The sequence below is a fragment of the Halotia branconii CENA392 genome, assembly GCF_029953635.1.
In the GTDB taxonomy this organism is placed as follows: domain Bacteria; phylum Cyanobacteriota; class Cyanobacteriia; order Cyanobacteriales; family Nostocaceae; genus Halotia; species Halotia branconii.
Map to the genome: position 1 here is coordinate 5536466 of NZ_CP124543.1, position 57671 is coordinate 5594136.

Here is a 57671-nt window from a genome sequence, read left to right on the forward strand (position 1 = left end):
GCTAAGAACTCCTGGGTTGTAGGCACTAAATCTTCAAAATCCAAAAACTCAAGTAATGTAACTACTTGAGCCACTTGAAAAAACACTTCTGGAGTTACTCGAATAATTTTGGTTTTTTCTGGCAAAAACCCGGCGGACTCCAGTAACTCGTCCACTCCGCTTTTTCCCAACAATTCACGCATTTTTTCAGGATTAGGCAGTTCGTCAATATTAGATTCAATTTCTCCTGAGTTACTTTCAAGCTCTATTTTTGATTTCTTTTTGGATACCTTACCTTTTTGCAGACTCTCGCATAGTTTAATCAAGTTTTTACGGTCAACTGGCAATCGTTGCTTTTTACCTTTATTCAAAAAATTAATTACAACTGGACGGCTAACCCCCATCCCTTCAGATAACTCTACCTGGGTTGCTCCCATTTTGTCTAAGTAAAAGTAGAGCAGCTCCCGTAGTTCTTCTTGGTCTTCAATGCTTTCTTGGCTCATAATCTTTATTCTAGCTAGAACGAAAATCTAGATGTAAATTATATTGACATTGAAATGGTTCTTTCTTATTTTTTTTGTCGTTTCTAATACAGAAATTAATTTTACAAAACTTTATTTTTATGAAATCTTGTTAATTATGGGGTTTTCTATAGTTTTTTTGAGATTTTCTTCAAAAAATCTTCATTTTTATTTATTTCAGTAGCATACGCTACATTTTTGATCATGGAAAACATGTTTTTATAATTTACACACAACATCAAATTTACAGTGTATGGATAGTTTATGCCTCCCAATAGAGCAAATCCTTGACTCCTGTGAAGACCACGTAGCTAGGCTTCAGCAATCCAATACGGCTGGATTTATAGAAATCCAGTGCTGTCCTATTCGAGGACAGTATAAAACCAAGTGCCAATATGGATTTTACCGAAACTTTCTAATTGCACCAGAAGACTTAGCTGTTTGGAAGACTCCTCCGTTACTTAGACAGCGAGAAACCTTGGAAACTGTAGATCAAGTTATGACAATGCTTAACAGTGCATTGTTTGAGACTTTTCATCTACAGCAAGGTCATGCAAATATTCTGATCTGGCATCGTGAGCAGAGGAGTCAATACGGTCAATATGGATTTCAGTTTTGTCCATCAATAGTCCACGGAATTAAGCTTTGTTGATTTTAGAGGTAACGACAGCACAGCTGTACCTCATACATTTTTGAAATGAATTGCACCTAGTGTGAGGGTAATTCTAAACAACTGAATAAATTTATACTAAGGATCATCGCATCGATGGGAATAACCACGACGGATGTAGTTGAAGCTTAAGCTTCACACATCCGTTTTTGCGTTTTTATCTACTAAAAACACAAATTCATGATTCTTCTAGTGTCAGTAGTAAAAACAAATGACTACTGACGTGAAATACCACCCCTTCCAATACTGTTCGATTAACAAACTGATCTGTTGAGGTAAGCAGGGGAAGAAGAGAGGCAGGGGAAGAAGAAGACTAGACAATAACTTCCTTTCCTCCATGCTTCAAGAGCTTATCCGAACCGTATTGCCACCCTTTCACAAGATGGGATGAGCTTAAAACTTGAATCACATCAACTTTATCTGAGAAGTTCACAACCATGAAAAAATTAACTGCTAAGCTCATCAAGAGTTTTTTATTAGCAATATTTGCTTTCGTGATCGCTTACGTTCTATCAATAGGCTTTGGAGCTTTGGATATTTTCATAATGCTACTGCCCTTTGTGGGAAATTTGTTTTATAAGTTGGGAATGATCCTTTTGTGTTTAATAACAATAACAGTTATTTTAGAATCCCTGCGTTAAGTGAAAAAGCAGAGGAGCAGAGGAGCGATCGCCCGCTTTTTTCATCACCAAAAAAACTGTTAACAAGTTCTTTAGTGCAATCGTTTTCCTCTTGAATCAAGAAATCATCGCACCGAATAAACCATTAGTAATTCATTACCATAGTTGAGATCACATGATTAATAACATACATATTGCAGCACCATATTTTGTGGCGCTAATTCTTGGCATAATTTACCGCAAACCTGTTTCTGACTTAATCACTCGTTTGGTAAAAGCTAAAGTTTCAAGCAGTGGAGTAGAAGTAGAAACCCACAAACAACTTGGAAAACTCACTCATCAAAGTCAAGAAATGACCTTTATTCTTAAAGAAATTAACAATAACATAGAGAAAATAGCTCACAATGAGAAGCCTTACACTGATTATTTAGAAGCACTTCAAGATACGGAAAGGCGGATTCGAGAATGTTTTGAAAATGATGAGTTTAATAGCAAAAATTATGTAGAAATTAAAATATTGGCGGTTTCTATGACATTTTCATGGAATTTTGTTGCTGGTAAAGTTCCTAAACTATTAAAGGACTATGCAAATGCACATATCAATACTGAAATCTTACTTGTTGATAGTGATTATTTAGAATCACTCCAGCTTGAAACTTACGATATTAATTGGGCAGCAGAAAGTAGACAACGAGTGATGCAGATCAAAAATTTCATCAATAGATTACCAGATGACTGGCGTGACAGATTTTCGATTTCAGCTAGAGTGTACAAAAATGTACCTCATTGGCACGGCTTTTTGGTAAATAGTGAACACTTATTTTTAGGAAGAACTGATTGGGATTTTTCTACAAATAAACCTAAACTTAGTGTAGGTCAAAACAAGTATCGATACTTTAATCACAGTGCTGTTGCAGGTTCAGAACGTATTGATCTGTTTTCAGATTGGCACAAATACTACTTTGAGTTTGCTTCCAAATCTATCCACGATATTAACTAGAACAGGTGTTAACAGATTTTATGTCCACAATCAGCGATCGCACACCATAAAAAAACCGGGTAACATTAAAGTCCCCCGGCTTATTTATTTGTTAACGAAATTAAACTTTAGCAGCTGACTTGGTGATCATATTTAATTCACCCTTAGCATACTTAGCTGCAAAATCTTCCAGATTAACTTGCTTAATCTTGCTAGCATTGCCAGCAGTGCCAAATTGTTGATAGCGTTCAGCACAAACTTTTTGCATGTACTTGATAGAAGGCTTGAGGAAGTGACGGGGGTCAAATTCCTTAGGATTACTTGCCAAAGCTTCACGTACCGCAGCAGTAATCGCCAAACGGTTATCGGTGTCAATATTTACCTTGCGTACACCACTCTTGATACCTTTTTGAATTTCTTCTACAGGTACGCCGTAGGTTTCAGGAATCGCACCACCATACTGGTTAATTAGTGCAAGTAAATCTTCAGGTACAGAAGAAGAACCGTGCATTACCAAGTGGGTGTTAGGCAAACGGCGGTGAATTTCTTCAATCCGGCTGATTGCCAAAATTTCGCCAGTTGGCTTGCGGGTAAACTTGTAAGCACCGTGACTAGTGCCAATAGCCACAGCCAAAGCGTCTACTTGAGTTGCTTCGACAAAATCAACTGCTTGGTCGGGGTCAGTTAGTAGTTGAGAATGGTCAAGTGTACCTTCAAATCCATGACCATCTTCAGCTTCACCAGCACCGGTTTCTAAAGAACCCAAGCAACCAAGTTCGCCTTCAACACTAACACCCAAGGAGTGAGCTACGTTTACTACTTCGCGGGTAACGTTGACGTTATATTCAAAGCTGGCTGGTGTCTTAGCGTCAGCTTCTAGTGAGCCATCCATCATGACGCTGGTAAAGTTATTCTTCATTGCTGAGTAGCAAGTAGATGGAGCATTACCATGATCTTGGTGCATGACAATGGGAATCTGAGGATAGGTTTCTACCGCTGCCAAAATCAGGTGACGCAGAAAGTTTTCTCCTGCGTAATTACGAGCGCCACGAGAAGCTTGCAAAATTACGGGGCTATCTGTTTCTGCCGCCGCCTTCATGATCGCTTGAATCTGTTCTAAATTGTTAACGTTGAAAGCTGGGATGCCGTAACCGTTTTCAGCCGCGTGATCTAGAAGCAGCCGCATTGGTACAAGCGCCATAAATAGTCCTCCTAATGTTGTTGTCAGCTAGTCGGTGTGAGAGAAGCGCAATAATTACGCTAAATTTTAAGAGTTTTTTCAACTTATAGGAAATTATAACTAGAGTAGTGTGCTTATGTTGAAAAAGTTTGCGCCATCACTAATCAAGATGCCTGATGCTGGAACTAAACTACTGTCAAGTGTGCTACGTCACACTGATCGGTTTTAGTAGCGTGTTTTGGTAACGTATTGTTTTAAATAGTCTACCATAAGCGATCGCTCTGTTCATCTTCACAAGTGATTGCTCGTGACCCAAAAGGCAAAGGGGCATACTTCGACTGCGCTCAGTAACCAGGGGGCAGGGAGCGGGGGGAGCAAGCCCTGCCCTGAAGTTGTGGAGCGGAACATGAATATCAAGCCCCTTCTTCGGTAGACGCTCTGGATTGGTCAAAGTACAAGATCCGTTACTACCTCCACTCTGCTAACAACTCCCTACTCCCCTGCCTTTGGCAGTGACAAAATATTGACTAACTGCGATCGCATTTCTACTATCCAAAGCAGTCAATAAAGACTTGTCGATGGCAAAAATGTGTTGAAACAAACAGAAAATTTGATCTCTAGCTACACTTGGTCAGAGCAATTGTGAGGATTTTTCGATTAGTTATGGAAACCTTAAAAGATGCCAGCTAAATATGCTTTAGCCAACTTAAGGCTGTCAGGATCAGAAAGTAAAGAGTAAAAGGCAATTTATTTTGACTTTTAACTTTCTGTTTTTGTTCAGCTTCCCACAACAGGAGGTTTAATCTTGAGTAAATTGAAAGTTGGTATTAATGGATTTGGTCGAATTGGACGACTTGTATTACGTGCTGGCATCGATAACCCCAATATCGAGTTTGTAGGCATTAACGACTTAGTACCGCCAGATAACCTCGCTTATTTATTTAAATACGATTCGACCCACGGTAAGCTCAAAAGCAAGGTTGAAGCAAAGGAAGACGGTATCGTTATTGATGGGCATTTTATTCCTTGCATATCAGTTAGGAATCCCGCAGAGTTACCTTGGGGACAGTTGGGTGTAGATTATGTCGTAGAATCTACAGGACTCTTCACTGGATATGAAGGAGCGGCAAACCATCTCAAGGCAGGTGCAAAGCGAGTAATAATTTCTGCTCCCACCAAAGATCCTGATCGTATTCCTACTTTATTGATGGGTGTCAATCATGACTTATTTGACCCTAGCAAGGATCTAATCGTTTCTAATGCCAGCTGCACTACAAACTGTCTGGCTCCCATTGCTAAAGTGATCAATGATAACTTTGGATTGACCGAAGGATTGATGACCACAGTTCACGCCATGACTGCTACTCAGCCAACTGTAGACGGCCCTAGCAAGAAAGATTGGCGGGGTGGCAGAGGTGCAGCCCAGAACATTATTCCCTCTTCTACTGGTGCAGCTAAAGCCGTGGCACTGGTATTACCGGAGTTGAAAGGCAAGTTAACTGGGATGGCGTTTCGAGTTCCTACTCCCGATGTTTCTGTGGTTGATTTGACTTTTAAGACTGCTAAAGCTACCAGTTACCAAGAAATCTGTGCTGCGATGAAACAAGCAGCAGAAGGGGCGTTAGCAGGTATTTTGGGATACACAGATGAAGAAGTTGTATCGACAGATTTTCAAGGCGATACCCACTCTAGTATCTTCGATGCGGGTGCTGGAATTGAATTGAACTCCAACTTTTTCAAGATAGTTGCTTGGTATGACAACGAATGGGGCTACTCGAATCGTGTTGTTGACCTGATGTTGGTGATGGCACAGAAAGAACAAGTTGCCGTGGTTTGATTCAGGAGAGACGCGATTAATCGCGTCTTTACAAAGTGATTAACTTTTGGGATTTGGGTAAATGCTTAAAAGCAAGATTAAATTAAGTGTCTTTACTTAGCAATTTAGTAATATGAAACACATGCAAATTTGGTAATGTTTAAGGCGATCGCCTGAGGCATCCAAATCGCATTTTCCTCAACACCTAAACCCTAATCCTATGCGTCGAACCAAAATTATTTGTACTGTTGGGCCGGCTACATCTGCACCTGAGCGTCTGCAAGCTTTGGTGGAAGCGGGCATGAATGTAGCGCGATTGAACTTTTCTCACGGAGCTTATGAATTTCACGCCCAAACTGCTCGGCATCTCAGACAAATTAGTACTGAACAGCAAAAGCCGATCGCGATTATGCAAGACTTGTGTGGTCCGAAGATTCGGTTGGGAACTCTACCACCGGCAGGGCTAACAGTCGAAACTGGTGAGGAAGTCACTTTTTTGCTGCAAGACAAGGGTGATAGCATCGACGAATTACCCTTACCCTTGCCGACTTTATTTGCAATGGTACGGCCAGGCGAACCGATTTTGATTAATGATGGTCGTGTCAAGTTGATTGTTACCGATCGCGATGCTGATAAAATTCGAGCTTTGGTCAAAATTGGTGGTGTTATTTCAACTCACAAAGGAGTAAACCTCCCAGAAACTCCTTTACCTGTGAGTTCTATTACCGAGAAAGACTTGATGGATTTGCGCTTCGGTATTCAGTTAGGCGTAGATTGGGTAGCGGTTTCCTTTGTGCGATCGCCTCAAGATTTAGAACCAGCCCAACGCATGATCGAAGCTGCTGGGGCTTCAATTCGCTTAATTGCCAAAATCGAAAGAGCAGAGGCTGTAGAACATTTTGACTCTATTCTTGAAGTTGCCGACGCTGTAATGATTGCTCGTGGCGATTTAGGGGTAGAAATGCCGATTCATGAAGTACCTCTAATTCAAAAGGACATTATTCGCCGTTGTAATCAAGCTGGTAAGCCAGTAATTACAGCTACCCAAATGCTAGAGTCGATGATTAGCGCTCCTGATCCTACCCGTGCTGAAGCTACCGATGTCGCTAACTCAATCTTGGATGGTACAGATGCGGTAATGCTTTCTGGTGAAACTGCTGTGGGACAATACTCTAGCGCCGCTGTCCAAGTGATGCACAATATCGCAGTCAGAACAGAACAGTCTTTAAATGAAGGTAGTAGACATGCCTGGTGTCATGATGCAGGTAGTCTCAGCGTCACCGAATCGGTAGCCGAAGCAGTATGTCGCATCGCTTATGAAACAGGCGCACGAGCAATTTTGTGTAACACTTCTTCAGGAAGTACAGCAAAAATGGTGTCTAAATATCGTCCGACTACACCGATTATTGCCCTCACTCCTGATGAAACCGCTTATCGTCAACTTGCTCTGTCTTGGGGTGTTGAACCCTTGCTAATTCCGCCAGTCTACAATGCCGAAGAGATGTTTATGAATGTGGTAGACACAGTTGTAGAAATGGGTCTAGCGAGTTTGGGTGATAAGGTAGTGATTACCTCTGGTGTGCCAATTGGTAAATCAGGAACAACTAGTTTAATTAAAGTGCATTCGATTGGACAGCCAATTTCAGCTTGATGCATCTAGAATGAGGCTGTGGCTGTGGACATAAAGCAAAATTGGGCAATGATGAAGAAAAATTGCCAGAATCATAAATTGTAGACACCGAAACAAGTTTAAAGAATAGGGAAATCAGTAAATCCTCAATAAACAACCATCCCGGAGTATTTTATGTCTAAAAGTTTACTAGAACAATTGCGCCAAATGACTGTAGTGGTTGCAGACACTGGGGATATTCAAGCGATTGAGAAGTTCAAACCCCAAGATGCTACTACCAATCCTTCCCTGATTACCGCTGCGGCACAAATGCCAGAATATCAGGAAATTGTTGATCAAACTTTACTCCAAGCTAAAAACGATGCCGGAGCAGGTGCAAGCCAAGCGCAGATAGTTTCTCTGGCTTTTGACCGTTTGGCAGTTGCCTTTGGTTTGAAGATTTTACAAATTATTCCCGGTCGGGTCTCCACAGAAGTAGATGCTCGCTTGTCTTTTGATACAGATGCTACCGTCGCTAAGGCGAGAGAATTAATTGCCCAATACAAAGCTGCTGGAGTTGGCCGCGATCGCGTCCTCATTAAAATTGCTACCACCTGGGAAGGTATCAAAGCTGCGGAAATCTTGGAGAAAGAAGGTATTCATTGTAACTTAACCTTATTATTTGGTCTGCACCAAGCGATCGCCTGTGCTGAAGCTGGTGTTACCCTCATTTCTCCTTTTGTCGGACGGATTCTTGACTGGTACAAGAAAGACACTGGACGAGATAGCTACCCTTCTGCTGAAGATCCTGGTGTATTGTCTGTTACTAAAATCTACAACTACTACAAGAAATTCAGTCATAAAACCGAAGTCATGGGAGCCAGTTTCCGCAACGTTGGCGAAATTACCGAACTTGCAGGTTGTGACTTGCTGACGATTTCTCCAGCGCTATTGGGAGAATTACAAGCAACCGTTGGCGAACTACCACGTAAACTCGACCCCGCCAAAGTTGCAAACTTGGAAATTGAAAAGATGTCCATTGACAAAGCTACCTTTGACAAGATGCACGCTGCTGACCGCATGGCATCTGACAAACTAGCAGAAGGCATCGATGGTTTCACCAAAGCATTAGTTTCTTTAGAGAAGCTATTGGCAGAAAGGCTAAGTCGTCTAGAAGAAGCAGTAACAAGTCATTAGAATTTAGACGGCAAAATTTATTGGTTCGTAGTAAGTACTTTAGTGCTTAAAACTCAGGACTAAAGTCCTGACTACGAACTTAATTATTTTATGGAGCGCGGGGTATTGCTGATACCGTTTCTTTGTGAAGCTGCGCCAAACTCTCTTAAACTCTTAATCTTGGCGTACTTTGCGTACTTTGCGGTAGCCTACGGCAAGCCCTTCGGTCTACGTTTTTGATTTCTTATACTAAGCCTGAGATAATTGGGCGCATCTTCATACAGAATTGGTATGAGTATTGGATCGTCGATCCGATACAAGAGCAAGTAACAGTTCTGGAATGGATAGAAGGTTTTTATGAAGAGAAGGTGTATGTAGGCGATAATGCGATCGCTTCGCTTGTATTTGCTGATTTAAAGTTGACTGCTGCTCAAGTTTTGCAAGGGTAAGATAGTATAAAAACTTTCGCAATTTATTTATATATAAAACAAAGCTATACAGATTTTTTACAGGATATTCTAAATGCAATTTAGTGAAGTTGAGTCTTTTATACAAGCAGCAAAAAGTTTGTTACTGGCTGAGCGAAGTCGAAGCCAGCAGATGCCATTTAGCTAGTAAAAAGTTAAAAAACAATAAAAAATAGGGAAGTTTCCTACTTTATAGCAAGTAGCATAGAAACTTCCCTTCAAGCTTTCCAACCTATGTTAATCATAGTTTTCAGCTTGACATGAACCGTATTTAGTTAAACATCAATCATTAAAACCGCTGCCAGTTATACATTAATCTTCCATGACGATCGCGCACAAGTTCCCATTCTCCATGACGATAGCGTTGTCCAGAATAATTTATAGAACGATAGCGTCTTCGATAATAATGTTGTCGATTCCGCCTCTGTCTATAATGTTGTCGATTTCTTTGTCTATAATGTTGTCGATTCCGCCCTCGTTTATAATGTTGTCGTCGAGTCCGTCGTCGAGTTAGTAAAAGTTCTCCACTTTGACCCTTAACTAAATTCGTTTCTGACTCCTGACTTTGTTCATTAGTAACATTATTGAGACTACTATCCTTAGCTTGAGCCAAAGCAGGCGGATAGGTAAAGGCTAATACTAGCAGCACGATTGAGGATAGCTTTTTGAAACCTTTCACGTTTTTGCTTTTCCTAGACTATTGGTAATAAATTTATTAATTACTTGAAATTAGTAATTATGTAGTTCAAAATTCACAAACATCAGTAATGCAAAAGTATGAAAGTACTCATATTGAATGCCGGATCAAGCAGCCAAAAAAGTTGTTTGTATGAAATTGCCGATGATGCTCTTCCTAATGAAGCGCCCCAACCTCTTTGGGAAGGAAAAGTTAACTGGACTCAAGATCGGGGTGTGGCAGAAATTAAGGTAAAAACAGCTACGGGTGAAACGCTGCAAGAATCAATTTATGGTGATTCTCGCCGCGCCCATGTTGCTTATATGCTTTATACCCTCAGTCGCGGCGCTACCAAGGTGATTGGCCAACTATCAGAAATTGATGTGGTAGGACATCGTGTGGTACACGGCGGACAGAATTATCGAGGTAGTGTGATAGTTGATGAGGATGTAAAAAAAGCGATCGCTAGTCTGTCTAACTTAGCTCCAGCTCATAATCCGGCCGCATTAGAAGGAATAGAAGCGATTGAACAAAGCTTAGGAGAAGTCACCCAAGTAGCAGTTTTTGATACAGGATTTCATGCTACTCTACCGGATGCCGCAGCCATTTATCCTGGCCCTTATGAGTGGGTAGAGCAAGGCATTCGCCGCTACGGATTTCATGGCATTAGTCATCAATATTGTTCTAGTCGGGCTGCTGATATTCTTGGTAGAGATTTAACATCTCTGCGTTTAATCACTTGTCATTTAGGTAATGGTTGTTCTTTGGCAGCAGTTAAAAACGGTCGCAGTATTGATACAACTATGGGATTCACACCTTTAGATGGATTGATGATGGGCAGCCGTTGTGGTTCCATCGATCCAGGTATCTTAATTTACTTGTTGCGCCAATCTAATTATTCTGCCGAAAGTCTCGATTATTTACTGAATAAAGCTTCTGGTTTACGAGGAATTTCGGGAGTATCCAGTGATTTACCTCAAGTTATGGAAGCGATCGCTCAAGGTAATTATCGCGCTCAACTGGCTTGGGATATCTATGTGCATCGCTTACGTTCTGGTATTGGTGCTATGCTAACTAGTCTGGGGGGATTAGATGCTTTGATATTTGCGGCTGGGATTGGTGAAAAATCTCCAGGGATTCGCCAAGCCGCTTGTGAAGCTTTGGGATTTTTGAATCTGAAAATTGATCCGGAAAAAAATCAGCACCATCCTGTAGATGAGGATATAGCTACACCAGATTCAGCAGTGCGAGTATTAGTAATTCGTACTCAAGAAGATTGGGCGATCGCTCAAGAATGTTGGCAAATATTGAAAAGATAAATTCTGTAATTTATTCTTACGCAAATAACAACCACCGCATTGTCGATTTCCCAATTTGGGGCAAAATAAAACTTAAAGCCCACTTCATAAGTAGTGGGACAAAAACTGACACCAACACGAAAAGTAAAAACTTCAACGGAGAGCTAAGCACAAAACTAGGAATTAGACAAGTTATTCCCCACGCAATCCAATTGAGGTACTTAGAGTCAATAGAAGTAAATCTTTGAAGTTTATTAACAAGCACATAACGGATAATAGCAAAAGCGATCGCTGCTACTAACCAAGCAAATATAGACAGTAATATTCCAGCTTTTGCTTGATAAAGTTTCTCGGCTACAAAACTAGTAGGTGCAAAAGAAGCTAATTCCCAAGCTAAAAGATTTAATTTCTTTCGTAGATAACTTAACAATTGTTCAGTGAGCCAATAATGAGCAGAAACAATTATTAAGCAGTTTGCATCTTGAAGAAAATCTCTACGGATTTTATGAAATATATCACCACTCAAAAATACGGTACTTTGTAAAAGTATATCTGGCTTTTCATCAACAGATGCAGTTAATTGAGACTGTTGATAGTAGCAATTAAAGGTAAGTCCAGATTGTAAATTTGTTTTCTTATTTAAAGATTTACTTAGAAGTAATCTAAAAATATTGATGATCACAAACAAGTAAGAATTTTGAGACTTATTTCTCAGACTTTCTGGATTATTGAAAAAGCTATAGTACCAGAAGGGAAGCAGTAACTTTGGTGGAATGTACAAAGAACAACCAGTTTTTTGCGCTTGCTGAATCTGTTCTACAACTGTCTCATTGAGATAAAAACTATACTGTCCTTGTTCAAACTTGAGTTTAAAAGCAGCGCCTTGAGGAATTTGCAAGCAATAAGAAAGTGTAACGCCTGTTTGCGGAGCAGTATTTGTATTATCAACGACCATTTCGAGATAAAGATGAATTGGCAATACCTTGTACTAAAGTAATTAAAAAATCCAGTGTTCCACGCCACTGTTTTTCTCCTGCAACTACCCCTTCTGTATGTATTTTAAGAATTAAATCTTTCTCGTAATCAGGTAACTGAAACAGTTCTTTATGATAACGGCTGATAATATCACCATCTAACTGCATCACAGTTTGGGCATAAATAATATCAATTGTAGATTTTGTGGCATCACCACTGTCAAGTGCAGCTTTCAATTCTGCTACTTTTCGTAAGGTACGCACAAACTTATCATTATCCAATAATTCTTGTATTTCTTGAGAATTTTCTTCCCAATCTTTTCGCCAACTTGCTGAATTTTCTCCCTCAATCACAGGAGTTGGAGGAGGTAATATTGGTCTAGCTAACTTCACATAATTTGGATCGGTTTCAACTATGTTTCCATGCTTTTGTTTTTTTAAAAATTCTAGGCGTTGTTGATATCTTTCTACTTTCTCATTGGGCAATTTATAAAGGTTAGATTTGGGATCAATTATAAGGTAAAAATACTCTCTTTCAAGTTGTGTAAATAAACTTCGATAACGGTTACGTAAGTTTTGATCTTGAGGACTATCGCCAGGGATTCCTCTTTCATCAAAATAATCGGGGTCATTGATAGAATAAATTGTCTGATATGCTTGCCAAGCATTAAACTTTGCTCCACTAATTTGCTCGACAACCATCGTATTTACTTCTAAAGCTGTGATATCGTCTACTAATCCTTGTACAGACTTGACTAGATTGTCTAACAAACATCGAGCTTGAGTTTGAATCTCATTAGACATAGTGAAAACCTCTAGAATACTTTTGACTAAATATTTAGTTATAGTGCTAAATTTATTAATTTGTACTAATACCATGTAACCTACAGCTTGCACTCAATCGCTGTAGGTATTTAGTTTTAAATATCAATTTATCAATAATGCTTAAGAACGAGATATAGATTGTTGCGAACCTTTGCGTGTTCTCAGCATTTCCATTAAAATTCCATAGATTTTATGCACAGATTCTATATTTTTTTGCATAATTTCACGGCTTTCTTTAACTTGACTTAAATGAAATTCGCGTAGTTCTGTATAAGGGCTACTACCAAGAAATTGACTACCAACTTCATTTTTGATATCACCATTCACAAGATTGATAACGGTATGCATACGATTACCCGCTTTGGGAAACTCTTGCCCATTTTGTAATTCGCTACCTGAATCGGTAGATGGTTCTGAAACCCAAGTAGTAATTTCTAATTCCACAACTTGAACTATTGCTTTTTTGATAGCATCTGTAATATCGTCAAAATTAAATCCATTTCTATCAGCATTAAGATTAGTAATTATTGTCTCAAAATCACTAACTTTTGTGGTAATGGCTTGACCATTATTTTCCATGCTTTCTGTAACATTATTATCCATAATATTGTGGTAAGTGCAGTTTTCAGTACAAACAAAATTTAATTATAGTATTATAACGAAAGCTTCAGTAATTTTACTTAAAAAAAGTAAGTAAACTCAAAACAACTTAATGATTTAAGAATTGTTTATAAAGAAAAGTGAAGTTGGGACTTTTAAAAGCTATAGCGCTGCTTGGTCGTGTGCAGTAAACTCTGGTGATGAAAAGTATAATCTTAAGTAGTAGCACGTCAAGACTAAATTAATGTAAAAAATTGTAGGTTGGGTCGAAGAATGAGACCCAACATCGTGACTAGTGTTGGATTTTGCTTTGCTCAACCCAACCTACACCTAAAATAAGTAATTTTACATAAAAAATATCATAATAAAATGAGATAAATCTACCCATAAAGACAAGTAAAATATGTGGTTGTTATCTCGCCAAGCTGTGATCACACCTTTTGTAGCTTGTTTATGCATGTTAGGAATTGGCTTAATTCAATTTCCCAAACTGCAAAAACTACTATATAATCAACAAGCTATTTCTATAGAGACTTTAGAAAAAGATATTCAATCCGAAAAATTGCGGCTGAATTTCTTAAAGAGAATGCCTAGTTTTGGTTACGACAATTTCATTGCAGATTGGGTATATCTTAATTTTTTACCCTATTTTGGTGATGACGAAGCACGCGCTAAAACAGGTTATAGCCTGAGTCCAGAATATTTTGAAGTAGTTCTCAAAAATGACCCCCGATTTTTAGCAGCTTATCTAAGTCTTTCTGCTAGTACTTCTATTTATGCTGCTATGCCAGAACGAACTATAAGTTTGATGGAGAAAAATTTAAAATCATTATCTCCTCAAGTCCCGGAAAAATCTTATTATGTGTGGCGTTATAAAGCAATTGATGAATTACTATTTATGGGCAATTCTCAAGCTGCTCAACATTCGTTCTTAATGGCAGCGGATTGGGCTAATAGTTATTCAGATGAAGAAAGTAAATATGTAGCTGCAATTTCTCAAAAAACAGCAGAATTTTTGAGTCGTAATCCTAATAGTAAATATGCTCAAATTGCCACTTGGTCAATGGTGTTAAATAATGACGTAGATGAAACAACTCGTAAAATAGCAATTAATAGAATTGAAGCTTTGGGTGGAAAGGTAATTACTACTCCTGAAGGCACTCAAAAAATTATGTTTCCTCCAAAAGATTAAATATATGAGTCAGTAGTCAGTGGTCAGTTGTTAGTTGTTAGTTGTCAGTAGTCAATGGTTACAGAAAAAATAACTAATTGACAACTAAGTAAGTCGGTTGGAATAAATCAAACTATGTTAAGCGATGTAAAATCATTGTAATTGATTTTGTAGTAAGGGCTTTAACCCTTTTTTGAGGACTAAAGTCCTCTCGACGAAACGTTACGCGTAGCTTGCTTACCCGGAGGAATACACTACAAACTTTTAATTATTTCTGCCGTTCTACTTAACAACTGACCACTGACAAATGACAACTGATATCTTTTGGTATGATGGCAGATTGATTCAATCCCAAACTTTAGAGTTAAATATTAACGATCTGGGTTTACTTTATGGGGCAACGGTTTTCACGACGTTGCGAGTTTATGATCATTCACTCGATAGTAGTTTAACTAATTGGCTTTTACACTGCGATCGCTTACTTTTTTCTTTACAATCTTTCGGTTGGCAACAACCAGATTGGAACCGTGTACGCCAAGGTGCAGAGGCTATCCTGGCACATTTCCCCGTTCTGAGAATTACTCTTTTTCCTGATGGACGGGAATGGATCACAGGTAGATTATTGCCACAAGATTTAACAGAAAAACAAAAAAACGGCATTACCACAAGTTTGGCAAGATCAGAATTTACTCGTAGTCTGCCTTCTCATAAAACCGGAAACTACCTCAGTGCATGGTTGGCAAAGACTAGCGTCCAACAAAATGCTCAAGAAGCAATCTTAGTAGATACCGCAGGTAATTGGCTAGAAACTACTACAGGCAACCTCTGGGGATGGCAAAATGGTAGTTGGTGGACACCACCTCTAACAGCAGGTATTTTACCGGGAATAGTGCGATCGCAATTAATTAAATGGCTGCAAAACCAGCAACAGACGGTACAAGAAGAACCTTGGACGAGTGAATTAGTTCGGCGATTTGAAGCGATCGCCTACACTAATAGTGTGGTAGAAATTATTCCCATCCATACCGTTCAACAACCTATAGGGTCGCTACAATATGATCCCTACCATCCTAGTTTTCAGCAAATCAAGCGTTTTTTTTAGCATGACAGGCGCGCCATTCTGTTATACCTTAAAATAAGTTAACATAATTCTTAATAAAGCCCTGTCTTTAAAAAGACGCTGCGTGAACGCAAAAAAATACAGGAGGACTAACCTCAGTGAATAAAAGATGGAGAAATACAGGGCTGTATGCCCTGCTGTTTATAGTTGTGATTGCGCTGGGAACAGCATTTTTTGATAAACAACCTCAAAGCAGAGAGACATGGCGCTACAGTCAGTTTATTCAAGAAGTTGAAAAAAACAATGTCGAAAAAGTCAGTTTGAGTGCAGACCGTTCTACAGCCTTAGTTACACCCAAATATGACCCTAATAAGAAGTTAGTAACCTTGGTTAACGACCAAGAACTAATCAATACTCTGACTGCCAAAGGTGTTGATATTTCTGTTTTGCCTCAAACCGATGAAGGATTTTGGTTTAAGGCACTCAGCAGCTTATTTTTCCCTGTATTGCTTCTGGTTGGTTTATTCTTCTTACTACGTCGCGCTCAAAGTGGCCCAGGTAGCCAAGCAATGAACTTTGGCAAATCCAAAGCTAGAGTGCAAATGGAGCCACAAACTCAAGTTACATTTGGCGACGTTGCTGGTATTGACCAAGCTAAGTTGGAACTAAATGAAGTTGTAGACTTTCTCAAAAATGCTGATCGCTTTACCGCAGTCGGTGCAAAAATTCCTAAAGGTGTACTATTAGTCGGCCCCCCTGGTACAGGTAAAACTCTCCTAGCTCGTGCTGTCGCAGGCGAAGCGGGTGTACCCTTCTTCTCCATCTCCGGTTCGGAATTTGTGGAAATGTTTGTGGGTGTGGGTGCGTCCCGCGTCCGCGATTTATTTGAACAAGCTAAATCTAACGCTCCTTGTATCGTCTTCATCGATGAAATTGACGCTGTAGGTCGTCAGCGGGGTGCAGGCTTAGGTGGTGGTAACGATGAGCGCGAACAAACTCTCAACCAGTTACTCACCGAAATGGATGGTTTTGAAGGTAACACTGGCATTATTATCATTGCTGCTACCAACCGTCCTGATGTTCTAGATGCTGCGCTGTTGCGTCCTGGTCGTTTTGACCGTCAAGTAGTAGTAGACCGTCCTGACTATGCTGGACGTAGCGAAATCCTTAAAGTTCATGCCCGTGGTAAGACTTTAGCTAAAGATGTAGACTTGGATAGAATCGCCCGTCGGACTCCTGGGTTTACTGGTGCAGATTTATCCAACTTGCTCAATGAAGCCGCAATTCTGGCAGCACGGCGGAATTTGACCGAAATTTCAATGGATGAAATCAATGATGCCATTGATCGCGTCTTAGCTGGGCCAGAGAAAAAAGATCGGGTAATGAGCGAAAAGCGCAAAACCTTAGTGGCTTATCACGAAGCCGGTCACGCCTTAGTTGGTGCTTTGATGCCAGACTATGATCCAGTACAAAAAATCAGCATTATTCCTCGTGGTCGCGCTGGTGGTTTAACTTGGTTTACTCCTAGCGAAGACCGCATGGACACTGGTTTGTACAGCCGTGCTTATCTGGAAAATCAGATGGCAGTAGCTTTAGGTGGTCGCCTTGCTGAAGAAATTATCTTTGGTGAAGAAGAAGTTACCACCGGTGCTTCTAATGACCTGCAACAAGTAGCAAGAGTTGCCCGTCAAATGATTACCCGCTTTGGCATGAGCGACAAACTAGGCCCAGTTGCCCTTGGTCGTCAGCAAGGTAACATGTTCCTCGGTCGGGATATCATGTCAGAACGCGATTTTTCTGAAGAAACCGCCGCAGCCATTGATGAAGAAGTCCGTAAACTTGTGGATGTAGCTTATACACGCGCTAAAGAAGTGCTAGTGAATAATCGGCATATTCTAGATCAGCTAGCGCAAATGCTGGTTGATAAAGAAACTGTAGATGCTGAAGAATTGCAAGAAATTTTGGCAAATAATGATGTCACAACTGCTGCGTTTGCCTAAATCATTTTTGGTTACAATTTAAAATCTTAATTGGGGGTAATTCTGGAGTATGCCAGAGTTACCCTAATTTTTGGGAATTTAATAAGCTACGCGGGTCAGTGGTCAGTTGTCAGTTGTCAGTAGTCAGTTGTTATTCTTCTTGCCCCCCTGCTCCCTGCTCCCTGCTCCCTGCTCCTCTGCCTCCCCTGCCTTCCCTACTTTCTCACTTCTGTCCTAGTTGTATTGAATGCCGAGATAAAATTGCTTTCATCTTCAAGTTTGTAAATTGTATGATCGCTTTTACTAATTCTTGTTGTTCTGGCTGCAAATTTAGAGTTTCTAAAGCCTGATTGATATCATTACCAGAACGTAAATTGTGGGCAAGTTGGGTACGTTGAGATGAATTTAAGACAGCGTTAATTTCTCTATTTCTTCTTTGACGGATTCCTTGAAGTTGTTGACGCTGTTGGGGAGTAAGGTTAATTTCGGACAATGAAGCAAAGTTGCTGGCAGCATTTGTAACTTGGGCAAGGACAATATCAGAAGCCGTATAGACTTGTCCAGTTGTTTCCCAAGCGATTCCAGGCATGAAGGTGATTAGGGCAAAAATAGTAACAGTTAATACAGACAACCGTTTTGTCAAGTTAACAACCATATTGAGCAATGCTTAAATCACAACCTAAAAAGTATTATCCGTTGTGAGGTAATCCCAAAAGATAAATTATGCTACAGCGAGTTTGTGCAGGGAAGACATGAAAAAGAAGCAGGGGAGCAGGAGAGAACAGGACAAGGGGCAGGGAACAGGGGGCAGGGGGAGAACAGGAAAGAGTGTTAACCACAAAATAAATGGGAAGTAGTTTCAAACTCCCCCTTGCACCCCGCACCCTGCCCCTCTGCCTTCTTTTCATGCCCCATGCCCACTTACTCTGATCTTTTCATTCTGTTAATTTCCCGTTGCAATTCTTCAATTTGCCGACGTAAATCTGCTGTTTCTTGGTCAGAGGTTTCGACTGCCACATTAACTGCTCCGGATTCGGGCGATCGCTGATAATTTCCTTGGCGAATTTGCTGATACTCTTGTGATACTGACCAATCTCGTAGGTACTGCAAGCGTTCTACAGGAAAAGGATGTGTTAGCATTGCACCTTGAAACCCAGTGTACATCAAAAATTTATACACTTGGTTTAATCCGTCTTCATCAAGTGCCTGATAACTTTCTGACTGTTTAATAAACTCTTGTAAACTGCACTCATTGGCATATTTGATACTACCACCAGTGACTTTCATCATTGAAGAAATGACCAAATTTAAGTCATCCGTGACTAATAAAGCAGCACGATCCGAAGACAATTCGGCTTTACGTCGCCATTCATAAAAAGCCAGCAACAAACCTTGACTGACAAAATCACCAATGCCAAAGGTCAAGTCACCAACTCTAGCAGCAACACTCCTCGCCCATATTGCCATTTGAATTAAAATAGTATGACCACATTTAATATGTCCCAGTTCATGGGCTAGCACCGCCTTAATTTCGGCTTCGTTTAGTAAGTCCAATATCCCTGTATTTATGACTATGTAAGGATGTTCTTGCCCCAGTGCATAACTATTCGCTTGGGGATTTTGCTCAATAAATAGTGCTGGTTCTGGATAAATATCTAAATCCCGCACGCATTCTCGAAAAATCTGGTAAATAGTGGAATATTGGCGTGGCCCGACTTGGATGGTGTTGCCCATTAGATAAATTAACTGAGGGCGCTCAGCGAAAAATTCCACAAATTTACGAGCTAAAAAATCAAATCCTGGTAAATTTCGTAAAGCTTGCTCGGCTTGGCGATCCAGTGGATGTCTGAAGGCTTCGCTGGAAATTCCTGTGTAAGTAGGCATAATTTAGATAATTGGTTAATGGTCAGTGGTCAGTGGTCAGTGGTCAGTGGTCAATAATGAGTAACAGATAACGCTTTATCAATCTCAGTGCATCGCTGGCAACTAACAACTGACAAATGACAACTGACAACATAATAGAAATGGGGCTATTGAAAGTAAAAATTACTTTTTATGGAATTAAAAGCTTGTGATTGAGGCAGAAGTCCATTTGTCACTACATAACTTCCTGCGATCGCAGGAGGGGTTCCCTTCCTGGCCTCATCATTTGACGATGGCCCGGTTGGTAGCACGCGCCTTGCGCCTAGGACGTAGTGCCTTAATTCAAGTTGGGGCAGTTTCTGGCTATCAAGGGCGATATCGCACTAGTTTTGTCGCATCGGCGCTGATGTGGCAAGGCGCTGTAATTATTGTTGCCCCAGAGGCAGTACAGCAACGTTTGCTGCAAATAGAAATTCCTCGACTACAGCAATGGCTACAAGCTCATAAACCAATCAGAACAGGTGACGCTTGGCCAGGTTCTGAGTTCCAAGGACTATTCCTGATTTCCCCTGAGGCTTGGTTAAAAGGACAACTCACATCTTCAGATTATTTTCCTCCAGCTATTCCCACTATTATCGATGGGGTAGATGATCTAGAAAGTTGGGTACGTCATCAGCTAACTCAAGATATTCAACCCCATGATTGGGATCAACTGATGCTGGCTTGTCCCCAACAAGCTGAGGTAATTCGCTCTGCACGGGTACAACTAACAAAAGAACTATTCCAGCATCCTGCAAATCCATACGAGTGCTATCTAATTTCTCAGCCAGAAATAGAAATTCTCAATCATCTTTATGCTGTTTTAAATTCAGTACCAGAATTACCAGCTAACTGGCAACACTTCAAGCAGCAGTTTGAACATATTTCCTCCCCCGCCTCCCCCGCCTCCCCTGCCTCCCATGCCTCCCCTGCCCTCTTCTGGGCAACTATCGCCCGTCGCCAAGGTTTATTTTCTTTACATTACACACCTTTGGAGTTAGGAAAAATACTTGCACCGATTTGGCAAAGACAACCTGTGGTGTTAATTGGCAGCGCTTTAGAACCAGAAACCGAGGCTCCGCTTTTTCGTCAGCGTTTGGGATTAGATGATGTCACTTGTTTAAAATTTTCTTCTGATAGTCAAGCAGAAGCAGTTCAATTTTATTTGCCCCATAAGTTACCCTTACCTAATACACCGGAATTTCAAGCAGCGTTTATTCACAAAGTTCGGACACTACTTTGTCTGAGTGCTACAGCACCAGGATTAATTGTTGTATTAGTAGGCGATGTACCACTGAAGGCTCAGGTAGGAGCAATTTTAGCCTCTGAGTTTGGTTCACGAGTACAGGTGGAAAAAACTTGTTTGGATGAGAATGGTATTTTAGTCAGTGGTTGGGAATTTTGGCGGGAGCATCAAACAGTCTTACCTGCACCTCATTTATTAATTATTGCTACATTGCCTTTGCCATCTCTAGAAAATCCTTTAGTGGCTGGTAGAGTTGCTCACTATAAGCGATCGCATCAAGACTGGTTTCGTTTATTTTTGTTACCAGCTGCTTTGAATGAATTACAGCGGGCGATCGCTCCTGTGCGAGAAAGTCAAGGTATCATTGCTTTACTCGATAGTCGTGTAATTAACCGTAGCTATGGGGCACAGATTCTTGCTGCTCTTAGTCCTCTAGCACGGATAAACTATCTTGATCCAAGTTTATTTTCCCATGCTAGTGAAGAAAATTCTGCTTAGTCAAAAGTTAAAAACTCTTGACTATTTACGTTTTGTCAACCGTAGCGCGATCGCTTGCCACCAAGCGCTATTATCAGTTTATTCATAAGTTCTCAGCTTCATAAACTGCTAGAACTTGATTTAGTACCAGTGCCATCTTAGAACCTAAGTTGATTTTCATTTTGAATTGCTGATTATGGGTGAAGCAAAACGTCGAAAAACCACACTCAAAGAAAAATACGGGCAAGAAACTCGAATCTTGCCTTGGGTTCCTATCACTAAAAGCCAAGCTGAATTATTTGTTGCTTGGACTACTCGTGGTGCTTGGATAGGCATCGGTATTATGGTTGCAGCTTGGGTAACTATCCGTTTTATTGGCCCGGCTTTTGGTTGGTGGCAAGTAGTATCTTAAGAAATTTCTAGCGGGTTTGTAAAAATTTCTATCTTGAGTATGGACTGTTAGGCTAATAACCTCTAATGTATGTTCCGTACTCAAGGAAATTTTGAATATAAAAAAATTAACTACTAGTTAAGTACGGTGAAAATAACTATCCAGTTGAAAAAGGTTCAAAAGTCTAAATTTAAAGGCTTTTTTTCCTTTTGCCTTCTTAAAATAGTTTTTTATGGATAGTTATAAATATCCAGCAGATGAAGCAATAGTGTATCCAGTAAGGGACTTCCAACTAAAAAAATATCCCATCGCTGTGTAGGTAAGAGGGCAGGTGAGCCAGCCTGCAGAAAGTTGTTTCAACAAATCTGTCTTTACCCCGAAATAGCGTAAATTTATGCCGATTCTTGTAATTCGCTCTATTTAATTTGCTATTTATAACTTTCGTTAGAGTGACAAAGTTTAAGTATCAAATACTATTGGTTGAGTGAGTTTTGTAAAAACTAGGTTTTTATACCTTTTGGAGATTCTCAAACTGGGCATTTGCGCTTCTTTCTATACGCTCTACTTGAAATTGGCTTTTGGGAACTTGCATAACTGTTTGTAAACATTCAATTAAAGATCTGAGATTTTAGGTAAATTTTCTAGCACAGTTTCCAAAAATTGAAAAATATTGCCATTTCGGCAACATACTATTTTTGAGTTTAGTTATTCTCAGTGTCAAATCTATAGATGACTGATATCTAGTAAATACGGAGTGTAAAAAATCGTTACAATTCAGTCAATAATTCTGAATCTCATATCTAAAATTTGCACTATTATCTACCAAACTTCATAGGTATCAAATTGCTTGACTTGGTACATCCAACTTTTGTATTAAGACCAAATTCTCTAAGTAGATCAACAAATCCATTACTAAATAAAGGCTATAAAAAATATTGAGGAGTTATGAAAAGACTTTAAATGTAATGAATTTTACTGATGATATTAGGTAAAAAATAAAACCGTAGCTTTTCTATAGTTGAACAATGTCAAATTTGAGTTACTCTTAAAGCGTATTGATCTAACTCAGCATCTACTCAGACGGAATCGTATAAATAAATATTAAATTTATAAATTCTGTCTGATAAATTGATTCTGCAAACTGAATAGTTTGATACGGCAAGCTAAACAGTTATCCACTACCCTAAGCAAGGAAGTCAATTAATGACTTTATCTTATGACTGGTAATTGTAATGGATAGTTTACAATACCAATGGGTGAGAAAATCTAAAGAAAATATAAAAGAAACTAACATGACTGTGGTGTCTGGAGGGCAAACGTGTTTCTAAGACTAGCGCATCAACATCGACAATTCGTCCAAGACTTGGTAATGAACCTGCAAGCCTTGGCAATTGTACTAGAACGGCGTGGGTATCCTGCGTCCTGTTATACGTGTGGCGACCAAATGAATAGTGCTTCATTTATGGTCAGTTTGGGAGATAATCATCTAATTCGGTTTTTGGTATCCGATTATGGGATTACTTGGACAGAGATGCGGGATGACCGTGAACTCATGAAGTTGGAGGGTGCTGAGGCAATTAACCAGTTACAAGAACTGGCTAATCTTGTCAAGCAGTTTGCACCCACTGCTTCAGGTAATAAAGCCCTAGCCAAAAACTGATAAGGATTCCTGTATCTGATGGGCTACATCAAAAAAGGTTCTGATAGTCGATCTAAAATTGGAAATCAATTGTTGGTAATTGCTAATAGGTAATTGTGGCTTAGTTTGTGATCGCCCGTTACCTATTTGCCATTACTATAGTGCTTCTTAGTTGTGTGCAATACACTTCATTAAGGAAAAGGGACTAGGAACTAGGGGTTAGGGACTAGAGTGGTGTATTTCATTCATCATAAAAACCGCTATACTACCTCATACCTCAGTAGCTGGATAAAATTAAATTCATTATTTTAGATTCTCAAAAAACAGGGAGTGCAAAACATCTGTGTAGTTACAGCATTTTGCAAGTAAAACCAAGTTTTCTTCATTTTTAGTTCAGCGATCGCCACATAGAAAGATTACCGTTTAGTATAATCAGATTTGATACTTAATATATTGTGGCGATCGCAGCAATGCCCAATTTTATTACTAAAATTTTCAAATAGTTTTATTAAGACCTACACAGAACTTGCCGCATTTTCTGCATATTCGCGGGCAATTCAAAGTTCATCGCTTGTTGAATGAAAACTGAAGGTATCGGGATATTAGGCGTAGCTTGGACATTATAAGCTAACAAAGTACCATTTCCACAATCTTTTAGCTCTAAATTGGCTGCAAAATCGAGAAAATTCCCTTTTTCCATCTTAAATTGAATTTTTTGCCCTACCACTTCCACAACGTTAAGATAAATTTCCACTTGAGCTGTGAAAAATAAAAAGGCTTTTTGTGCTACTTGATACAAACGCTTAACTTCGCCTTTATAGAGAATTTCGCTTTGAGTGATGTCAGGAAAATATTGCACCCAGCGAGGATAATCTGTTAATTGCTGCCACACCTGCGATCGCACTAACGGTAAATACATACAGGCGGTAACAGCACCACCCCAGGCTGTATGCGATTGCGTTTGCACCAAAATTTCACCCTGGATCAGCAATCTTTGTTTTTCATGACTAGCAGCCATATCTGAACCTGTAATAATTGAGTCTAAGATATAAGACGCAGACATACGATTTAAGTTACTCCTCAGATTATCCAGCTTTTAAGGTTAAGACTACAAACTATCAAAATAGGTTCGAGTCCAACCAAACTAAATATTAATTCCAGTCATACATTTGAATTTCCTGGAACTAATCATTTTTAGGTCATTATTCAGGCATCATACTTAAGCAAACTGTATTTTAAATTACAATTAATTAAAAAAACATCCAAGTGGCTTTTAATGTAGCACCACTTTATAAAGAAAAATTGAGTTAATAACAGCTAGAATGGCACAAATGCAATCTTAGATGCAACCAGCTTTATATTGTCAAAATTATAGTTAGTAGTAAATTTTCAGTTAAGAGGTGAATTAAGATGAGACAATCTGCTTTAAACCGTTTACTAACCCAAGCTTTTGGTGTCTTTCTCGGTGTTGGCATAGCAGTTTGGGTACTTAGGGGTTTTGGCATTCTCACGTTTATTCCGGGCGGAGTTATTTGGCTATTATTATTAGGGGCGATCGCCATAGGGATCATCAATTATGCTCAAAGAACTTGGTGGCGTTTCTAAAAAATACTCATTATTTTTATTACATATAAATAAAGCTATTACTTAAGGGCATATAGTAATCCGGTTTGATTCGGTGAATTTATTTGTGTAGGTAGGGAACAGGAAACAGGAAACAGGGAACAGTTAAGAAGGGATAGATATGTACTGAATCGTGTTCAAAAATCAAATAGGAGTCCTATATTACTAAAATTTATCTAAATCAAACTTTTATCCAATAACCAAAAATCTTTAAGGAAAAATTATGGAACTTCATGTGTGTACACTTTGCGGCTATGAATATGATCCAGAAGTAGGCGATCCAGATGGCGGTATAGCCTCAGGAACACCCTTTGAAGAAATACCAGAAGATTGGGTATGTCCAGTTTGCGGCGCAACCAAAGATGAATTTGAACCAGCAGAGTCGTGAGAGACTAGCCTAGAAAGTAAGCGCTATAGAAGAGATATTTTTGAAATTGCTACCGTTAAAAGTTGTAGTTATTGGAGGTGGGGCAGCGGGATTTTTTGGTGCGATCGCTTGTGCTGAATCCAATCTTTACGCCCAGGTTACTTTACTTGAAGCTAGTCGTAAACCGCTGGCTAAAGTTCGCATTTCTGGTGGAGGACGCTGCAATGTTACTCATGCTTGTTTTGAAGCAGGTGAATTAGTACAAAACTACCCTAGAGGTGGAAAAGCCCTGCGGGGTGCTTTCACTCGCTTTCAACCCCAAGATACAATAGCTTGGTTTGCTGATCACGCAGTCAATCTTAAAACTGAAGCTGACGGACGGATGTTTCCGATTACAGATAGTTCTGAAACAATTGTGGACTGTTTGATGAATGCAGCCAGAGTATCGGAGGTAGAACTTTGTACGGGAACATCTGTTGTTTCAGTCAAACGACTACCTAGCAATGAATTTGAAATACTGCTGAAGTCGGGAGAAATCAAGAAGTGCGATCGCTTGTTGCTAGCAACAGGAAGCAACCCTATAGGTTATAAAATAGCTCAAGAGTTTGGTCATTCAATTCAACCACCTGTCCCCTCACTATTTACCTTCAACATTCTTGATCCCCATCTTAGGGCTTTAGCTGGAATTAGCGTTAACCCTGTGCAGTTACGGTTATCTGTTGGTGGAAAACCTCAACTATCACAAACAGGGCCATTACTCATTACTCACTGGGGTTTAAGTGGCCCGGCAGTTTTAAAGCTTTCGGCTTGGGGTGCAAGACTTTTACATGAAAACCGTTATCAAGCCACATTGTTAATCAATTGGCTACCGCATTTACAGCAAGAACAAGTACGAGAAAAAATCTTAGCAGTTAAAACACAATGGGCAAACAAAGCGATCGCTTTACATCGTGGAGTTGATTTACCTCACCGCCTTTGGCAATATATTATTGCTCGTGTAGATATTACTACAGAAGATCGCTGGGCAGAAATCTCTAACAAAACCTTAAATCAGCTAGTACAAGAACTTACCCAAGGACAATATTTAATCGCTGGGAAGGGAGTGTTTAAAGAAGAATTTGTCACCTGTGGCGGTGTCAGCCTCAAACAAGTCAACTTCAAGACGATGGAAAGTAAATTAGTTCCGGGGCTTTACTTTGCCGGAGAAATTTTAGATATTGATGGCATTACGGGTGGGTTTAACTTTCAAAGTGCTTGGACAACAGCTTATTTAGCTGGTAACGCAATGGGAACTAGTGATCTGTCAACCCAAAAATGACGGGTGGAGGCAAGCAGGGGAGGCAGTGCGGTCTTGGGGAGCCACTGCGGTCTTGGGGTCTCCCCAAGTGGAGCAAGTGGCGTGGTTCCCCCCAGGAGCAACTGCCGTGGAGCAGAGGAAGCAGAGGAAGCAGGGGGAGAGAAAAACTGGACTTTTTCCCATTAATCCAGAAAAGTTCCCTTAGCAAACTACTAGTTAGTTTGTCTCATTTATATTATGAGTTTGTAGTAAGTACTTCAGTGCTTAAAAAGACAGGACTAAAGTCCTGACTACGAACTTCATTACAATCCATTGCCAATCAAAATAAACGATCCCCAATAGTAGGGGTGAGTCAGGTTACTGCCGACTGCTGCTGATGTATCTTGATTTTTTGCCTGTGAGTCTCCATTAATTAAAGCAATTTGGGCTTGCCGTAAAGCTTCGGCTTTGGTAAATTTACCTGATGAAAGTGTGGTATAAAAAGCGTTCATCAATGCCTGAGTTCCGCCATCATCTACAGCCCATAAAGAGGCGATCGCTGCCCTAGCGCCGGTTTTTTGAATTTGGTAGCCGAAGCCTAAAATTTCTTCACCATTGCCCAGTTTGCCCCCTAAGCCAGTTTCACAGGCACTCAAAACTACCAGATCTACACGGGGAAGTGACCAAGTGCCAATATCTGTAAGGTTAACGCGATCGCCGTTGCCAAACAAAATAAATGAATCTTCTGGTTTACCAACTACAAAAGCTGCATGAGTCGCTAGATGGACAATTGGATAATCATCCATTTGCGGTACGGTAGCTTGCGGACTAAAATCATCGTTTAAAAGTTTTTTGGTTTGGGGAATAATAGCCGCTAAACTTTCCACTTCTCGTCCGGCAAAGGGCAATCCTGAAAAATCAACTTGTCGATTGCCTAGTGCAACTTCAAAATTACCTCTAGTAAAAGCACCAGCTAAAACCCGCAAAGTAGATGTTCGTGGACTATTTAAATTAGTTAAACTCGTAGCAGTAATATGATTGACATTAAAGCGTTCTACTAACCACTGTTTACCATCGTATAGGGCTGCTAAAGGAACATAGCGTAACTGGTCATCTGGTGCATAAATCAGAGTTTGTGTCTTTACTTGTTGCAAGTCATTTTCGATGGGTTTGATTAGCCATGCATACAACTGACTGGCAGGTTTTTTAATATTCCGGCTGGGATTTGTTAAAGCTTCACGGAAGGTAACGATAGTCTGGTTGAGTTGTTCGCGCGTGACAGCAACCGGACGGTGAATTGGCGGGGAGTCTGGAGTTACCAACACCAATTCCAAGCGATCTTTGAGAACTAATGGATACAGCAGTACAGATTTTTGGGGTAATCGCGCCAAGTTATCGCGGATTTCGTTAATATTTTCTAAATCCAAATTTTGCCGTCTAGCAGTACGGCTAATTTGATCTATCTGTGCTGTGACTGCGGGACTAGTAATAAATTTGTTAAATGCTTCTAGGAGTTGTTGCTGATTGCCTACTAGTTGATTAATGCGTTGATTTTGTTGTGGCGATCGCTTCTGTGGAGGAATGTTACGTAATTTTGTCAGTTCTTTACCTAAGACAACGGCATTATCAAGGGTTTGATCTAGTTGTTGCTTAATTGGTTTTTCTATGGGCAATATATTAATGCCTTTAGCAGTCCGTTGATTGCCAGGTACATTGTGGAGATACTCTTCTAGTTCTTCAACTTTAAGTAAATCTATAGTGCGTTGCGCTTCTGCAACACGTCCTTGTTTTAATAAGCCTTCACCCAAAAAGCGATATGTCTGGGCAACAGTTATGCTGTAAGCGTCTGGTTGCGGGGCAGAAAATACTGATGGATTCAAGCGAACTTTTTCGCGGTTAATTAAGCAATGTTTGTAAAAGAAAACTGCTAACTCTGGTTTATTTTGGATATCAAATAAATAACCTATATTACTGTAAGTTTTACCCAAATCAGTGTAAGCTTGCCCAGGTGTAGTTTCTTTGACGCTAAGTTCTTTGTTAATGCGTAAAGCAGTGAAAAAAAAGCTCAGTGCTTGGGAATAATCACCTTGATTTTGATACACTCTACCCAGATTATTAAGAGTAACAGCTTCCCAAGAAGAGTTGGCAAGTTCTTTGCTAATGACTAATGCTTTCTGTAATCTCTGCAATGCTGCTGTAAATCGCCCTTGCTGAGATGCGGCGATCGCTTCTGCATTTAACCGCTTAATTTCTGATTGTTGATTGTTCTGGGGTTGCTGTGCATGGTTGTTTTGTGCTTGAGTATTTGAATTTACTAAATTGTTTTTTGGATAGGCGATCGCACAACTGAGGAAAAAAAGTACATTTACGGCAAAAATACTAAAATATTGGAGATGAGGGTACATAAAAACCCCCTCGTATTTGCGAGAGTTGAATACTAATAAAATAGATTTTACAATGCAACTGCTTTTTATGCTATTCCAGATGTGGAAAGTTCATAGTTGCTAAAAAACTTGAAAATGTTTGAAGAACAAGCAAAACTACCACCAACCAGCGCCCTTGATATTCCATCAAATCGCAACTTTGAAAGTTGGTTTGAATATCCTGTGAGAGTGCAACCTCATCATACTGACTATGCAGGTATTGTCTGGCATGGTACTTATATAACTTGGCTGGAAGAAGCACGTATAGAATGTTTGCGATCAATTGGTATTGAATTTGCTGATTTAGTAACTTTAGGTTGTGATTTACCAGTTGTAGAACTTTCCCTACGCTATCACCGTTCTATTCAACTAGGAATGGCAGCAGTAGTAAAAACCCGCATGACCGAGGTAACAGGCGTACGTATTAACTGGGATTATGCGATTGTTTCAACCGATGGACAACAATTGTATGTCACTGCCAAGGTGGCGTTAGTAGCATTAGATCGCGAAAGAGGTAAAATTATGCGTCAGCTACCTCCCAGTTTCAAAGATGCATTAGCGAAGATTTACTCATTACACAATAATTAACCAAATAAACCTCAATTTTTAAGCTTTTCACTCTGCCTCTTTGTGGTTAAATAAATACTTTATAAACCACAGAGGCGCGGAGGCAACAGAGAGAAACAGGACTTACGCAAGCCCAAATCGTCATTGCGACCGAAACGAAGTGTAGGGAAGCAATCGCGGAATTTTTGCGATTACGTCGCTATCGCTCGTAATGACGGAATTGCGTTAGTTTTGCGTAAGTCCTAAGAAAAAAGAAAGTTTGTGAGTTACAGTTTTTAATTACCGCTACGTATCTGTGACACGGTTTGAGCAAACTGCATTATCTGATGCCAAATATCTTGCGGTGTAATACCAAAACCAATATTTAATAAGACCAAAATTGCGGCAATAGTCAGTGCATTGCTGATAGTTGTTTTTAGCAACTTCCATAACACTACAAATATAATCCAAGCAATGATTAAAGTAGGAATCATAAATACCAATTATTTAAAAACTACCCTTTTTTCAAAGGGTTTTTATTTAAAAAGGTAAATTTTTATGCATGTAATAATTACTGCTACAAAAGTAGCTTGACCCTAGTTATAATAGATACAATAGTTGAAATATTTGGTAGATTTTTTAGTAATTGCTCTACTTCCAATATACCATAAATTGACAAAATAATTTGTCAGTTTTAAAACTTTTTTAGATAAATTATTCCAAATATCTCTTTTTTTTAGATCAAAAGTAGTGAGGGTGGTGTATTTAGAGAATATTTGTAAAGTCTTAGCCCAAAACTTTTAAAATTCCTCTTTGCTCACCATCCTCAACAGTATTTTTCTACCAATGAAATTCTTAGCGTAGAGAAATAATTGGCGAGTGAGTTGCTAATTTGTTAGTTGCTGTTAAAACTTCTTGTCTGGCCCATTTATCTGCTGCCAAAATGTCATCTAAAGTGGGATTTGCACAGTTATTATTTTGATGGCGATCGCACACCCATTCGATACATCGGGGAATATCTAAAAATCGAATTTTCTCTTCTAAAAATAAAGCTACAGCTTGTTCATTGGCGGCGTTTAACACAGCTGGCATCGAACCACCAGCTTTACCCACGGCATAAGCTAACTGCATACAAGGATACTTTTGATGATCTGGTTCACGGAAGGTTAAATCACCAGCTTTCACTAAATCCAATCTTTCCCAGTCGGTGTAGATGCGTTCAGGCCAAGATAAAGCATAAAGCAAGGGTAAACGCATATCAGGCCAACCAAGCTGAGCTAAAACTGAAGTATCTTGCAGCTCAATTAGGGAGTGAATAATGCTTTGGGGATGAATGACAATTTCGATATCGTCGTAATCCAACCCAAACAGAAAGTGAGCTTCAATCACTTCCAGTCCTTTATTCATCAAAGTAGCAGAATCTACGGTGATTTTGCGCCCCATCGACCAATTAGGATGCTTGAGGGCATCGGCAACTGTCACCTGCGCTAACTTTTCTACATCCCAATCTCGAAAAGCTCCACCAGAGGCAGTGAGCAAAATCCGCCGTAAGCCGCCTTTAGGCACGCCTTGGAGGCACTGAAATATTGCCGAGTGTTCAGAATCGGCTGGTAAAAGTTTTACCCCATGTTTTTCGACTAAAGGTAGAACTACAGGGCCGCCAGCAATGAGAGTTTCTTTATTTACGAGGGCAATATCTTTACCAGCTTCAATAGCGGCGATGGTAGGGAGTAACCCAGCACAACCAACTATACCCGTGACAACCGTTTCAGCATCACCATAGCGAGCAACTTCAACAACTCCAGCATCACCTGCCAGTAGAATCGGTTGGGGATCAAGATCTTTGATAGCTTCTTGGAGTGCTGGCAATTTTTCTTGTGAACAAATCGCTGCTATACTCGGTTGAAATTGTCGAATTTGAGCAGCTAACATTTCTACATTATTTCCAGCTGCCAATCCCACAATCCGAAATTGATCTGGGTACTGAGTCACAATATCTAAAGTCTGAGTACCGATTGAGCCAGTGGAACCAACAAGAGTAATCGCTTTCACAATTGCTTAAGGATTTACAGACAACTCCCACTATAAATTGCTGAGGACTCCTTCGGGATCAAAAATTTAGTTAAGTGATCAAGTAAACATAAAAACTCTACTCACCAAGAGGCAGCGCGGAGCGTTTCGTATGACTGGGGGAAGTACAAGCTCCGCTCCGTCCCAGCCTCTCCCCCTTGCTCCCTGCTCCCCTGCTTCCAGGGGTATGATGAGCTTAACTCTTCTTGCTTTCTTCAGTTACTCTTTAATTGAGGGTGGATTAGGAACTTGTGAAGCTAACTCAGGATAGCCAGCATTATTTAAATATGTACGTACCGCATCATAATCACTATATCTGAGTTCCCTGAGCGCTGAATTTAAATGAGACTTGACTTTTTCATCAGTCACTTCAGCTAATAACGCAGAAATTTGATGTAACAGGCTATTAAAATGATGTGGTTTTGAAGTTAATTGGCGTTCCATAGATAACTGCCGTGTCATAGTAAACTCGATTAATTGAGCTGGTACAGGTGCAGGCAATCCTCCCCATACCCCCATATCTTCAAATACGTTGTAAATCAATCGTTGATAAGCTGTAGATTCTCTTGCAGGAGAAACTCCCCACGAGTCTAAACCCCAAGAAGTTTGGATTGAACCCACAGAAAAAACTCTAGCACCACTAGGAGCCGTAAAGTAGACACCTTGAGCTGTTTGCACAGCATCCAAAGGTAGATTACCTAAAAATGATTGAGAAACATTAGAAGTTCCAGGAATAGAATCGGGGATAGTGGATTCAAAAATAATACTGTCTACAAACTTGGGTGTTCCTGTTTTAGTCTGGGGCTGTGCCAGGGAATCTGGATCAATGTGATCCCATTCATAACCAATTAATTGAGTGAGTTTAGAACCTATCGTCAAGCCAGTTCCTCTAAAAATACTATCTTCTTTTTTGACCGTCAGATCATATCCTCCATAAATATTTCCAATATCCCCGATATACCCAACTCCTAATAAACCGCACTCACCTTTAATTTGGCATCCATTAAACGTTTTACCAATTAATTCTTGGTCACGAAAACGATAGGTTGGTGGAACATTAAATGTGTCTACTATGTAATTAGAAACGACACCTCCTGCTAAAGGGTCATTCTTTTTATAAAGATCAGCAGTTCTATAATCATCACTCCATTTTATATTCCAATAACAAGTATTTGCTGATAGAGAAACGACATTTACACCAGCTTCTATAGCTTCTTTTATTGCTTTATATTCTTTAAAACTCCAATATTCATCGTGTCCACTGTTCATAAATACACGATATTTTTTTACAAAATTGGAACCTTGCTTATCTATATCTTGCCCACCACAGTAAGAAACACGATAGTTATTTTTTTCTAACCAGCGTATAGTGTTGACTTCCCAACGTAAAGGATTACTATTTACTGCATTTGGATTAAAGGTGTTAGCTTCCCAAGGGCGATCGTGAGTAATTTGTAATGCTCTTTCGCCACCAGAATATGTTGATTTCCTGTTATCCCCATTGTAAGAAAAAGTATTGTAAGCAAGATGAGTGGCAAATCCAAACTTATACACAATATCAGATTTTAGTGCATCATCTCGCAAAATAAAGAATGCCAAACATTGTTTATTTGTATTTTTTTCAGTTAATTTTACCATATAACAACCCGTGACCCAGGTGTCATTAGTTGTAATAGTATAAGTTTTTGCCCAACTATAGCGAACGAGTTTTGTTTGTGAGTTAACAAGCTCGTTAAATATAGATTGTTTAGCTGCTACAATATTATCAATATCTTCAACTAACCTTCCTCCTACACCTCCGTAATAACCTAATCTATAAACTTCTAATCTAATGTTTCCAGGTGTAAGAACACTTGCTTTGATATCAATCGACTCGCCTTTATTAATAGATTCTGCACTCATAAAAGCAGCAATTTCTAGACTCAAAGCATAGTTAGTTTCTAACCAGTTTTCAGTTCCAGATTTGAGATTTTCCAAAAATATGGGATGATTGATAACATGTTCTCTAACATTGATAGTTGTCGATTCACTCTCAGTCTGAAAAACAATATCTTGATAATAATAACTATTCTGAAAACTCCTTTGTGGAAAAACGGGAGCTAATGCTGGATCATCGTATCCATCTTCTAAATTATAATAAGTAAAGACTCCATTTAGAGACTCAGTTGTAGCCAATGCAGTGATTGGACTTTTGACAAAGGGTGTATTGAAAAAATTACCTTGTCGCGGAAGATTTTTCAGCACATCCGCAGAAACAATATAAGTTTTATTAGGTTGAATATCAACAGGCGGGTTTAATGCTGCTTCATTCCAACTATCACCAACGATATTTTCAAATGTAACTTCAGCTAATATCTGTTTTGTTTCACCATCCCATAATCTCGCTTTATGGGGCTGATTTATATTATCTTGGGCAGATATCCAAGACCTCAAAGCTTTGATTTTACCAGCTTGCGAAGATTTGAACTTAAAACCAGCATCATAGAGTTTATCATCGCCAGAAACCAATGATGAGCTACCACCATTAATTGCACCATCAAATCGAGGATCTTTATCACTAAATAACTTGATATCTTGAATAGTAGAATCTTCGCCAATTGGATAATCAATAAAATTAGGCTCTGTTGCTGTCAGCATGATAGATTACTCCAATATTAATTTGTTAGCTTGTTGCCAGGAACACAATTGATTGATTGTATTAATTAGTACAATCAGTAATTTAGATATTGTGATTAGTCCCGCTAATATATTTTAATATTGAAGTTTTATTAAATTATAGTACCCTTAAGGGTACTATTAAGATATCGAAAAACTTCACTAAAATTTATCAATAAAATTGTCAAATATTAACGTTCTTTAGTAATTACCGAATTACCATTACTAATAATTACTTTTTGAACCGAAACATTAGTACATAAGGATAAAATATCCTTTGTCATTTTATTGGCAATATTTTCAAAATTTTGGGTTGTTAATCCACATGCATGATCACCACTTAAGGTAATCGAGACAGTTAGGATTTGAGGAACAGCATAATCCTGTTCATTATCTAATAATTCGAGTTCGTATTCTGATATACCTAAATCAAATTCCTTACTCCAGGTGGGAATATCTTCACCTGTTTGTTGCCAGTAAACCTGGACTTTTTCAATAGACGTAGTACCTAAACTAGTGATCCCTCTATAAACAAATGCAACTAAGGCTTGCTGATTTGGCACTTGAGCAGATTCTAGCATCACCTGTAAGCAACCGTCTTCAAGAATAGCTTTTACAGTGATACCCTTAGATTGTAGTTGACGATTCATGAGAAATGCGATCGCCTGTGCATCTCCCTGTTTAGCAAGTTGCAAAAGATTTGCCTGTGTCATAACCAGTAAAAAATAAAAACTGAGAAATTAATCTTCTATCTCAGGATTCCCTATTTACAGGTAGAAGCAACATTTTCCGATGCATAGACCACAGTTAAGGTAAAAAGAGGGATTAGGGGCTAATATCGTTTCATTTTAAAGTTGATACATTTGGGCAAGCAGGGGGGGCATGGGAAGCAGGGGGAGTAAGAAAAGTAATTTGTATTAGTAATTTCGTAAAATAGTATAAGGATTAGAGGCTACGGATTAGAACAATAATGTCTTTTACGAATCTGTAAACCCTAAATTTAAAGTAAAAAAAATATTTTGTAGAAAGTTGCAGGCAATTACAGCTAAGAATCGGCATACTGTAAAGAGGGAGAGCAGTTGAAACAACTTTCTGCTTTCTTGGGCGTGAATGTGAACTAGCAAAAATGAGACGTAAAAATACTGTTAGACCGACTACTTCTAGACCTTCTGCTTTACAATCTCCTGTATTTAACATCACTACCATTGCAATTTTGGCAGGAGTGCTGATTTTAGGGATTGGAATTGGCATTGCTTTTAGCTCTACGACTACATTAAGTCCGTCAAACGTAGCTTCTCGTGAGTTCATTGATACTAAAGCCCCAAACCCTGAGATTTGTGTGCAGTATGGAGCTAGCGCAATGGTGATGGATGCCAGACTGTTTGTAACTCTCAACCCTTTTAATGTCTATGTCGCTCAGCCAAGTATGCGCCCTGGATGTGTTTTACGTCAAAATAACTGGGCACTATTAGAGCAACGTAAACTTGTGACATCTGAGCAAGTCAGAGAATGTAAAAATCGTCTGAATACCTTTGGTTTTACAGGTAACTTAGACAGCGAAAAACCTGATATTAGATGTATTTATCAAAACGAATCGGCTCAAAACTTTTTTATGTCTCAACCAGGAGCAGTTGCACCGCCTCAAGAAACAGAAAGATTTTAGATTTGTGTCAATTCAATAATATTAGTCTCAGCGCTTAGGAAGGGGTTGGCCAAACTCAATCACCTCGATATTTGGCGCGTTAGATGGATAGTTAGGAATAGTTGGAACAGGAAAAGCGGGACTCGTTGCCGGGGAAGTGCCATTAAAACTATCGGTTTGATTGGGAAAATTCGCTGGCGGGAGAATAGAGCCGGGTAGTTGAGAAGAATTGTTAGGAACGATAGGGGGTACAGTAAACAAAGGCTGCTGTTGATTAGTCGTTACCGGGGATAGAGTGCTGGGTAACTGTTGGTAATTGGGAGTTATAGGTAGGCTACTAGGCGGTTGTTGGTAGTTTTGACTTGGGGATAGGTTATTAGGCAATGGCTGGAGGTTTACTGGTGGAATGGAGGGACGGTTATAACTAGAAATTACAGGACGTAACACCCAGCGAGTGGGGTTTTTTGGGGAAACAGCTTTTAGTTGCACTTGATTAGGATCGATAAAACTTCCTGCTGCCAAATCAAGAACAATGCGAGTCACAGTCGCATCTAATTGGGAAACACGAATTCTTTGGATTGCTCCAGCATAATTTTCGTTAGTGGAGACATAACCGAGCTGAGTGTCTGGTAAATCTACAACCAGACGAGGCGGTTGAGAAAGGTAAAAGTAGTGGGGAGTTGTACCTGCTGAGAGAGTAATTTCTAGTTGGACAGCCTTTGGATTAAAGCGCCAAGCATTTAACTTTGCTACTGGTGCGGCAATGCTGCTACTAGGTTCAAGGGTGACTGCTGCATACAAGCTCAAGCTCAAAAGCCGTTGGCTTAATTGCAAAAATTGCCTAGTTGTTGGTTTTTTGTACATTATTTTAATCTCTTAAATATCTTGAGCAATCACACATTTTGCAATCATTGTTTATAGATAATCCAATGTCAAAAATTAACAGGCAAAAGAAACAGTCTATTTACTATTCTTCATAAATTGTGCGTATTTTAGTGACTTTGTAATTTTTGTGTTTGTTCTTGGGCTGTTTGTGGTATCGCAGTAAATTTTAGAGGTTGTGGAATACCATTAACATTTAGTTGACCTGTAATCGGGAGTTGATCTCGTAGTTGCATTTGGATTATGGCTGATTTTTGACTACCTTTATGGGGGTCTGGGAGATCACAAAAAATGTCTGTGTCAATTTTGCCAGATAAACTTAACTGGTGATTTTTCAAATTACCTGTGAGTGAAAGTGGCTTTTTTGTATCTGCGTTGGTATTTGCTGGCAAGAAAGAAGCATTTAAATAAATACCTGATTGCTGAATATTTAACATTAAGGGGTTTGATGTACCACAATTTGGTAGATTTTCATTAAATGTGAGACGATAGCGATCGCCAATTATAGTAGAAGCCTGAAGATTGGTTTCTCCATAAGCTGTAACAGCTTTAAACAACAATAAAACTGAGCCTAGAGCCACTCCATAGAAGGCTAAGGATTTGAAGTTAAAATGATTCATCGTTTCAGTTATTGACTGTTGATTCTGGAGTATTAACCTCAGAAAGTACCGCTGCAAGGTGAGAAGTAACTTGACTATAACAGCGGGTAATCAGCAGTGAAGAGCGACATTGAATCGCTAATGCATCTGTGTATCTTCCTAAGGTTTGACGCTGGATACCCCAGGTGCGGCTAGTACCAGCAATAGTCAAATCAACATTTTCTGAGGCTGTGACTACAGCTTGGATTGGCTCTGTAGATTCAATAATTTTGATTTCAATGCGATCGCGGACACTACTCGGTAATTGTTCCAGCATGGTATGTAATTCATAACTCAATTCATCTTGGATATAATTTTCGGTTACTACCTGTAAAACTTGCAACATACAGGTATCACGATTAACCAGTAGCCGTAGAGCCAGTGTTAATGCTAGATCATCATGGATATTTGCAGAGTAAGGAACCAACAAGCTTTCTAACCGTTCGCCGCCTCGATCTACAAATACTGCAACATCCACAGGTGCAGTACTAAGAATTTGCCCAACTCGTCCACCTAGGCGATTATTACTAAAAGCTGGACGATGCCATCCGACAAGAATTAGATCGGGTTGATCGATTTTGGCAATCTCTGCTGTTTCTCTAGCAACATTACTTGATATGCGAATAATAGGATGCACATAAGAGCGCGTTGTTGGCGGTTCTAGTGTATCAATTAATTCTTCTAGCTGTTGCCGACGCTGGATAATTAAGCGATTAGCTTCAACTGGCGTACTATCAAAGGCATAGTCTTCTTCTAATTCAATTAAGCTGAGAGGATTAACAACAGCAGCTTGTCGATGGTTAAGAGCGATCGCAACTGCTAACTGCAATAAACCTTTTTGGGTACTAGGATTAGCCACTGGTACTAAAATCCGGTAGGGAATAACGTCAGATTCCTCAGTTTCTGTAGTAACCGTATCTGTTTCTACTTCCGGCTCTACCATATCTAACTGAATCAGCCTTTTCGGATATGTCCACTCTAGTAGCGGCGAAGTCATAAATGTTGTTACCAATGCCATAACTACCAGCATGGTAAACAGTAATGGGGAAATGACTCCCAACTCTAAACCAATATTTAAAACAATCAACTCCGTTAAGCCGCGAGTATTCATCAGCCAACCGAGTGCAGAGGCTTCCCTTTTATCAATGCCACTGAAACGAGCTGCTACATAAGTACCAATATATTTTCCTGCGATCGCCACTCCTAAAATTGATGCACATAATAGCCATAATTGGGGACGGTTTAATAAGCCAATTTGCGTCCGCAAGCCACTGTAGGCAAAAAATATCGGCAGCAGAAATATCAAAACAAAATCTTCAGTCTTTACCGCCAATTCCCTAACTAAACCTGCATTCTTGGGCATTGCAGCTCCCAATAAAAACGCTCCAAAAATCAGGTGAATACCAATGAGTTCAGTAATCAATGCCGAAGCAACCACAGCCATATAAATCCCGGCTAGCACTAACTGGTTAAGTCGTCCAGTGCGGCGGTAGTAAACGGCAAGACGCTGAAGAAACCAACGTCCCAGCGTCAGCATGAAGCCAATATAAATTAAACTTTCGATAATTGTGGGTATTGCTCCAGCAAAGTTACCAGTCCTGGCGACTGCGATCGCAACTGCCAACAAACACCAAGCTGTAACATCATCTACTGCTGCACAAGTTAATGCTAATGTTCCTAAACGTGTTCCTTGCAAATTGTTCTCAGTAATAATTCTTGCCAATACTGGAAAAGCAGTAATTGACATTGCTGCCCCCAAAAATAGCGCAAAGGCAGTAAAGGAAACATTAGCATTGGAAACTAAAGGATATAGCAGCAAAGATAAAACAGTTGCTAAAGAAAACGGCACAATAATACTGACATTAGAAGTGAGAATAGCTGCTTGTAAATTGCCGCTGAGATATTTAGGATTTAGCTCTAGCCCAATCAAAAACATGAAAAATATCAGTCCCACCTGAGATAAAACGTTGAGAAAAGGAATAGTTTCTGGTGGGAACAAGGTAGCTGCTATTCCAGGAGCAATTAAACCAAATAGAGATGGGCCAAGCATAATCCCAGCGACAATCTCACCAATTACCAGTGGTTGCTTAATTGATTTGAACGCCAGTCCTACCAGCCGTGACAGTCCAATAACAATCAACACCTCAACCAGAACAAGAACAACTGTGTGCATGGTTTCCTCGCAAGCGACTATCTGGTTTTCTTAAGATGATTGTTTAAATCACTAGAAATTGTCAACCTTTTAAGCAATAAATAATGTTCATTGGTACTTGTTTGAAATTTTAGCTTTTGTTACAATATCACTATAATATTCAATTATTAATTGATGTAATTTGAGGAGACTACGAGATAAAAACTGACAAATTAGCAGGATCAATATAGATTTTTAGTATGAAATTAGCAGTAGTAGCGCTTAAACGCTACTACAAGCAAATCAGCAATAAACACTAAAGTTTAAATATAGATATTTTTCCCATTATTAGGTAATTAATATCTATAATTTAATGCTTACTTTTTTCTGCAAAATGGCTCAAATGAGAGATTTTTCATAATTTGTACCATGTAGTAAAACTGCGACTAACGGCGATGCCATGAGTGTAGTCACAATCGCCATAATTACCATGATAGTGAATAAAATAGGAGTAATTATACCTTGTTCTAGACCAATATTGAGGATAATTAACTCCATTAAACCGCGAGCATTCATCAAAGCACCAATAGTTGCTGATTCCCGCCAACTTTCTCCTGCCAATTTAGCTGCTAGCATACAAGCAACACCTTTACCAAGAATAGCGATCGCTACAATTAAGAATGTAATTCCCCATAAAGCAGGTGTATTTACTAATCCTATTTGTGTATTCAATCCAGAAAAGACAAAAAATATTGGTAGTAAAAACGCAGTAGTTAAATATTCAGTGCGATCGCGTATTTGTTCGGCAAATATGCCTCGTGGCATTGCTGTACCTAAAATAAATGCTCCGAATACTGCATAAATGCCCATTGCATCGGTAAACCAGGAACTCAACATCAAGATCATTAATACCAAAGTTAAAGTTTGAATGGTTACACCACCATCACGATTAGTCATACGAGTAAAGATAGTCAGTGCAGGCCGTCCCACAAATATGGAAAATATGACATAGCCAATACCACCACCAATCGCAAAGACAGCAATGCTACTATTAGCTTTGAGGCTAGCTAGGACAACAGCTAGCAAACACCATGCAGTTGCATCATCCATCGAACCTGCTGCTAATGCCAAAGTTCCGAAGCGAGTTTTGGCAAGACCACGTTCATACAGCATTCTAGCTAACATAGGAAAAGCAGTAATCGACATGGAAGCGCCTAAATATAACGCTGCTGCCCAAGGCGTTACTCCTTCTTTGAACAATTCAGTTTTGCCATATAATAAAAAAGTTGCGATCGCACCTAAAGTAAACGGTGCAAGTATTCCCGCCCCAGAAACCAAACTTGCACTCTTGATTCGCTGCTTAATCAGATCAGTATTCAATTCTAAGCCAATCAAGAACATATAAATGATTAGCCCAATCTGACTAATGGCAAAGAGAATTGACATTGATGGATGAGGAATTTTTTCTCCCGAAGCCAGTAAAATTGCAGTGTTAGGAAATAACCACTGTTGTAACTGAGGTGCAATTAAACCAAACAAGGATGGCCCCAACATGACACCAGCAATCATTTCGCAAACAACATCGGTTTGCCCCAGGTAACGTCGCCCAACTATAGTTACCAACCGACAAGCCACTAAAATCACAGTTAGTTGCAGCAATAACTTTAGGACTAGCTCAAAATTCGACATTTGAATTTCCTTATCAAAAATGACGAGATTGAGTAAGGTAAATTTAGCAACCTTTAGTCAAGATGACACAACAGCAATAGAGAGGTATCTTGTCTGTTGGTTGCAGGATTCCTTACATACTGTATAGTTAGTTTGCCCCGTTTTTTTTGATAAAAGCTAAAACTGTTTGACTCGTTCATGTTTTAGAAAATTGAGACTACAACTACGTTTCCCATTTGGTATCATGATTAACGCCTCATACCGTTTCACTTTAAAGTTGATACATTTGGGCAAGCAGGGGAAGCAGGAGAAGCAGCACTTCGGCTTACTTCGGCTTCGCCCTTCGGCTACTTCGACTACGCTCAGCACAAGTACGCTATAAATAATTTATTTTGTACAACTACTCATCTACTGCCAATTGGCTGATCTAACCAAGCTTCTAAGTCAGAGATGGTTGAAAAATCTAAAAACGCTTCTCCTAAAGCTTCCAATTCTTCAGTAGATAATTCTTTAATCTGATCAAGTATTGATGTATCTATTTCGCCAAAGCGACTATTTAACTGACGGGAAAAAAACTTAAATGCTTCCTTTTGGACAATATCTTGATAAATTATTGACTCTTGCATAATATCCTCCCTGAAAAACTGACGAATTAATTCCTTGTTAAATCTTAATCCAGCCAAAATTTCTGTACATCCGATAATATTCTGTATTCTGTTTTTCTTCTCTATTTGAGATTTTAGCGACTCTTTGAGCAACCTGTGATAGTAGTGTACTAGTAGTTTACCAACCCAAAATTGCCATATAGGTCGAGCAGGGGGAGCAGGGGGAGCAGGGGGAGCAAGAATTGTTATTCAATCAGGCTTTTACTCCCCCTGCCATCCCTGCCGTTCATTATGCAAAGATGACTTGGTGTACTACTAGGGGAGTTAGTTTTAGTAAGAGATGCTAAAGGTAAGTAGGTCGATGTCAATAATTATTGTTGGGATAAAGCAGGAGGCATACTTCGACTGCGCTCAGTAGCCAGGGGGCAGCACTTCGGCTTACCTCGACTTCGCCCTTCGGCTACTTCGACTACGCTCAGCACAAGTACGCTCAGGCTAAACTCGGCACAAGTCGCTCAGTGACCAAGAGCAGCGGGAGAAAGAGTTTGAGGCTTATTTACTTTTATTCACATAGTTTGATTTTATTTCACCGACTTACTTAGCAGTGCTAAATTTTCAAGAAATAGTGCTGAATCTTCTTCTCACAAACGCACAACTCGGTAGCGGTAAATTGTTGCTTCGTCAGTATATTCTTGGGTAAAAGCAATTTCATTAAAAGTGACGGGAAACTCCATCCCCTGGTTTTCTGGGTAGCTCTATACTTTGTGCGGTTGTTGTGTGTGCTCAACGCCTTACGGCATCTAAGGTTTAAACAGTAATATTTACGCTAACTAATAAAGCTCCCCATTTTGTGCTCAACGCCTTACGGCATCTAAGGTTTAAACAGTTTTTAGGAGGAGGAAAATCTCCCAAAGGAACCTACGTGCTCAACGCCTTACGGCATCTAAGGTTTAAACAGGGTAATCTTATTGGTAATAAATTTTATATATGTCAAGTGCTCAACGCCTTACGGCATCTAAGGTTTAAACAGATATTTTGATATGATCAATCATTTCAGATTCAATAAGTGCTCAACGCCTTACGGCATCTAAGGTTTAAACAGCCAATGCGATCGCCTGTCTTTTTCCATGCTTGATGTGCTCAACGCCTTACGGCATCTAAGGTTTAAACAGTGTTGTGTAGGAGGGAGTATGTCTGCTGGTGCTTTGTGCTCAACGCCTTACGGCATCTAAGGTTTAAACAGGGCGAAGCTTGAAAGTCTTATCAAGCAAGCGCTCTAATCCAAGTTTACAAGCACCTCCCAAAAAAACCAATAAGAAACTAAAATTTTGCAATTTTGACTCAATTACAATCTAGTTTGATTATTCAAAACCTTTGATATGAGAGGGTTTGCAAATTTTGCAAGCACCTCCAACGCCTCAAAAAGTCCTGAAATATAGTATTGATCAGGATTTCAGCAATTGAATGTACCTTCATTGCCTGAACAAACAGAGATGCTTGCGTTTTTCAGACAATCAAAAAAGGCTTGTCTGTATTTTCCCATGTACCTGGTCGGTTGTACTTGGGTATATCCTGCACACAGCGATCGCTCAAACGCACAAACAAAATACAATCCTCTTTTGCCAAAATCGTCTCCAACTCCCAACGTAGTTTTTCGCGATCGCGTTGATTCATGACGCAGCGAAAAATTGAATATTGTATCCGTTCTCCATATCCCTCCAACAACTTATAAGCTTTGCGCCAACGTTTAGGATCGCGAATGTCGTAACAAATGAGGTAACAATTTTTTTGTTCTGCCATTTTGATACCTCACCGCAGTATTAAATGACCAAACAAACCACCCTCACCAGACCATTCTTTTTCTAACAGTCGCACTTCTAGCTCAAACAAACGGCGATAGGTAAGAGAGTAACCCAGAACTGGATGTTTCCAAGTTTCTTGTTTGCGATTTTCATACAGTTCAACGAATTTACGCCGCCCAGCTTCGCTTAACCAAACTTGTTGTCCTCGAATTTCAAAATCTGCTTTAATATCCCATTGACCCCGATTAACTGAAGCCATTACAGTTATATCTACCAAAGGCACTCGAAATATTTCCAGCAAATCTAATGCTAGGGGTGCAGCTTGCGATCGCGGCTGTAAGTAAGCATAAGCGAGAATTTGTAGGCGATCGCTTTCCCATGCTTGGGGTTGTTTATTCTCATCTCGATGAGCGCGGCCGCGTTTGTGTTCGTAGGGAATTGTTTGCCCGTCACGAGTGCGGAGGGCATCAAGCCGACCTCTTAATCCTAATTCTTCACTTTCGAGAAATAATTCTTCCCAATCCTCGTCTTCTTGTTTTTCTAGTTCTGCATGAAGTCTGCGTCCGGCAAACACCGCAGCATCTTGGGTATAAAGTTCCTCAACTTCTTCGAGGTAGAACAGCCGAGGGCGTGAAGGGCAGAGACGCGAATAGTTTCGGGTTTGGCGGAGATTTCAAAATGTTCAAGAATTTGCATATATGTCTGTAAGGTTTTTTTGTATTGGTTAAACGCCTTACGACATCAGAGGAAATGGAATTTTAGGGATTTAACCCAGCTTGTTGAAAGATTGCGTTAGGGGTAATTTCCAATTCTGGTAGTAAATCATCAGTAATTACTTGATGAGATTGATAAGTAATCGGTAAAGAAGATGGCGCAAACACAGTTACAGTTCTAGCTTTCGTATCAACCACCCAAACACGAGAAACACCAGCTTTGATATAATCAGTTGCTTTTTCGGCAATTTCGCCAAAAGTTTGACCGGGGGAGATGATTTCAATCACTAATTCCGGTGCAACAGGACAAGCTTCATCTAATAGCCAGTCAGCAGTCAGACGGTGATATGAAACATAAGTCAAATCTGGTACGGGCATCCAATCTTGATTTTGGAGTTTTAATTTAACAGCCCATTCAACTACTACACGGCCTTGATTGTGAAAGCATTGGTCTAGAAGAAGAAGTAAAGTTTTTTGAACAGTAGAATGAAAAAATTTTGGTGACATTTCATCGTTTTTATATTTGGGTACAGCTTCACCGTTCACAAACTCGTATGTAATATCACCTTCGGGAAGTGCGAGAAATTCTTCTAGGGTTAGGCGTTGATTAGAAGACTGAACCATAGGTATCGTATGGTAAAAGATACTTATTTTTAGTTTAGGCGAGTTTAGGCGATCGCCTCAATTGAACTTAAACAATTCCAGCTTGTTGAAAAATATCTTGGGATGTAAATGTTATTTTTTCTAATAGTGAATCAGCTAAACTATCGTTACCCCTTTTTGTTTGTGGTGGTGTATTGGGATAAAAAATAGTGATGGCTTTAGCTTGTGCATCCACAACCCAAACTCGTAAAACTCCTGCTTTGAGGTAGTCGGTAGCTTTTTCAATCATTGCTGTAAAAGTCTGATCGGGTGAGATAATTTCTACAGCAAGTTCTGGGGGAACTGGACAAGCTTCATCAATTACAACATCTCGATTTAAACGAGTATAGGAAATGTAAAGCAAGTCAGGAATAGAAACCCAATCTCTACCATTACGCTTTAAAGTAACAGCCCATTCAATACCTACTTCTCCCAAATCTTGCGCCCATTGGTTGAGAAGTAAAGCCAAGACAAGGGTTAATTTGGAATGAAATCGTTTTGGTGACATCTTCGGTTTAGCTTCTCCATCAACCAACTCGTATGTAATATCTCCTTCAGGTAGTGCAAAAAATTCTTCAAGGGTAAGTTGGGTTTTGAGTTGAGTCATGGTTAATTTCAAGGTTGAGGGATGACTCTATTTTGATGGAATTTTGTCAGAATGAGGATCGATGATGGAGGTAAATCTTTCTGGCGGAGGTTGATGATTTATGATTGATGGGTTGACATCAAAACTATACCTTTGCCAGCGTGTATCAAATGCCCAATGCCCCATGCCCAAAAACTAGACTACAACCACTGTCCACCTCGGAAACGCCAACGCGGAAACAGAATCCGCATTAGACTTTGGGAAACTATAAAAACTGATAACCAGACAACGCTATAGTGTGTTAAAAAAGCTCCTAATGGCAGTTCTTCTTTAGGTAGAGGTATTGGTAAAAAGCCAAAAAGTTTGACTCCACAGAAAACAAACACTATTTCCCAAATACCAGCTAAGAGTTGATAAGCTGCTGGCCAATCCCTATCCCAGCGAAACTTTTGCAGATAGTCATAAAGCACATCCCAACCCAAACCCAAAATAGCAATGTAGCCGAGTATCCAAAAATAAACCGAATCAGCACCAGGGCCAATTAAGCCCATTGCAAAAGGCAAAGAGACTAATACACCTACAGTACTAAGTAATAGTAATCGAGTTTGCCAACGACCAAATAAAGTTGGTGTCATAAAAGTGCTGAGTAATGAGTAAAAAACCAAAGTTAATCAAGATTAATTTAATACTGACCTGATGGTGAAGTTGGGAAGTAAAATATATAAACAAAATTAAAACTCTGTTGATTCAGAGCAAATATATGTTGAGTATACTTTGGGGTATTGTTGTTGTACTAGTGGCTTTTTGGGCTTTAGGACTAGTACTTCATATTGCCGGAAATTTAATTCATGCAGTGCTGCTTCTAGCGATCGCCCTTGCAATCTATAATTTTTTCAAAGCCCGCGATGTGTAGAAGAATAGCTAAAACATTTTAGTAGCTTGTAACTCTTACTGAACAACAAGAAGCTGCCCCTAGAGTGATAAAGCAAAAATATGTGATTTATTGAACTTGAGACAGACTCATACCAATTCACAATTCGCAAGTCGCAATTCGCAATTCGCAATTAAAAAACCTAGATACAGTAAACCTTGAGAGGTTTACTGTATCAAATTTTTCGTGAAATGGTATCACCCAGCAGTTTGTCTTTTTGTTGCGGGTAAATCCTGAGAAATTATCATAAAATTAGAGGTCGGCAGCAGACAATCATCTCGCTACCAAAATAAGAAGTCAGCACCCTACACCTGATTATTGCTCATTTAGGAACAGACTGGAGACTTTTATGATCCCAGCAGTGATTTTAACGCCAAAAAAAGAATTACCTCTGTTGTTTGAAGGACTAACCTGGAGAGAATTTAAAGCTGTTGAGCAGTTGTTAGACCGTCCGGGATATCGCCTGTCTTTTCTAGATGGAGTTTTGGAGATCCGAAGAATGCCAGGAGAAGCACACGAAACCGTTAAAGAAAGGCTTGGCGCATTGTTGGAACTTTTTTTGCTCGTGGCAGGGTTTGACTTTACTCCAACTGGCTCAATGACCTTGGAAAGTGAATCTGGTGCAGTGAAGCGAGAGGCGGATAAGTCTTATAAACTTGCTCCCGGTCGAGTGCGTCCTGACTTAGCAATTGAGGTGGTATTTACCAGTGGAGGGATCAACAAGCTGGAGGCATACAAGCGCCTATTAATTCCTGAAGTGTGGTTTTGGGAAGATGGCGTATTAGAAATTTACCACTTGCGGCAAGAGAGCAACGCACTTAATTATGAAAGGATTTCCAATAGTGAAGAGGTCAAAGGAATCGATCTGGATTTGTTGTTACGCTGCATTAATATGGTAAATCATGTTGACGCGATCAAGACTTTTCAACAGGCGCTTTTGAAGATGGTTCCATCTGAAAATCAAATTTAGCATGATAGTTAGCAAGTGCTTCCCAATCAAGTACATCCTCTAGCAATGCTTGATAACCCAGAGTATTAGGGTGCAGACCATCTACGCTGAGACGGTTGAGTCGCCAAGCTTCGCCACGTTGCATCCATTGCTCAAAAGTATCCAAATAGGGAATCTGCCGTTTATTGCAAGCAACTTTAGTAGCTTCTTTATAGCGATACTGATCGGCGTGATTGTAATATAAGCAATCTAGAAATGGCATTTTGGTTTCATTTACTGGAACCATGCCTACAAACAACACAGGACAAAGCTGTTGAGCCAGATCTAATAGAGAAGCGATTTCTGATTCAAACTCAGCAAAATCTGTATAATTCCGCCCATTGGGACGAGATAACCGTGCTGAATCATTTCCCCCTACAGACAGAATAATCAAGTCAGGAACGCGATTTCGCAGTTCACCTCGATGACGAAATTCTACTTCCAGTCTTTTTGCTACTTGCTGTGTGCGATCGCCCCTTACCCCTAAATTGTAAAGAACATGACCGGCATTATCTGGCAACATCCACCAGCGTCGCAGCTGTTCTACCCAACCTCCCTTTTCTGGATCGCCAAATCCGTAAACTAAGCTATCCCCCAGTGCGAGGATCTTCAAAGGCTGACGAGGGTTTGATGTTACAGACAGCTGCATTGAGGAAGGAAGCTTGAATGTTTGCATGTTAAATAAAAACTATAATTTATATCTCTACAAGAGTCTATACATTTCTATACCATTAAAGGTCAAACATTAAAAATTCATCTAATAACTAAACTGTCTTCCTCAGAATTTCATTAAAGTTGTCTCTATCATCACATTTGCGATCGCAGATAAACTGACTTACATCATGTCCGTGTAATTATTTATAATTTCCCCCTCTGTGCAGAAACCATCAAACCCTCTTTTCCCCTGGTTACTGAGCGTTGGTTGCTGAGTTTCGACTTCGCTCAACTGCCGCGCAGTCGAAGCAAGCCGAAGTATGCCCCCTGCGATCTTAATCATGAGTCTTTAACCGGACACGATATTACATCTTTGCTTGAGAAGCATTGACTAAGTAAGGAACTGAAGCATCTTTGTAAGGCCAATTCCGTGAAAAAAAGCGAACTAATAAAGAAAGTGATACCAGCATTAGCAAAATCCCCAACCACCAGCTAGAACGTAATTGTTCTAAGCTGTTAGCAGCTGAGGTAGTCTGGGGATTAGCTAACAGCCCCATTGACACAGCTAGTAAATTGTTCAATGCATGACAGGCGATCGGGACAATCAATGTGCGGGTTTTGATGTATAAAACCCCCATCACAAGACCAAAAACCGATAATCCCAAGACATTTGCATGTAAAACTCCAAATAACAGCGACGAAACCACCAAAGCAGCTCGAATACCCCACTTAGCCGCCCAACGCTGCAAAATAATTCCCCGAAATAGAAATTCCTCTGCGATGGGAGCAAATATGATGTAAGCGATCGCTCCTAACAGATTAACAAACAGTGGCGCAGAACGACTTGGAGATGGATTGCTAGCAAGTTGGCGCAAAATTCCTTCTACGAAATTAGGAGCGATTAACGATATTAGGGAAAACGATACAAGATAAGCACTAAGGGAAAATAAGATGATGATAATCACCAAGCCTAAAGTTTTAAGCCATTTGTAGTTTTCTGGTACTCTGCCTACTATATATCTGAGATTGATTCCTAAGCGATGCAATTCTACTAATTGCCAAAGACAAAGTAACCCAAATATTAAAAAGTAGAGGCTTAAACTCAAGACTTGATTATTCAATTTCAGTTTACTAATCCCTTGTACTAACCCTAGTACAATACCTAGACTCAAGCTAATCAGCAAACCCCGCAATAGTAAATTGCGAACTTTAAGCTTGTGGAATGGGTGATCAAGATACTGATTTGTCATAAATAATATAGTGGGCGATCGCCAATAATTTTTTTGCTCTTACCGAACTAAGGCGATTGATTAAACACCCACTTTAGCCACTGCTGAAAGGAAGTTACAGGATTTAAGGGATGAACTCCAGGCGCACGGGCAGCTACAAGTCCGTTCACTGCAACTAATGCCGAATACTGCAAGCCCAAAAAACTATCAACTGCTGCATAAGGACCACCTAGGGTAATTGCCCCAGACGCATACATTTGACCTTTTGCACTACGCATTTCTACTAATTCAAAATTGTTGGCTACCACCAACCGCCCTAGATAATTCAACGGCAGACTGTAATGTTTCACCAAATCAGCCAGCAAAGGATTTGCTTCCACCTTGGCATCAAGTCCGGTAGCATCAACAATAAAGTCAGCCGCTAGTTTCATTTCTCCCAAGCCTTTTTCTTTGATATGGGTAATAGTGCGATTTTGAGCATCTTGTTCTACACTTAAAACTTCGCCAAAAGTAATTTGATACCAACCTTCTTTTAACCCTTGTTCGGTAATCTGCTGCCAGTCATAGCGATCTGCGGTAGTTGTACCGCCCCAGTCTGCTAATAAACGCTGGCGTTCTTCAGGACTAGCATTTTCTAACATGACACGGAGTTCACCACCCCAACAAGCTTTCGGCCAGTTAAACGGTTGAAATTCGTAGTGATTTTTGACTAGCCGCTGAGACTTTTGAAATTTGTTACCTTGAGGTTTAGGCGATCGCATTAAATGCAAAACTGTGATCTTCTGATTTCGCTTTCTCGCTTCATAAATCCGCTGCACAATCCGCGAAGCTACAATTCCTCGCCCCCGAATCAAGACAGTACCACCTTGTCTTTCTAGTTGCTCATAAACATGGTCGTGTGCTTCATAAGCATTGACAACAGACTTAAAATCTTGATATTTTCCCCTATAAGCTTGTAAATCTGGAAGAAACTGGATAGCTGGATATCCAGTAGCTAAATGTAAATAACGACTAACTAAAAAAGCATAGTTGCCTGGGCCGCGAGAATAAGCTACGCAATATCTGCCATCATCAGTTTTGCGAATTGCCCTAACTCGCCCATAGCGATAGATTTGATTCCAGCCAATGCGCTTGACCTCTCGATCTATCGAATCGAAGACATTACCTGCGCGGGGCGTATAAGTTTCGGCAAAGGTTGGTTCAGCGAACACCTGCCATAAATACTTGAACATTGAATTAAACTGACCTTTGCTCAAATCATGCCAAGCTTCCCTCAAAGCGTAACTAGGCCAGCCCCAAATATTATCAGGGCAAGAGTCAGAATTAGAACGTAATCTTTCATATAAAGGAATTTGCGAATTAAGACAGAGGCGTTTGTAACGCGCATACGGTTCACTCTCCAATCCCAAAGCCACGATTCGATCAGCACGTACACCACTAATTCGCAGTAAATCAACCCACACAAAACTACCTAGTCCTGCCCCAATTGCCAAATAATCACATTCATCTACTGGTAAACCTGTAGCGTGAAGTGCTTGTACAACCACTTTTTCTGCCTGAAATGCTGGTGGTGGAAAAGTGCTACTTATGGGTGATATCGGCTGAGCTACTGGAGGTAAGCTAGGGTCTGGGAGATTAGTATTAGGGTTAAACTGAATCATTGACGGCGGACTGGTGGCTTGTGTAGTTGCGTTAACATTAAACCTCACCGTCATCATGTAAGGGCCAATTTGCAAAGTATCCCCATTAGTTAGGGTACTACGCACCTGTCGCTGACCATTGACGAATACACCGTTAACGCTGCCTTGATCAATTACCACCAATTGGTTGTGTTCATAGTCAATCAAAGCGTGATAACGAGAAACTTCGTTACTGTTAAGCAACATTCTGGCAACGCGCTTACCTGCTAGTTCAGCAGGTAAACGGGCGAACTCTCGACCAAAAGCGATGGGTACACTCAAATTTGGTTCTCGCTGTTCTCCCGTCGCCGGATCTTCCCAACTTAATTGAATTTGTAAGTTAGTCATTGTTGGTCAGTTGTCAGTTGTCAGTTGTCATTGGTCAGTTGTTATTCTTATTGCTTCCCCTGCCTCCCCTGCCTCCCCTGCTTAATTACTAGGTGCTACTAATACACTCACTGCCGCAGCTAAAGATGTACCACACCAAGGACAGCCAATTTGCAGATTTTCACCAGGGGAAACTTTATGACATTTAGGACACTCTAAGCCATAAATTCCTTGTGGTGGTGTTGGTGGATGGTAATGATGCCTCGGCTGTACTTGTGGCTGCTGTGGATGCAGATTTGCTACTGCTGGTTGTGGTGGTACTAATATAGTTGCTGGAATATTATTAATTGCAACAGCAGTAACTTGGAATTGCATTTGACCCAAACAAATCACACTTCCTTGATTTAAAGGCATTTCACCTTGGGCTAGTTGCTGTCCATTTATTAAGGGGGGATTTTGCGATCGCAGATTTCTAATTAAAAACTGTTGCTGTTGAGGATGAAAAAATATTTCTACATGTAGACCAGATACGGTCGGGTTACTTACAACAATATCGCACCGCACTGGATCACGACCGATGCGGACAGTTCCAGTATTTTTGCTGGGTTGTTGTTCATAAATATTCTGTGTTTTATCTTGACCTGCATCGTGCCACTGCAAAGTTAGTGCATTCATTGTTTTAATGTAGCTACTTCAACTTCTTCCTGTGCGATTCCTAACACGAGTCAGTAGTAGCAAGCAAGTATTTAGAACAAACTTCAACAAATCAATATCGATATTATTTGCTTGATCTTGCAGATGCTAGTTTGTCAGCAATACGTGTGGTTTCTGGTAGTCGATATTTGGGTGTACAGCGTAGTACATAGTTAATTGCTGTAGATAAACTCACTTTATGACCACTAGAGACATACACAGGTTTGACTTTTGTCCGCGATCGCAAAGCGGCCCCTATTATTTCGCCTTTGTGTATCAATGGTTGCCAATTACCTCTAGTTTCTGGTAATTCTTCATGCTTACCAATTAACAATGATTTTGCTACACCAATGGTAGGCAGATCCAACAGTAAACCTAAATGACTGGCTATACCCAATCTTCGAGGATGGGCAATGCCTTGACCATCACACAAAATAATATCTGGTGTTGTTTCTACTTTTTCTAAGGCATCCAATACCGCTGGGATTTCCCGAAATGAAAGGAAACCAGGAATATAGGGAAATGATGTCGGACGGTAGGCTAAAGTTGTCTCGACTACTTGCAAATCAGGAAAACTCAGCACTGCTACTGCTGCCCGGCTAATCGTTCCATTGGCTTCAAAGCCCATATCCACACCAGCAACGTACTGCACAGATTCTTGAAGTTGATCTTCAGTAATTACTTGATTCCGTAACTTTTCTTGGATAGCTATAGCTTCCTCAACTGTCAAAGGCCAAGCATGACTTTGATAAATTTTCATATTTAAAAGCTGTATTTAATGATTAAATTCAATTGATTAGCATCTTTTAATATAGAAAAAACAACACTTTCTACTATTTTGATAATTGTACAAAATTTGTATAATCAATTAGTTTGTCTACGCGGACTTTGCTTGTATAGTGACGAATTATCTTCGCCCAAAACTTTTAAAACTTTTGAAACAACTCAGTAAATTTGTATTTATTTTCTGTTTCCTGTGTTTACGCTTTTTATCATAAACTCAACCAACTAAAAACCTGTTGGGCTGTTAGTTCCAATTCAATACCCTCAAGAATTGGTAATTTATCAGCACCTTCATATAATTCCACTCGTTGACCAGGAAAAATCCCTAGCACACTTTCATCTTCCGGATTGATTAACCAGCCAATTTCAGTACCATTGCGTGAACAATGCAATAACTTACTCAATACTTTTTTTAACCTTTGGTCTGGGGAAAGAATCTTAATTGCCCAGTCGGGATGAATTTCAAAGCGATTAACAATTCTGCCAGATGAAGTTTTAGGGATTCTATGCCAGCGAAACACAGACACATCAGGAACAACAGAAGCACCGCCAAAGGTACAACGCAGTTCTGGCAAAGCGTAAGCAATTTTTTGGCTTTTAGCTATGCCGTTTATTGTTTCGCAAAAAGTAGCTTGGAGCAAGCTATGTTCACCTTGAGGCATGGGTTTTTGAATGATGTCTCCATTGATAAAATCTGATGCTGGTTCAGTTTCCGGTAGTTTGAGGAACGCGTCTAAAGTTAGTTGGGGTTGACTGGCAATAGTCATAAGTAAATAACAAAGGCTAGGGGAAAATAGTATCTGTGGTTAGAAAAAATGGGCGATCGCATCTTGACAGGAGCGATCGCCCAAAAGTTAATTAATTACACAGCTTGATAGCTAGCAGAGTAAGTCTCTTTTAGCGATTGCCAACGAAAAGTGCGATCGCCACCTCTTTCAACAATCACCTTAACTCGTGGTTCTAAGCTAGGCAAAGTTGCTAAAAATTCCACTTCCTGATCAGAAAGAATATGTCCTTCTATCATCCACACAACTAACCCCTTTGACTTTGGTGATAGCTGTTCTAGTTGATAGTTAACAATCGGCGGCAAATAATATGTATAACCTACTGCCGCGCCACTACCAGTACTTTTCTTACCTAGATGTGGCGGCCTCACTCCATGAACTCCTGTCAGATAAGCAGCTACATCACCCAACCCCCTAGCGGTAATGTGGAGGGTAGTATAACCAGCCGCCCGCAGTCGCCGTTGATATCTACCTTCAAATCCTCCCTCCAAAGGAATATACACGCCAAGAGAGCCAAATTTTTCCAGATCGCGAATTAAACCGTTGCCAGTGGTAATTAGTGCCATAGATTTTTGTTTTGTCCCACCTAGATATCTCTATTATTTACTGTCAACGGAGTGATTAACTCAGATAACTAACGTATAAGTTTAGATTAGCTTCCTCATACCCCATTGCAAAGTCACAAATTGATCTAAAAAAATATAGACAAAGATAATGAAATGATTTATATTATTAGATTGTGACCAAACGCCTAAAATAGAATACCTTTTACTGCCATTGAAAACTGGTGTTAGCATTAAAAGCTGATGACTCAAATTTAAAGAGTATAAGCTAGTTTAAATTGGCAGCAAACTGGTAAACTAGAAAAGCTTTCAGGTCAAGACAAGGAGCCAGAGGCCAAAAAACCAAAGCTCCAGACTACAATCACTCCTGTAGCCCCTAAAAAAACCAGACAAGACCTTAAGCTATAGTTTAAGGTGTTTAGTGGAGTAGAAACTGAGCAGTGATGTTGGTTTATGACGTTGCATCAGCCTCAGTTAACGGATACTGAGCGAAAAAGCAACGCTTAAGTCCTACTACAATCAGCAAAGTGCCAAAGCAGATGCTTGGACGAAAGCATTGCTGCACGAAGCGCAAAGCTCTAAAGCATTGCCTCAATTCCAGAAGTTATTGCTTTCCATTGGGAAGAAGCTTGTGGCTGTTCTGGTAAGAGGGTGAGTGAAAATAAACGGATTCATCAAGCAGTAAAGGCACAGCTTGTTGTGTCCAGGAGAAATTGCCACGGCATTCTAGAGGATCGTCCACCCTCAACCAACGGCTACACAGCGTGTCTTAACAGAATCCAATTCCAAGGTCAGTAAGTAGAAAGGAGAGCCAGTTACTGTGTCTGTAGGTATTCTCGGCACCAAGCTGGGCATGACCCAAGTGTTTGACGAAGCAGGAGTAGCTATTCCTGTCACCGTAGTTCAAGCTGGTCCATGCACCGTTACCCAAATTAAAACGAAACAGACTGATGGTTACGCCGCCATTCAAGTCGGCTTTGGCGCAGTCAAACCAAAGGCATTAAACAGACCGCTACTAGGTCATCTGGCAAAATCATCTGCCCCTGCGTTGCGTCACTTAAACGAGTATCACACAGATGCCACTAGTGATTATGCTTTAGGTCAAGAGATTAAAGCAGATATTTTTAGTGTTGGTCAAATTGTAGATGTAGTTGGTACAAGTATCGGTCGCGGTTTCGCCGGCAACCAAAAGCGTAATAATTTTGGTCGTGGGCCGATGTCTCACGGTTCCAAAAATCACAGAGCGCCAGGTTCCATCGGTGCTGGTACGACACCCGGTCGTGTTTATCCCGGTAAACGGATGGCAGGGCGTTTAGGCGGAAAGCGCATCACAATCAGCAAGTTGACTGTAGTGCGAGTAGATGTAGAACGCAACTTACTGCTAATTAAAGGAGCCATTCCTGGTAAACCAGGTTCCTTAGTGAATGTTCTACCCGCAAAGAAAGTTGGTAGCAAAAAATAGCTGTTAGCCGTCAGTTGTTAGTCACTACTGACCACTGACCACACTTCTAACTACGCGGTAGTTGAATCTCGACTTCGCTCGATTGCCACGCAGTCGAAACTCAGTGCATCGCTGACAACTGACAAAGGACATAAAAATGGTAGAAAGTGTAGTTAAAAATTGGCAAGGAGAACAAGTCGGACAGACGACCTTTGAATTGCGAGTTGCTAAAGAAGAAACAGCAGCACACGTAGTGCATAGAGCATTGGTTCGGCAAATGACCAATTCTCGTCAAGGAACAGCCAGTACAAAAACTCGTGCAGAAGTTAGAGGCGGCGGTCGAAAACCTTGGCGGCAAAAAGGTACAGGCCGCGCCCGTGCCGGATCTATTCGTTCACCATTATGGCGTGGTGGTGGCGTAATTTTTGGGCCTAAGCCTAGAGACTTCAACGTCAAGTTAAATCGCAAAGAACGGCGTTTAGCATTGCGGACAGCACTGGTAAGCCGTGCTGACGACTTGATCGTGGTAGAAGAATTTAGCAACGAGCTAGCCCGCCCGAAAACTAAAGAATTGATAGCAGCGCTAACTCGTTGGGGCGTAGAACCAGATAATAAAGCACTATTAATTTTGGCTGACATTGCGGAGAACGTTTATTTGTCTGCCCGCAACGTACAGAATTTAAAGCTAATACCAGCTGACCAGCTAAACGTTTATGATTTGCTGCACGCTGACAAAATTGTCGTTACGGCATCAGCCCTAGAAAAAATTCAGGAGGTCTATAGTGCCTAACCTTGACCCCCGTCACCTTGCTGATTTAGTGCGTCGCCCAATTGTTACAGAAAAAGCGACCATCTTGATGGAGCAGAACAAATACACATTTGAAGTCACTCCTAAAGCAAGCAAGCCAGAAATTAAAGCAGCAATTGAAGACTTGTTTCAAGTCAAAGTTGTCAAAATCAATACTGCATTACCCCCACGTAAAAAACGGCGTGTAGGTAAATTTATTGGTTATAAACCCCAATACAAACGAGCCATCGTCACTGTCGCGTCTGGGGATGAAGAGAAGATTAGACAAGTTCTGTTCCCAGAACTTTAAAAAGTTATGAATGATGAGTTACGAATTATCGCTAACTCCTAACTTCTAACTTAAAACTCACAACTCGAAATTTAATTATGGGTACTCGTTCTTATCGCCCCTATACCCCCAGTACTCGCCAAGTTACGATCTCCGACTTTGCGGAAATTACCAAAACAGAGCCGGAAAAGTCACTCACTGAGTACAAACATCGTGCCAAAGGCCGAAATAATCAAGGGCGGATAACTAGCCGTCGCCGGGGTGGCGGCCACAAACAGCTTTATCGGATCATTGATTTTAAACGGAATAAGCGTGATATTACTGCCACGGTAACAGCAATTGAATACGATCCAAATCGCAATGCTCGGATTGCTTTATTGGTTTATGAAGATGGCGAAAAGCGGTACATTCTCCATCCCAATAATTTGAAAGTTGGGACAACAGTTATTGCCAGCCCAGAAGCTCCTATTGAAGATGGCAATGCTTTACCACTCTCGAATATACCTTTAGGTACAGGAGTTCACAATGTAGAATTGACTCCCGGTAAGGGTGGTCAAATTGTGCGTGCAGCTGGTGCTACAGCGCAAGTTGTAGCGAAAGAAGGTAAATACGTAACTCTCAAATTACCTTCAGGAGAAGTCCGCTTAATTCGCCGGGAATGTTATGCCACCATTGGCCAAGTAGGCAATACCGATGCGCGAAATCTCAGTGCGGGTAAAGCAGGAAGAAATCGCTGGAAAGGTCGCCGTCCTAAAGTTAGAGGTAGTGTGATGAACCCCGTTGACCACCCACATGGCGGTGGTGAAGGTAGAGCGCCTATCGGTAGAGCTGGTCCTGTTACTCCTTGGGGTAAACCTACCTTGGGTGCAAAAACACGCAAACCTAAAAAAGCTAGTAGTAAATTGATCGTGCGTCGCCGCCGTAAGTCTTCTAAGCGCGGTCGTGGTGGTCGTCAATCCTAAAATTTTGGATTTTAAATGGGGAAAACTCAGTTGAGA

The 57671-nt window shown here is 40.2% G+C and carries 55 protein-coding genes and 1 CRISPR repeat array (1 of these 56 cut by a window edge); of the genes, 24 read left to right on the top strand and 31 right to left on the bottom strand.

What is annotated here, in order from left to right; genetic code table 11:
• On the bottom strand, positions 1 to 482 hold the 5' portion of the coding sequence (locus QI031_RS24305; RefSeq protein WP_281482167.1) for a hypothetical protein. The gene continues 2068 nt to the left of window position 1, outside the view; the window shows 482 of its 2550 coding nt (coding positions 1-482); its start codon is at positions 480 to 482; its stop codon lies off the left edge, out of view.
• 271 nt (positions 483 to 753) lie between these two features.
• Between QI031_RS24305 and QI031_RS24310 the strand changes: the two genes are divergently transcribed.
• A complete protein-coding gene (locus QI031_RS24310; protein WP_281482168.1) occupies positions 754 to 1152 on the top strand; it encodes a hypothetical protein in 399 nt (132 codons plus the stop codon).
• 813 nt (positions 1153 to 1965) lie between these two features.
• Positions 1966 to 2790 carry a hypothetical protein gene (locus tag QI031_RS24315; RefSeq protein WP_281482169.1) on the top strand — a complete coding sequence of 275 codons (825 nt, stop codon included), beginning with the start codon at positions 1966 to 1968 and terminating at the stop codon, positions 2788 to 2790.
• Positions 2791 to 2890: 100 nt separating this feature from the next.
• Here the strand turns inward: QI031_RS24315 and fba are convergent, their stop codons facing one another.
• Complete coding sequence (gene fba, locus QI031_RS24320) at positions 2891 to 3970, bottom strand: class II fructose-bisphosphate aldolase (RefSeq protein ID WP_281482170.1); 1080 nt, start codon at positions 3968 to 3970, stop codon at positions 2891 to 2893.
• Between the two features lie 784 nt (positions 3971 to 4754).
• Here fba and gap point away from each other — a divergent pair.
• The 4 genes from gap (at position 4755) to QI031_RS24340 (ending at position 8999) form a co-directional block, all read left to right on the top strand.
• Positions 4755 to 5786 carry a type I glyceraldehyde-3-phosphate dehydrogenase gene (gap, locus tag QI031_RS24325; RefSeq protein WP_281482171.1) on the top strand — a complete coding sequence of 344 codons (1032 nt, stop codon included), beginning with the start codon at positions 4755 to 4757 and terminating at the stop codon, positions 5784 to 5786.
• A 199-nt stretch (positions 5787 to 5985) separates the two neighbouring features.
• Entirely contained in the window at positions 5986 to 7416 is a 1431-nt protein-coding gene (gene pyk / locus QI031_RS24330; RefSeq protein ID WP_281482172.1) for a pyruvate kinase, read from the top strand.
• Between the two features lie 153 nt (positions 7417 to 7569).
• Positions 7570 to 8571 carry a transaldolase gene (locus QI031_RS24335; RefSeq protein ID WP_281482173.1) on the top strand — a complete coding sequence of 334 codons (1002 nt, stop codon included), beginning with the start codon at positions 7570 to 7572 and terminating at the stop codon, positions 8569 to 8571.
• A 215-nt stretch (positions 8572 to 8786) separates the two neighbouring features.
• Complete coding sequence (locus QI031_RS24340; protein WP_281482174.1) at positions 8787 to 8999, top strand: PDDEXK family nuclease; 213 nt, start codon at positions 8787 to 8789, stop codon at positions 8997 to 8999.
• Between the two features lie 307 nt (positions 9000 to 9306).
• Here QI031_RS24340 and QI031_RS24345 read toward each other — a convergent pair whose 3' ends face one another.
• The gene (locus QI031_RS24345; RefSeq protein ID WP_281482175.1) at positions 9307 to 9696 is read right to left on the bottom strand and encodes a hypothetical protein; all 390 of its coding nucleotides are present in this window, start codon (positions 9694 to 9696) and stop codon (positions 9307 to 9309) included.
• 98 nt (positions 9697 to 9794) lie between these two features.
• Between QI031_RS24345 and QI031_RS24350 the strand changes: the two genes are divergently transcribed.
• Positions 9795 to 11012, top strand: a complete 1218-nt coding sequence (locus QI031_RS24350) for an acetate kinase (RefSeq protein WP_281482176.1) — start codon at positions 9795 to 9797, stop codon at positions 11010 to 11012.
• Positions 11013 to 11028: 16 nt separating this feature from the next.
• Here the strand turns inward: QI031_RS24350 and QI031_RS24355 are convergent, their stop codons facing one another.
• The 3 genes from QI031_RS24355 to QI031_RS24365 form a co-directional block, all read right to left on the bottom strand.
• A complete protein-coding gene (locus tag QI031_RS24355) occupies positions 11029 to 11970 on the bottom strand; it encodes a hypothetical protein (protein ID WP_281482177.1) in 942 nt (313 codons plus the stop codon).
• A complete protein-coding gene (locus tag QI031_RS24360; RefSeq protein WP_281482178.1) occupies positions 11936 to 12769 on the bottom strand; it encodes a hypothetical protein in 834 nt (277 codons plus the stop codon). Before QI031_RS24360 ends, QI031_RS24355 begins: the two co-directional genes overlap by 35 nt.
• 141 nt (positions 12770 to 12910) lie before the next feature.
• On the bottom strand, positions 12911 to 13393 hold the full coding sequence (locus QI031_RS24365; RefSeq protein WP_281482179.1) for a hypothetical protein: 483 nt from the start codon (positions 13391 to 13393) through the stop codon (positions 12911 to 12913).
• Positions 13394 to 13793: 400 nt separating this feature from the next.
• On the opposite strand from QI031_RS24365, the gene QI031_RS24370 reads away from it, so the two are divergent.
• From QI031_RS24370 to ftsH3, 3 genes are all read left to right on the top strand, one after another.
• Entirely contained in the window at positions 13794 to 14582 is a 789-nt protein-coding gene (locus tag QI031_RS24370) for a hypothetical protein (protein WP_281482180.1), read from the top strand.
• Positions 14583 to 14868: 286 nt separating this feature from the next.
• Entirely contained in the window at positions 14869 to 15663 is a 795-nt protein-coding gene (locus QI031_RS24375; RefSeq protein ID WP_281482181.1) for an aminotransferase class IV, read from the top strand.
• 116 nt (positions 15664 to 15779) lie between these two features.
• On the top strand, positions 15780 to 17621 hold the full coding sequence (gene ftsH3 / locus QI031_RS24380; protein WP_281482182.1) for an ATP-dependent zinc metalloprotease FtsH3: 1842 nt from the start codon (positions 15780 to 15782) through the stop codon (positions 17619 to 17621).
• Positions 17622 to 17823: 202 nt separating this feature from the next.
• On the opposite strand, the gene QI031_RS24385 is transcribed toward ftsH3, so the two are convergent.
• Positions 17824 to 18255, bottom strand: a complete 432-nt coding sequence (locus tag QI031_RS24385; protein WP_281482183.1) for a hypothetical protein — start codon at positions 18253 to 18255, stop codon at positions 17824 to 17826.
• A 266-nt stretch (positions 18256 to 18521) separates the two neighbouring features.
• The gene (locus QI031_RS24390; protein WP_281482184.1) at positions 18522 to 19484 is read right to left on the bottom strand and encodes a M48 family metallopeptidase; all 963 of its coding nucleotides are present in this window, start codon (positions 19482 to 19484) and stop codon (positions 18522 to 18524) included.
• Between the two features lie 187 nt (positions 19485 to 19671).
• On the opposite strand from QI031_RS24390, the gene QI031_RS24395 reads away from it, so the two are divergent.
• The 3 genes from QI031_RS24395 to QI031_RS24405 all read left to right on the top strand — a co-directional run bounded on the left by QI031_RS24395 (position 19672) and on the right by QI031_RS24405 (position 23276).
• Positions 19672 to 21246, top strand: a complete 1575-nt coding sequence (locus QI031_RS24395) for a helicase C-terminal domain-containing protein (protein ID WP_281482185.1) — start codon at positions 19672 to 19674, stop codon at positions 21244 to 21246.
• Between the two features lie 175 nt (positions 21247 to 21421).
• A complete protein-coding gene (locus tag QI031_RS24400; protein ID WP_281482186.1) occupies positions 21422 to 21637 on the top strand; it encodes a DUF2839 domain-containing protein in 216 nt (71 codons plus the stop codon).
• Positions 21638 to 22934: 1297 nt separating this feature from the next.
• Positions 22935 to 23276, top strand: a complete 342-nt coding sequence (locus tag QI031_RS24405; RefSeq protein WP_281482187.1) for a DUF1815 family protein — start codon at positions 22935 to 22937, stop codon at positions 23274 to 23276.
• 487 nt (positions 23277 to 23763) lie between these two features.
• Here the strand turns inward: QI031_RS24405 and QI031_RS24410 are convergent, their stop codons facing one another.
• A complete protein-coding gene (locus tag QI031_RS24410) occupies positions 23764 to 24318 on the bottom strand; it encodes an SRPBCC family protein (RefSeq protein WP_281482188.1) in 555 nt (184 codons plus the stop codon).
• A gap of 347 nt (positions 24319 to 24665) precedes the next feature.
• Here QI031_RS24410 and QI031_RS24415 point away from each other — a divergent pair, with 347 nt between their 5' ends.
• The 3 genes from QI031_RS24415 (at position 24666) to QI031_RS24425 (ending at position 26563) form a co-directional block, all read left to right on the top strand.
• Positions 24666 to 24860, top strand: coding sequence for a hypothetical protein (locus tag QI031_RS24415; RefSeq protein WP_281482189.1), 195 nt, complete (start codon positions 24666 to 24668; stop codon positions 24858 to 24860).
• Between the two features lie 241 nt (positions 24861 to 25101).
• The gene (rd, locus tag QI031_RS24420; protein WP_281482190.1) at positions 25102 to 25266 is read left to right on the top strand and encodes a rubredoxin; all 165 of its coding nucleotides are present in this window, start codon (positions 25102 to 25104) and stop codon (positions 25264 to 25266) included.
• 46 nt (positions 25267 to 25312) lie between these two features.
• Positions 25313 to 26563: a BaiN/RdsA family NAD(P)/FAD-dependent oxidoreductase gene (locus tag QI031_RS24425; protein WP_281486113.1), complete on the top strand. Its 1251-nt coding sequence runs from the start codon at positions 25313 to 25315 to the stop codon at positions 26561 to 26563.
• 281 nt (positions 26564 to 26844) lie between these two features.
• On the opposite strand, the gene QI031_RS24430 is transcribed toward QI031_RS24425, so the two are convergent.
• Complete coding sequence (locus QI031_RS24430) at positions 26845 to 28926, bottom strand: CHAT domain-containing protein (protein ID WP_281482191.1); 2082 nt, start codon at positions 28924 to 28926, stop codon at positions 26845 to 26847.
• Positions 28927 to 29040: 114 nt separating this feature from the next.
• On the opposite strand from QI031_RS24430, the gene QI031_RS24435 reads away from it, so the two are divergent.
• Positions 29041 to 29532: an acyl-CoA thioesterase gene (locus tag QI031_RS24435; protein ID WP_281482192.1), complete on the top strand. Its 492-nt coding sequence runs from the start codon at positions 29041 to 29043 to the stop codon at positions 29530 to 29532.
• Positions 29533 to 29786: 254 nt separating this feature from the next.
• Here the strand turns inward: QI031_RS24435 and QI031_RS24440 are convergent, their stop codons facing one another.
• The 4 genes from QI031_RS24440 to QI031_RS24455 all read right to left on the bottom strand — a co-directional run bounded on the left by QI031_RS24440 (position 29787) and on the right by QI031_RS24455 (position 34928).
• Positions 29787 to 29984, bottom strand: a complete 198-nt coding sequence (locus tag QI031_RS24440) for a hypothetical protein (RefSeq protein WP_281482193.1) — start codon at positions 29982 to 29984, stop codon at positions 29787 to 29789.
• A 361-nt stretch (positions 29985 to 30345) separates the two neighbouring features.
• Positions 30346 to 31542 carry a 1-deoxy-D-xylulose-5-phosphate reductoisomerase gene (gene dxr / locus QI031_RS24445; RefSeq protein ID WP_281482194.1) on the bottom strand — a complete coding sequence of 399 codons (1197 nt, stop codon included), beginning with the start codon at positions 31540 to 31542 and terminating at the stop codon, positions 30346 to 30348.
• 237 nt (positions 31543 to 31779) lie between these two features.
• Positions 31780 to 34197 carry a N,N-dimethylformamidase beta subunit family domain-containing protein gene (locus tag QI031_RS24450; protein WP_281482195.1) on the bottom strand — a complete coding sequence of 806 codons (2418 nt, stop codon included), beginning with the start codon at positions 34195 to 34197 and terminating at the stop codon, positions 31780 to 31782.
• A 209-nt stretch (positions 34198 to 34406) separates the two neighbouring features.
• The gene (locus QI031_RS24455; protein WP_281482196.1) at positions 34407 to 34928 is read right to left on the bottom strand and encodes a hypothetical protein; all 522 of its coding nucleotides are present in this window, start codon (positions 34926 to 34928) and stop codon (positions 34407 to 34409) included.
• A gap of 413 nt (positions 34929 to 35341) precedes the next feature.
• Between QI031_RS24455 and QI031_RS24460 the strand changes: the two genes are divergently transcribed.
• Entirely contained in the window at positions 35342 to 35878 is a 537-nt protein-coding gene (locus QI031_RS24460) for a DUF3172 domain-containing protein (protein ID WP_281482197.1), read from the top strand.
• Between the two features lie 27 nt (positions 35879 to 35905).
• On the opposite strand, the gene QI031_RS24465 is transcribed toward QI031_RS24460, so the two are convergent.
• The 10 genes from QI031_RS24465 to QI031_RS24510 all read right to left on the bottom strand — a co-directional run bounded on the left by QI031_RS24465 (position 35906) and on the right by QI031_RS24510 (position 46159).
• Positions 35906 to 36721, bottom strand: a complete 816-nt coding sequence (locus QI031_RS24465) for an AMIN domain-containing protein (RefSeq protein ID WP_281482198.1) — start codon at positions 36719 to 36721, stop codon at positions 35906 to 35908.
• A 128-nt stretch (positions 36722 to 36849) separates the two neighbouring features.
• On the bottom strand, positions 36850 to 37359 hold the full coding sequence (locus QI031_RS24470; protein WP_281482199.1) for a hypothetical protein: 510 nt from the start codon (positions 37357 to 37359) through the stop codon (positions 36850 to 36852).
• A 4-nt stretch (positions 37360 to 37363) separates the two neighbouring features.
• Positions 37364 to 39550, bottom strand: a complete 2187-nt coding sequence (locus QI031_RS24475) for a cation:proton antiporter (RefSeq protein WP_281482200.1) — start codon at positions 39548 to 39550, stop codon at positions 37364 to 37366.
• Between the two features lie 357 nt (positions 39551 to 39907).
• Complete coding sequence (locus tag QI031_RS24480; RefSeq protein ID WP_281482201.1) at positions 39908 to 41197, bottom strand: cation:proton antiporter domain-containing protein; 1290 nt, start codon at positions 41195 to 41197, stop codon at positions 39908 to 39910.
• 383 nt (positions 41198 to 41580) lie between these two features.
• A complete protein-coding gene (locus QI031_RS24485) occupies positions 41581 to 41802 on the bottom strand; it encodes a DUF4351 domain-containing protein (protein ID WP_281482202.1) in 222 nt (73 codons plus the stop codon).
• Between the two features lie 758 nt (positions 41803 to 42560).
• Positions 42561 to 43024: direct repeats of the CRISPR family, unit length 36 nt; unit sequence GTGCTCAACGCCTTACGGCATCTAAGGTTTAAACAG.
• A gap of 263 nt (positions 43025 to 43287) precedes the next feature.
• The gene (gene cas2 / locus QI031_RS24490) at positions 43288 to 43581 is read right to left on the bottom strand and encodes a CRISPR-associated endonuclease Cas2 (RefSeq protein WP_281482203.1); all 294 of its coding nucleotides are present in this window, start codon (positions 43579 to 43581) and stop codon (positions 43288 to 43290) included.
• A gap of 9 nt (positions 43582 to 43590) precedes the next feature.
• A complete protein-coding gene (cas1, locus tag QI031_RS24495; protein WP_281482204.1) occupies positions 43591 to 44157 on the bottom strand; it encodes a CRISPR-associated endonuclease Cas1 in 567 nt (188 codons plus the stop codon).
• Between the two features lie 184 nt (positions 44158 to 44341).
• A complete protein-coding gene (locus tag QI031_RS24500; protein ID WP_281482205.1) occupies positions 44342 to 44920 on the bottom strand; it encodes a Uma2 family endonuclease in 579 nt (192 codons plus the stop codon).
• A gap of 67 nt (positions 44921 to 44987) precedes the next feature.
• Positions 44988 to 45545, bottom strand: a complete 558-nt coding sequence (locus tag QI031_RS24505) for a Uma2 family endonuclease (RefSeq protein ID WP_281482206.1) — start codon at positions 45543 to 45545, stop codon at positions 44988 to 44990.
• Between the two features lie 179 nt (positions 45546 to 45724).
• Positions 45725 to 46159, bottom strand: a complete 435-nt coding sequence (locus QI031_RS24510; RefSeq protein WP_281482207.1) for a hypothetical protein — start codon at positions 46157 to 46159, stop codon at positions 45725 to 45727.
• A 125-nt stretch (positions 46160 to 46284) separates the two neighbouring features.
• On the opposite strand from QI031_RS24510, the gene QI031_RS24515 reads away from it, so the two are divergent.
• The gene (locus QI031_RS24515) at positions 46285 to 46437 is read left to right on the top strand and encodes a lmo0937 family membrane protein (protein WP_281482208.1); all 153 of its coding nucleotides are present in this window, start codon (positions 46285 to 46287) and stop codon (positions 46435 to 46437) included.
• A gap of 367 nt (positions 46438 to 46804) precedes the next feature.
• Positions 46805 to 47425 (top strand): Uma2 family endonuclease, encoded by a 621-nt coding sequence (locus tag QI031_RS24520; protein ID WP_281482209.1) that lies wholly within the window; start codon positions 46805 to 46807, stop codon positions 47423 to 47425.
• Here the strand turns inward: QI031_RS24520 and QI031_RS24525 are convergent.
• From QI031_RS24525 to ndhN, 7 genes are all read right to left on the bottom strand, one after another.
• Positions 47370 to 48119 carry a GDSL-type esterase/lipase family protein gene (locus QI031_RS24525; RefSeq protein ID WP_281482210.1) on the bottom strand — a complete coding sequence of 250 codons (750 nt, stop codon included), beginning with the start codon at positions 48117 to 48119 and terminating at the stop codon, positions 47370 to 47372. The genes QI031_RS24520 and QI031_RS24525 overlap by 56 nt on opposite strands.
• Positions 48120 to 48462: 343 nt before the next feature.
• Positions 48463 to 49347: a CPBP family intramembrane glutamic endopeptidase gene (locus tag QI031_RS24530; protein WP_281482211.1), complete on the bottom strand. Its 885-nt coding sequence runs from the start codon at positions 49345 to 49347 to the stop codon at positions 48463 to 48465.
• A 47-nt stretch (positions 49348 to 49394) separates the two neighbouring features.
• Complete coding sequence (locus tag QI031_RS24535) at positions 49395 to 51353, bottom strand: FHA domain-containing protein (protein ID WP_281482212.1); 1959 nt, start codon at positions 51351 to 51353, stop codon at positions 49395 to 49397.
• An 81-nt stretch (positions 51354 to 51434) separates the two neighbouring features.
• Positions 51435 to 52007, bottom strand: a complete 573-nt coding sequence (locus QI031_RS24540) for an FHA domain-containing protein (protein WP_281482213.1) — start codon at positions 52005 to 52007, stop codon at positions 51435 to 51437.
• 103 nt (positions 52008 to 52110) lie between these two features.
• The gene (gene nfi / locus QI031_RS24545; protein ID WP_281482214.1) at positions 52111 to 52785 is read right to left on the bottom strand and encodes a deoxyribonuclease V; all 675 of its coding nucleotides are present in this window, start codon (positions 52783 to 52785) and stop codon (positions 52111 to 52113) included.
• 232 nt (positions 52786 to 53017) lie between these two features.
• A complete protein-coding gene (locus QI031_RS24550; RefSeq protein WP_281482215.1) occupies positions 53018 to 53575 on the bottom strand; it encodes a Uma2 family endonuclease in 558 nt (185 codons plus the stop codon).
• 95 nt (positions 53576 to 53670) lie between these two features.
• Positions 53671 to 54159, bottom strand: coding sequence for an NAD(P)H-quinone oxidoreductase subunit N (ndhN, locus tag QI031_RS24555; RefSeq protein WP_281482216.1), 489 nt, complete (start codon positions 54157 to 54159; stop codon positions 53671 to 53673).
• An 817-nt stretch (positions 54160 to 54976) separates the two neighbouring features.
• Between ndhN and rplC the strand changes: the two genes are divergently transcribed.
• The 4 genes from rplC to rplB all read left to right on the top strand — a co-directional run bounded on the left by rplC (position 54977) and on the right by rplB (position 57635).
• Positions 54977 to 55618 carry a 50S ribosomal protein L3 gene (gene rplC, locus QI031_RS24560; protein ID WP_281482217.1) on the top strand — a complete coding sequence of 214 codons (642 nt, stop codon included), beginning with the start codon at positions 54977 to 54979 and terminating at the stop codon, positions 55616 to 55618.
• A 136-nt stretch (positions 55619 to 55754) separates the two neighbouring features.
• Entirely contained in the window at positions 55755 to 56387 is a 633-nt protein-coding gene (rplD, locus tag QI031_RS24565; RefSeq protein WP_281482218.1) for a 50S ribosomal protein L4, read from the top strand.
• A complete protein-coding gene (locus QI031_RS24570; RefSeq protein WP_281482219.1) occupies positions 56380 to 56694 on the top strand; it encodes a 50S ribosomal protein L23 in 315 nt (104 codons plus the stop codon). Before rplD ends, QI031_RS24570 begins: the two co-directional genes overlap by 8 nt.
• A 77-nt stretch (positions 56695 to 56771) precedes the next feature.
• On the top strand, positions 56772 to 57635 hold the full coding sequence (gene rplB / locus QI031_RS24575; protein ID WP_281482220.1) for a 50S ribosomal protein L2: 864 nt from the start codon (positions 56772 to 56774) through the stop codon (positions 57633 to 57635).
• Positions 57636 to 57671: the final 36 nt, after the last annotated feature.

Bases quoted from the DNA above. Each gene is read 5' to 3' on its own strand.
- QI031_RS24315 (WP_281482169.1), top strand. From the start codon at position 1,966: ATGATTAATAACATACATATTGCAGCACCATATTTTGTGGCGCTAATT.
- rplD (WP_281482218.1), top strand. From the start codon at position 55,755: ATGGTAGAAAGTGTAGTTAAAAATTGGCAAGGAGAACAAGTCGGACAG.
- QI031_RS24400 (WP_281482186.1), top strand. From the start codon at position 21,422: ATGGGTGAAGCAAAACGTCGAAAAACCACACTCAAAGAAAAATACGGG.
- QI031_RS24515 (WP_281482208.1), top strand. From the start codon at position 46,285: ATGTTGAGTATACTTTGGGGTATTGTTGTTGTACTAGTGGCTTTTTGG.
- QI031_RS24510 (WP_281482207.1), bottom strand. From the start codon at position 46,159: ATGACACCAACTTTATTTGGTCGTTGGCAAACTCGATTACTATTACTT.
- QI031_RS24415 (WP_281482189.1), top strand. From the start codon at position 24,666: ATGAGACAATCTGCTTTAAACCGTTTACTAACCCAAGCTTTTGGTGTC.
- QI031_RS24475 (WP_281482200.1), bottom strand. From the start codon at position 39,550: ATGCACACAGTTGTTCTTGTTCTGGTTGAGGTGTTGATTGTTATTGGA.
- QI031_RS24385 (WP_281482183.1), bottom strand. From the start codon at position 18,255: ATGGTTGTTAACTTGACAAAACGGTTGTCTGTATTAACTGTTACTATT.
- QI031_RS24435 (WP_281482192.1), top strand. From the start codon at position 29,041: ATGTTTGAAGAACAAGCAAAACTACCACCAACCAGCGCCCTTGATATT.
- QI031_RS24310 (WP_281482168.1), top strand. From the start codon at position 754: ATGGATAGTTTATGCCTCCCAATAGAGCAAATCCTTGACTCCTGTGAA.
- QI031_RS24470 (WP_281482199.1), bottom strand. From the start codon at position 37,359: ATGAATCATTTTAACTTCAAATCCTTAGCCTTCTATGGAGTGGCTCTA.
- pyk (WP_281482172.1), top strand. From the start codon at position 5,986: ATGCGTCGAACCAAAATTATTTGTACTGTTGGGCCGGCTACATCTGCA.
- QI031_RS24430 (WP_281482191.1), bottom strand. From the start codon at position 28,926: ATGTACCCTCATCTCCAATATTTTAGTATTTTTGCCGTAAATGTACTT.
- rd (WP_281482190.1), top strand. From the start codon at position 25,102: ATGGAACTTCATGTGTGTACACTTTGCGGCTATGAATATGATCCAGAA.
- QI031_RS24550 (WP_281482215.1), bottom strand. From the start codon at position 53,575: ATGACTATTGCCAGTCAACCCCAACTAACTTTAGACGCGTTCCTCAAA.
- QI031_RS24370 (WP_281482180.1), top strand. From the start codon at position 13,794: ATGTGGTTGTTATCTCGCCAAGCTGTGATCACACCTTTTGTAGCTTGT.
- QI031_RS24410 (WP_281482188.1), bottom strand. From the start codon at position 24,318: ATGTCTGCGTCTTATATCTTAGACTCAATTATTACAGGTTCAGATATG.
- QI031_RS24535 (WP_281482212.1), bottom strand. From the start codon at position 51,353: ATGACTAACTTACAAATTCAATTAAGTTGGGAAGATCCGGCGACGGGA.
- fba (WP_281482170.1), bottom strand. From the start codon at position 3,970: ATGGCGCTTGTACCAATGCGGCTGCTTCTAGATCACGCGGCTGAAAAC.
- QI031_RS24530 (WP_281482211.1), bottom strand. From the start codon at position 49,347: ATGACAAATCAGTATCTTGATCACCCATTCCACAAGCTTAAAGTTCGC.
- QI031_RS24480 (WP_281482201.1), bottom strand. From the start codon at position 41,197: ATGTCGAATTTTGAGCTAGTCCTAAAGTTATTGCTGCAACTAACTGTG.
- QI031_RS24440 (WP_281482193.1), bottom strand. From the start codon at position 29,984: ATGATTCCTACTTTAATCATTGCTTGGATTATATTTGTAGTGTTATGG.
- QI031_RS24500 (WP_281482205.1), bottom strand. From the start codon at position 44,920: ATGGTTCAGTCTTCTAATCAACGCCTAACCCTAGAAGAATTTCTCGCA.
- ndhN (WP_281482216.1), bottom strand. From the start codon at position 54,159: ATGGCACTAATTACCACTGGCAACGGTTTAATTCGCGATCTGGAAAAA.
- QI031_RS24460 (WP_281482197.1), top strand. From the start codon at position 35,342: ATGAGACGTAAAAATACTGTTAGACCGACTACTTCTAGACCTTCTGCT.
- QI031_RS24485 (WP_281482202.1), bottom strand. From the start codon at position 41,802: ATGCAAGAGTCAATAATTTATCAAGATATTGTCCAAAAGGAAGCATTT.
- QI031_RS24455 (WP_281482196.1), bottom strand. From the start codon at position 34,928: ATGACACAGGCAAATCTTTTGCAACTTGCTAAACAGGGAGATGCACAG.
- QI031_RS24450 (WP_281482195.1), bottom strand. From the start codon at position 34,197: ATGCTGACAGCAACAGAGCCTAATTTTATTGATTATCCAATTGGCGAA.
- nfi (WP_281482214.1), bottom strand. From the start codon at position 52,785: ATGAAAATTTATCAAAGTCATGCTTGGCCTTTGACAGTTGAGGAAGCT.
- cas2 (WP_281482203.1), bottom strand. From the start codon at position 43,581: ATGGCAGAACAAAAAAATTGTTACCTCATTTGTTACGACATTCGCGAT.
- QI031_RS24505 (WP_281482206.1), bottom strand. From the start codon at position 45,545: ATGACTCAACTCAAAACCCAACTTACCCTTGAAGAATTTTTTGCACTA.
- QI031_RS24375 (WP_281482181.1), top strand. From the start codon at position 14,869: ATGACAACTGATATCTTTTGGTATGATGGCAGATTGATTCAATCCCAA.
- QI031_RS24520 (WP_281482209.1), top strand. From the start codon at position 46,805: ATGATCCCAGCAGTGATTTTAACGCCAAAAAAAGAATTACCTCTGTTG.
- rplB (WP_281482220.1), top strand. From the start codon at position 56,772: ATGGGTACTCGTTCTTATCGCCCCTATACCCCCAGTACTCGCCAAGTT.
- QI031_RS24335 (WP_281482173.1), top strand. From the start codon at position 7,570: ATGTCTAAAAGTTTACTAGAACAATTGCGCCAAATGACTGTAGTGGTT.
- QI031_RS24540 (WP_281482213.1), bottom strand. From the start codon at position 52,007: ATGAATGCACTAACTTTGCAGTGGCACGATGCAGGTCAAGATAAAACA.
- QI031_RS24525 (WP_281482210.1), bottom strand. From the start codon at position 48,119: ATGCAAACATTCAAGCTTCCTTCCTCAATGCAGCTGTCTGTAACATCA.
- QI031_RS24390 (WP_281482184.1), bottom strand. From the start codon at position 19,484: ATGCCTACTTACACAGGAATTTCCAGCGAAGCCTTCAGACATCCACTG.
- QI031_RS24350 (WP_281482176.1), top strand. From the start codon at position 9,795: ATGAAAGTACTCATATTGAATGCCGGATCAAGCAGCCAAAAAAGTTGT.
- QI031_RS24360 (WP_281482178.1), bottom strand. From the start codon at position 12,769: ATGTCTAATGAGATTCAAACTCAAGCTCGATGTTTGTTAGACAATCTA.
- QI031_RS24465 (WP_281482198.1), bottom strand. From the start codon at position 36,721: ATGTACAAAAAACCAACAACTAGGCAATTTTTGCAATTAAGCCAACGG.
- QI031_RS24365 (WP_281482179.1), bottom strand. From the start codon at position 13,393: ATGGATAATAATGTTACAGAAAGCATGGAAAATAATGGTCAAGCCATT.